Origin of the sequence: Streptomyces sp. MP131-18 (assembly GCF_001984575.1) — a bacterium.
In the GTDB taxonomy this organism is placed as follows: Bacteria; Actinomycetota; Actinomycetes; order Streptomycetales; family Streptomycetaceae; genus Streptomyces; species Streptomyces johnsoniae.
Window position 1 is genome coordinate 5,733,025 of sequence record NZ_LZNS01000001.1, and the last position, 57,258, is coordinate 5,790,282.

Annotated in this window: 50 protein-coding genes (2 of these 50 cut by a window edge); 19 read left to right on the forward strand and 31 right to left on the reverse strand. The window is 72.8% G+C overall.

The window, feature by feature from the left end:
* Window positions 1-683 carry the 3' portion of an ABC transporter permease gene (locus STBA_RS25870; RefSeq protein ID WP_077061516.1) on the forward strand. Its footprint begins 55 nt before the window's first position, so 683 of the gene's 738 nt are visible here — the last part of the coding sequence; the start codon falls outside the window, past its left edge; its stop codon occupies window positions 681-683.
* A gap of 86 nt (window positions 684-769) precedes the next feature.
* Here STBA_RS25870 and STBA_RS25875 read toward each other — a convergent pair whose 3' ends face one another.
* Window positions 770-1,414, reverse strand: coding sequence for a TerB family tellurite resistance protein (locus tag STBA_RS25875; protein WP_366510883.1), 645 nt, complete (start codon window positions 1,412-1,414; stop codon window positions 770-772).
* 114 nt (window positions 1,415-1,528) lie between these two features.
* A complete protein-coding gene (leuA, locus tag STBA_RS25880; protein ID WP_077061517.1) occupies window positions 1,529-3,262 on the reverse strand; it encodes a 2-isopropylmalate synthase in 1,734 nt (577 codons plus the stop codon).
* Between the two features lie 510 nt (window positions 3,263-3,772).
* Between leuA and STBA_RS25885 the strand changes: the two genes are divergently transcribed.
* Entirely contained in the window at window positions 3,773-5,011 is a 1,239-nt protein-coding gene (locus tag STBA_RS25885) for a histidine kinase (protein WP_253194994.1), read from the forward strand.
* Window positions 5,008-5,682, forward strand: a complete 675-nt coding sequence (locus tag STBA_RS25890) for a response regulator transcription factor (protein WP_077061518.1) — start codon at window positions 5,008-5,010, stop codon at window positions 5,680-5,682. The genes STBA_RS25885 and STBA_RS25890 overlap by 4 nt, the downstream gene beginning before the upstream one ends.
* 25 nt (window positions 5,683-5,707) lie before the next feature.
* Here STBA_RS25890 and STBA_RS25895 read toward each other — a convergent pair whose 3' ends face one another.
* Window positions 5,708-6,643: a hypothetical protein gene (locus STBA_RS25895; RefSeq protein WP_077061519.1), complete on the reverse strand. Its 936-nt coding sequence runs from the start codon at window positions 6,641-6,643 to the stop codon at window positions 5,708-5,710.
* 141 nt (window positions 6,644-6,784) lie between these two features.
* Window positions 6,785-7,948: a PP2C family protein-serine/threonine phosphatase gene (locus STBA_RS25900; protein ID WP_253194996.1), complete on the reverse strand. Its 1,164-nt coding sequence runs from the start codon at window positions 7,946-7,948 to the stop codon at window positions 6,785-6,787.
* A 76-nt stretch (window positions 7,949-8,024) separates the two neighbouring features.
* On the opposite strand from STBA_RS25900, the gene recO reads away from it, so the two are divergent.
* The 3 genes from recO to STBA_RS25915 all read left to right on the forward strand — a co-directional run bounded on the left by recO (window position 8,025) and on the right by STBA_RS25915 (window position 11,359).
* Window positions 8,025-8,774: a DNA repair protein RecO gene (gene recO, locus STBA_RS25905; protein WP_077061520.1), complete on the forward strand. Its 750-nt coding sequence runs from the start codon at window positions 8,025-8,027 to the stop codon at window positions 8,772-8,774.
* Between the two features lie 49 nt (window positions 8,775-8,823).
* Entirely contained in the window at window positions 8,824-9,651 is an 828-nt protein-coding gene (locus STBA_RS25910; protein WP_077061521.1) for an isoprenyl transferase, read from the forward strand.
* A gap of 109 nt (window positions 9,652-9,760) precedes the next feature.
* Window positions 9,761-11,359 (forward strand): hypothetical protein, encoded by a 1,599-nt coding sequence (locus STBA_RS25915; RefSeq protein ID WP_077061522.1) that lies wholly within the window; start codon window positions 9,761-9,763, stop codon window positions 11,357-11,359.
* A gap of 5 nt (window positions 11,360-11,364) precedes the next feature.
* Here the strand turns inward: STBA_RS25915 and STBA_RS25920 are convergent, their stop codons facing one another.
* The 5 genes from STBA_RS25920 to STBA_RS25940 all read right to left on the reverse strand — a co-directional run bounded on the left by STBA_RS25920 (window position 11,365) and on the right by STBA_RS25940 (window position 15,671).
* Window positions 11,365-12,417 carry a methyltransferase gene (locus tag STBA_RS25920; RefSeq protein WP_077061523.1) on the reverse strand — a complete coding sequence of 351 codons (1,053 nt, stop codon included), beginning with the start codon at window positions 12,415-12,417 and terminating at the stop codon, window positions 11,365-11,367.
* Window positions 12,418-12,509: 92 nt separating this feature from the next.
* On the reverse strand, window positions 12,510-12,917 hold the full coding sequence (locus STBA_RS25925; protein ID WP_077061524.1) for a Fur family transcriptional regulator: 408 nt from the start codon (window positions 12,915-12,917) through the stop codon (window positions 12,510-12,512).
* A gap of 59 nt (window positions 12,918-12,976) precedes the next feature.
* Window positions 12,977-13,852 (reverse strand): metal ABC transporter permease, encoded by an 876-nt coding sequence (locus STBA_RS25930; protein WP_077061525.1) that lies wholly within the window; start codon window positions 13,850-13,852, stop codon window positions 12,977-12,979.
* Complete coding sequence (locus STBA_RS25935; RefSeq protein WP_077061526.1) at window positions 13,852-14,613, reverse strand: metal ABC transporter ATP-binding protein; 762 nt, start codon at window positions 14,611-14,613, stop codon at window positions 13,852-13,854. Before STBA_RS25935 ends, STBA_RS25930 begins: the two co-directional genes overlap by 1 nt.
* Window positions 14,614-14,636: 23 nt before the next feature.
* Complete coding sequence (locus tag STBA_RS25940) at window positions 14,637-15,671, reverse strand: metal ABC transporter substrate-binding protein (protein ID WP_077061527.1); 1,035 nt, start codon at window positions 15,669-15,671, stop codon at window positions 14,637-14,639.
* Window positions 15,672-15,854: 183 nt separating this feature from the next.
* Here STBA_RS25940 and STBA_RS25945 point away from each other — a divergent pair, with 183 nt between their 5' ends.
* Complete coding sequence (locus STBA_RS25945) at window positions 15,855-17,237, forward strand: glycine--tRNA ligase (protein WP_077061528.1); 1,383 nt, start codon at window positions 15,855-15,857, stop codon at window positions 17,235-17,237.
* A 63-nt stretch (window positions 17,238-17,300) separates the two neighbouring features.
* Here the strand turns inward: STBA_RS25945 and STBA_RS25950 are convergent, their stop codons facing one another.
* A complete protein-coding gene (locus STBA_RS25950; RefSeq protein ID WP_077061529.1) occupies window positions 17,301-17,870 on the reverse strand; it encodes a Uma2 family endonuclease in 570 nt (189 codons plus the stop codon).
* 83 nt (window positions 17,871-17,953) lie between these two features.
* Window positions 17,954-19,234: an MFS transporter gene (locus STBA_RS25955; protein ID WP_077061530.1), complete on the reverse strand. Its 1,281-nt coding sequence runs from the start codon at window positions 19,232-19,234 to the stop codon at window positions 17,954-17,956.
* A 125-nt stretch (window positions 19,235-19,359) separates the two neighbouring features.
* Here STBA_RS25955 and STBA_RS25960 point away from each other — a divergent pair, with 125 nt between their 5' ends.
* Entirely contained in the window at window positions 19,360-20,100 is a 741-nt protein-coding gene (locus STBA_RS25960; RefSeq protein WP_077063601.1) for a TetR/AcrR family transcriptional regulator, read from the forward strand.
* A complete protein-coding gene (dusB, locus tag STBA_RS25965) occupies window positions 20,097-21,242 on the forward strand; it encodes a tRNA dihydrouridine synthase DusB (protein ID WP_077063602.1) in 1,146 nt (381 codons plus the stop codon). Before STBA_RS25960 ends, dusB begins: the two co-directional genes overlap by 4 nt.
* A 33-nt stretch (window positions 21,243-21,275) precedes the next feature.
* On the opposite strand, the gene STBA_RS25970 is transcribed toward dusB, so the two are convergent.
* Together STBA_RS25970 and STBA_RS25975 are read right to left on the reverse strand one after the other, a co-directional pair.
* Window positions 21,276-23,201, reverse strand: a complete 1,926-nt coding sequence (locus STBA_RS25970; RefSeq protein ID WP_077063603.1) for a glycogen debranching N-terminal domain-containing protein — start codon at window positions 23,199-23,201, stop codon at window positions 21,276-21,278.
* Entirely contained in the window at window positions 23,201-24,532 is a 1,332-nt protein-coding gene (locus STBA_RS25975; RefSeq protein ID WP_077061531.1) for a trehalase family glycosidase, read from the reverse strand. The genes STBA_RS25970 and STBA_RS25975 overlap by 1 nt, the downstream gene beginning before the upstream one ends.
* A gap of 168 nt (window positions 24,533-24,700) precedes the next feature.
* Between STBA_RS25975 and STBA_RS25980 the strand changes: the two genes are divergently transcribed.
* Both STBA_RS25980 and ppdK read left to right on the forward strand, forming a co-directional pair.
* Window positions 24,701-25,903: an ROK family transcriptional regulator gene (locus tag STBA_RS25980; protein WP_077061532.1), complete on the forward strand. Its 1,203-nt coding sequence runs from the start codon at window positions 24,701-24,703 to the stop codon at window positions 25,901-25,903.
* A 257-nt stretch (window positions 25,904-26,160) separates the two neighbouring features.
* Entirely contained in the window at window positions 26,161-28,815 is a 2,655-nt protein-coding gene (gene ppdK / locus STBA_RS25985) for a pyruvate, phosphate dikinase (RefSeq protein ID WP_077061533.1), read from the forward strand.
* 426 nt (window positions 28,816-29,241) lie between these two features.
* On the opposite strand, the gene STBA_RS25990 is transcribed toward ppdK, so the two are convergent.
* Window positions 29,242-29,988, reverse strand: a complete 747-nt coding sequence (locus tag STBA_RS25990; protein ID WP_077061534.1) for an SDR family oxidoreductase — start codon at window positions 29,986-29,988, stop codon at window positions 29,242-29,244.
* A gap of 67 nt (window positions 29,989-30,055) precedes the next feature.
* Here STBA_RS25990 and STBA_RS25995 point away from each other — a divergent pair, with 67 nt between their 5' ends.
* Entirely contained in the window at window positions 30,056-30,691 is a 636-nt protein-coding gene (locus STBA_RS25995; RefSeq protein WP_253194998.1) for a TetR/AcrR family transcriptional regulator, read from the forward strand.
* A 154-nt stretch (window positions 30,692-30,845) separates the two neighbouring features.
* Here STBA_RS25995 and STBA_RS26000 read toward each other — a convergent pair whose 3' ends face one another.
* The gene (locus tag STBA_RS26000) at window positions 30,846-31,172 is read right to left on the reverse strand and encodes a DUF6221 family protein (protein WP_077061536.1); all 327 of its coding nucleotides are present in this window, start codon (window positions 31,170-31,172) and stop codon (window positions 30,846-30,848) included.
* A 220-nt stretch (window positions 31,173-31,392) separates the two neighbouring features.
* Here STBA_RS26000 and STBA_RS26005 point away from each other — a divergent pair, with 220 nt between their 5' ends.
* Complete coding sequence (locus tag STBA_RS26005; RefSeq protein ID WP_077061537.1) at window positions 31,393-32,145, forward strand: MBL fold metallo-hydrolase; 753 nt, start codon at window positions 31,393-31,395, stop codon at window positions 32,143-32,145.
* A 51-nt stretch (window positions 32,146-32,196) separates the two neighbouring features.
* Window positions 32,197-32,346, forward strand: coding sequence for a hypothetical protein (locus STBA_RS38020; protein WP_171987792.1), 150 nt, complete (start codon window positions 32,197-32,199; stop codon window positions 32,344-32,346).
* Between the two features lie 79 nt (window positions 32,347-32,425).
* Here STBA_RS38020 and STBA_RS26010 read toward each other — a convergent pair whose 3' ends face one another.
* A complete protein-coding gene (locus STBA_RS26010) occupies window positions 32,426-34,579 on the reverse strand; it encodes a serine/threonine-protein kinase (RefSeq protein WP_077061538.1) in 2,154 nt (717 codons plus the stop codon).
* A gap of 337 nt (window positions 34,580-34,916) precedes the next feature.
* Window positions 34,917-36,044, reverse strand: coding sequence for a serine hydrolase domain-containing protein (locus STBA_RS26015; RefSeq protein WP_107485269.1), 1,128 nt, complete (start codon window positions 36,042-36,044; stop codon window positions 34,917-34,919).
* A gap of 339 nt (window positions 36,045-36,383) precedes the next feature.
* Here STBA_RS26015 and STBA_RS26020 point away from each other — a divergent pair, with 339 nt between their 5' ends.
* The gene (locus STBA_RS26020; RefSeq protein WP_079252176.1) at window positions 36,384-37,667 is read left to right on the forward strand and encodes a serine hydrolase domain-containing protein; all 1,284 of its coding nucleotides are present in this window, start codon (window positions 36,384-36,386) and stop codon (window positions 37,665-37,667) included.
* Window positions 37,668-37,691: 24 nt separating this feature from the next.
* On the opposite strand, the gene STBA_RS26025 is transcribed toward STBA_RS26020, so the two are convergent.
* Genes STBA_RS26025 through STBA_RS26045 form a run of 5 tightly spaced genes read right to left on the reverse strand, consistent with a single transcriptional unit; the run spans window position 37,692 to window position 41,289 of the window.
* Window positions 37,692-39,242, reverse strand: coding sequence for a polyamine aminopropyltransferase (locus STBA_RS26025; RefSeq protein ID WP_077061540.1), 1,551 nt, complete (start codon window positions 39,240-39,242; stop codon window positions 37,692-37,694).
* Window positions 39,239-39,679: a DUF350 domain-containing protein gene (locus STBA_RS26030; RefSeq protein WP_253195000.1), complete on the reverse strand. Its 441-nt coding sequence runs from the start codon at window positions 39,677-39,679 to the stop codon at window positions 39,239-39,241. The genes STBA_RS26025 and STBA_RS26030 overlap by 4 nt, the downstream gene beginning before the upstream one ends.
* Window positions 39,680-39,737: 58 nt before the next feature.
* A complete protein-coding gene (locus STBA_RS26035; protein WP_107485118.1) occupies window positions 39,738-40,166 on the reverse strand; it encodes a DUF4247 domain-containing protein in 429 nt (142 codons plus the stop codon).
* On the reverse strand, window positions 40,163-40,663 hold the full coding sequence (locus STBA_RS26040) for a DUF2617 family protein (protein ID WP_079252177.1): 501 nt from the start codon (window positions 40,661-40,663) through the stop codon (window positions 40,163-40,165). Before STBA_RS26040 ends, STBA_RS26035 begins: the two co-directional genes overlap by 4 nt.
* Window positions 40,660-41,289 carry a DUF4178 domain-containing protein gene (locus STBA_RS26045; protein WP_077061541.1) on the reverse strand — a complete coding sequence of 210 codons (630 nt, stop codon included), beginning with the start codon at window positions 41,287-41,289 and terminating at the stop codon, window positions 40,660-40,662. Before STBA_RS26045 ends, STBA_RS26040 begins: the two co-directional genes overlap by 4 nt.
* 290 nt (window positions 41,290-41,579) lie before the next feature.
* On the opposite strand from STBA_RS26045, the gene STBA_RS26050 reads away from it, so the two are divergent.
* A complete protein-coding gene (locus STBA_RS26050) occupies window positions 41,580-42,530 on the forward strand; it encodes a helix-turn-helix domain-containing protein (RefSeq protein ID WP_077061542.1) in 951 nt (316 codons plus the stop codon).
* 42 nt (window positions 42,531-42,572) lie between these two features.
* Here the strand turns inward: STBA_RS26050 and STBA_RS26055 are convergent, their stop codons facing one another.
* From STBA_RS26055 to STBA_RS26080, 6 genes are all read right to left on the reverse strand, one after another.
* On the reverse strand, window positions 42,573-43,490 hold the full coding sequence (locus STBA_RS26055) for an oxidoreductase (protein WP_077061543.1): 918 nt from the start codon (window positions 43,488-43,490) through the stop codon (window positions 42,573-42,575).
* 56 nt (window positions 43,491-43,546) lie between these two features.
* Window positions 43,547-45,850 carry a glycoside hydrolase family 3 N-terminal domain-containing protein gene (locus tag STBA_RS26060; RefSeq protein WP_077061544.1) on the reverse strand — a complete coding sequence of 768 codons (2,304 nt, stop codon included), beginning with the start codon at window positions 45,848-45,850 and terminating at the stop codon, window positions 43,547-43,549.
* 41 nt (window positions 45,851-45,891) lie between these two features.
* Window positions 45,892-46,707, reverse strand: coding sequence for a carbohydrate ABC transporter permease (locus STBA_RS26065; protein ID WP_253195278.1), 816 nt, complete (start codon window positions 46,705-46,707; stop codon window positions 45,892-45,894).
* A gap of 80 nt (window positions 46,708-46,787) precedes the next feature.
* Window positions 46,788-47,693, reverse strand: a complete 906-nt coding sequence (locus STBA_RS26070; protein WP_077061546.1) for a sugar ABC transporter permease — start codon at window positions 47,691-47,693, stop codon at window positions 46,788-46,790.
* Window positions 47,694-47,700: 7 nt separating this feature from the next.
* A complete protein-coding gene (locus STBA_RS26075) occupies window positions 47,701-48,966 on the reverse strand; it encodes an extracellular solute-binding protein (protein ID WP_253195002.1) in 1,266 nt (421 codons plus the stop codon).
* A 162-nt stretch (window positions 48,967-49,128) separates the two neighbouring features.
* Window positions 49,129-50,148: a LacI family DNA-binding transcriptional regulator gene (locus STBA_RS26080; protein ID WP_077061548.1), complete on the reverse strand. Its 1,020-nt coding sequence runs from the start codon at window positions 50,146-50,148 to the stop codon at window positions 49,129-49,131.
* Window positions 50,149-50,281: 133 nt separating this feature from the next.
* On the opposite strand from STBA_RS26080, the gene STBA_RS26085 reads away from it, so the two are divergent.
* Window positions 50,282-51,682: an endo-1,4-beta-xylanase gene (locus STBA_RS26085; RefSeq protein ID WP_077061549.1), complete on the forward strand. Its 1,401-nt coding sequence runs from the start codon at window positions 50,282-50,284 to the stop codon at window positions 51,680-51,682.
* Between the two features lie 76 nt (window positions 51,683-51,758).
* Here the strand turns inward: STBA_RS26085 and STBA_RS26090 are convergent, their stop codons facing one another.
* A complete protein-coding gene (locus STBA_RS26090; protein WP_077061550.1) occupies window positions 51,759-52,460 on the reverse strand; it encodes a TetR/AcrR family transcriptional regulator in 702 nt (233 codons plus the stop codon).
* Between the two features lie 166 nt (window positions 52,461-52,626).
* On the opposite strand from STBA_RS26090, the gene STBA_RS26095 reads away from it, so the two are divergent.
* Complete coding sequence (locus STBA_RS26095; protein ID WP_077061551.1) at window positions 52,627-53,085, forward strand: nitroreductase family deazaflavin-dependent oxidoreductase; 459 nt, start codon at window positions 52,627-52,629, stop codon at window positions 53,083-53,085.
* Window positions 53,086-53,093: 8 nt separating this feature from the next.
* Here the strand turns inward: STBA_RS26095 and STBA_RS26100 are convergent, their stop codons facing one another.
* The gene (locus STBA_RS26100; protein ID WP_077061552.1) at window positions 53,094-55,778 is read right to left on the reverse strand and encodes a DUF6531 domain-containing protein; all 2,685 of its coding nucleotides are present in this window, start codon (window positions 55,776-55,778) and stop codon (window positions 53,094-53,096) included.
* A 131-nt stretch (window positions 55,779-55,909) separates the two neighbouring features.
* Window positions 55,910-56,716: a GNAT family N-acetyltransferase gene (locus STBA_RS26105; protein WP_253195004.1), complete on the reverse strand. Its 807-nt coding sequence runs from the start codon at window positions 56,714-56,716 to the stop codon at window positions 55,910-55,912.
* Window positions 56,717-57,000: 284 nt separating this feature from the next.
* On the opposite strand from STBA_RS26105, the gene STBA_RS26110 reads away from it, so the two are divergent.
* On the forward strand, window positions 57,001-57,258 hold the start of the coding sequence (locus tag STBA_RS26110; protein ID WP_216355973.1) for an AAC(3) family N-acetyltransferase. 615 nt of this gene lie beyond the right edge of the window; the window shows 258 of its 873 coding nt (coding positions 1-258); the start codon lies at window positions 57,001-57,003; its stop codon lies beyond the right edge, outside the window.

Below are 57,258 nucleotides of genomic sequence, written 5' to 3' on the forward strand. Positions count from 1 at the left end.
ACGACCGGCGGACCGTTGCGCTGCTGCTGTTCGTTCCGCTGTTCCTGCTGACGCTGCTGCACTACGTCTTCGAGTCCGACCCGCGGCTGTTCGACCGGGTCGGGGCCTCTCTGCTGGGGATCTTCCCGCTCATCACGATGTTTCTGACCACCTCGATCGCGACGCTGCGCGAGCGCACCACGGGAACGCTGGAGCGGCTGATGGCGATGCCGCTCGGCAAGGGCGATCTGATCTTCGGCTACGCGCTCGCGTTCGGCGCGTTCGCGGTGCTCCAGGCGGGCCTGGCCACCGCCGTCGGGGTGTGGCTGCTGGACCTGGACCTCGCCGGATCGCCGTGGCTGCTGCTGTTCATGGCGCTGCTCACCGCGCTGCTCGGCATCGCCCTCGGGCTCTTCGTATCGGCGTTCGCGGCCTCGGAGTTCCAGGCCGTGCAGTTCATGCCGGCGCTGATCGTTCCGCAGATCCTGGTGTGCGGCCTGTTCGCGCCCCGCGACACGATGCAGCCCGCGCTGGAGTACGCCTCCAACGTGCTGCCGATGTCGTACTCGGTGAACGCGATGACCGGCGTGCTCAACGGGACCGGCATCCCCGACCACTTCCTGCGCGACGTGGCCGTGGTCGTCGGCATGGCGCTGGGCTTCCTCGCGCTGGCCGCCGTGACCCTGCGCCGCCGCACGCCCTGAACGGCCAGGACCGGCCCGACTCGGCCCTGCCCCGGCCCTGCCCCTGCCCGCCCCGACTCGGCCCGTCGGCGCGGTCGTTACGGTCGTTACGCGGAGAGCGCCGCCGTCGCCAGCAGCCGTTCGGTGTCGGCGGGGCCGAGGCGCAGGGCCTCGCCGATCACCGACAGCATGGCCAGCTCCGAGGTCCGGTACGGCCCGTCGGACAGCGCGATGCGGGCCCCGTGCAGCAGCAGGCTCTCGCGGCCCGGGCTCGCCAGGTGCGGGGTCAGCGCCGACAGCGCCTCGCGCACCTCCCGGTCCAGCTGCGCGGGGCTGTCGGCGGCCAGCGCGGCCTGGAGCGTCAGCAGGCGCTCCTCGGTGCAGTCCGCGAACCCCGCCGCCCGCACCGCCTCGACCGCGGTGCGGCGGGTGGCGGCGTTGGCGGCGGCGTTGTCTCCCGTGGCGAGCAGGGCCAGCGTGATGGAGTGGACGCCGTCGCGCAGCAGCGCGGTGAGCCGCGTGGTGGTCGGCTGGTTCAGCGCGCCGAGCGGGAACCGGCCGCGGCAGGCCACGCATTCCACCACGGGCTCGGCCGCCCCGCGGGGCAGCACCGGCAGCCCGAGCAGCGTCAGCCTGCGCCGCCCGTTCAGCCGCCGGTAGCAGCGGTCCCCGCCGCACGAGACGCAGAAGAAGTCCCCGTCGTCCACCACACGCCAGGCCGTGCGGACGCCCGCCATCCGGGAGTGCACCACGCCGTACCTCCGTTACCCGCTGGCAACATTGCCGTGGGCGTGATGTTAACCACACTCCACCGTCGGCGTCAGTAGTGCGGACGCACAAACAGCGCGCGGCCCCGCCGTCGTGCGCTACCGCGCCGCGCGGTTGACGGCGGATACGACCGCCTTCAGGGAGGCGCGCACGATGTTGGCGTCGATGCCGACGCCCCACAGCACCCGGTCCCCGATCGCGCACTCGATGTACGCCGCGGCCTGCGAACCCGCGCCCTCGCTCATCGTGTGCTCGACGTAGTCAAGCAGCCTGACCTCGTCCCCGACCACGCCCGCCGAGCCCAGGGCGTCGAAGAACGCGGCGAGCGGCCCGTTGCCCGTGCCGGTCAGCACGGTGTCCGCGCCGTCCACCACGGCCTCCACGGTCAGCGCGTCCTCGCCCTCGCTCGTCGTCGAGGTCTGCGCGTCGCGCAGCGCGATGCGGCCCCAGCCCGTGCCCGGCACCGGCAGGTACTCGTCGGAGAAGACCTCCCAGATCTGCCCCGGGGTGACCTCGCCGCCCTCGGCGTCGGTCTTCTCCTGGATGATGCGGGAGAACTCGACCTGCATGCGGCGCGGCAGGTCGAGGCTGTGGTCGTTCTTCAGCACGTAGGCCACACCGCCCTTGCCGGACTGCGAGTTGACCCGGATGACCGCCTCGTAGGAGCGGCCGACGTCCTTGGGGTCGATCGGCAGGTAGGGAACGTCCCACACGCCGCCCGCGCCCTCGGCCGCCATCGCCTCGAACCCCTTCTTGATGGCGTCCTGGTGGGAGCCGGAGAAGGCCGTGTAGACCAGGTCGCCCACGTACGGGTGGCGCGGGTGGACCGTCATCTGGTTGCAGTACTCCCAGGTGCGGCGGATCTCGTCGATCCCGGAGAAGTCGATCATCGGGTCGACGCCCTGCGAGAACAGGTTCATCCCCAGGGTCACCAGGTCCACGTTCCCGGTGCGCTCGCCCTGCCCGAACAGACAGCCCTCCACCCGGTCCGCGCCCGCCATCAGCGCCAGCTCGGCCGCCGCGACGGCGGTGCCGCGGTCGTTGTGCGGGTGGACGGACAGGCAGACGAACTCACGCCGCGACAGGTGGCGCGACATCCACTCGAAGCGGTCGGCGTGCGTGGACGGCGTGGACCGTTCCACGGTGGCCGGCAGGTTGAGGATGATCTCGCGCCCCTCGGCCGGCTGCCACACGTCCATCACCGACTCGCAGACCTCCAGGGCGAAGTCCAGCTCGGTGTCGGTAAAGATCTCCGGGCTGTACTGGTAGCCGAACGCCGTCCGGTCGTCCAGCAGCTTCTCCGCGCACTTCACGACCAGCCGGGTGCCGTCCACCGCGATCTGCCTGACCTCGTCCCGCCCGCCGCGGAAGACGACGCGGCGGAACGTGGGGGCCGTGGCGTTGTACAGGTGGACGGTGGCCCGGTGGGCGCCGACCAGCGACTCGACGGTGCGCTCGATCAGCTCCTCGCGGGCCTGCGTCAGCACGGAGATGGTGACGTCCTCCGGGATCGCGTCCTCCTCGATGATGGAGCGCACGAAGTCGAAGTCGGTCTGGCCCGAGGACGGGAACCCGACCTCGATCTCCTTGTAGCCCATCCGTACCAGCAGGTCGAACATCGCGCGTTTGCGCGCGGGCGACATCGGGTCGATCAGGGCCTGGTTACCGTCGCGCAGATCCGTGGACAGCCAGCGGGGGGCGGCCGTGATGCGCGCTTGCGGCCAGGTCCTGTCGGGGATGTCGACCGCCTCGTAGGGGCGGTACTTGTGGATCGGCATTCCGGAGGACCGCTGGGTCACGGAGGCGGCGGTCAGCGGCGTCGGCTTGCTCATGATGCGTGTCTCCTGGGCGTCGGCCGGGGCCCGGACTGTGCCCCGGTGGGAAAGAGGGCCGACGGCAACGCCGAACTCCGCGGGGAGGGGGCCGGCCGTAGGTGACTACAGACCCTCGCCGCGGCAGCTAAGGAGGAGCATCCCGAAACGCATCGCTCGGCAAGCCTAACCCGCCCCGCGCCACCCGCCCCGGCCGTATCAGCATCCGAGACGTCCACCGGGCGCCCCGCGCGCTACTCCCCGGGGAGTAACGCGCCCGGCCTGCCCCCGGCCGCAGTACCAGCGACCTCGCCCCGCAGGACGACGCGCCGGCCCGCGGCGGCGGGGGAGCCTGGAAGCCTGCACAGCAAGCCTGCACAGCGGAACGTACGAGGAGGCGGCCCATGGGCACCGGGCATGTGACAGCCGAGCCGATGAACGGACGCGGCCTCGTCCGCGCGGTCGGCGCGCTGCCCGGCACGTTCACGGCCCGCCCCGCGGGCGCCGCCGCGGATGGCCGATGATGAACGCGTGTCCGTGATCAGGGATCTGCTGCAACCGGCGCGGCCCGAGGGCGAGGAGGACCCGGAGCACCGGGTGTTCCGGCGGGACGGGGCGATCGCCGCGTGCGTCGGCCTGCTGTGCGCCACCCTCGCCGTGACCGTCGAGCACGACGGCGGCCCGCTGGACGCGCTCGGCTGGCTCCTGCTGGCCGGTGCGGTGGTGCCGCTGGCATGGCGGCGGCTCCGGCCGCTGCCCGTGCTGGTGCTGTGCCTCGCCTTCGCCGCGCTGTACCACGCCCTGGACTACACCCACGCGGCGCCGTTCGCCGCCTCGGCGCTGGCGATCTTCACCGCCGCCGCCACGGGGCCGCGGCGGCGCACCCTGGGCATGGCCGTGCTCGTGGTGGCCGTCATCCTGGGCGTGTGGGGATCGACGGGGCCCGAGGTCGGCCTCGAAATGCTCCAGGTCTCCGGCTGGATCCTGGCGGTGATCGCCTTCGGCGAGGCGGTGCGCCTGCACCACCAGTACCTGGCCGCCATGCGGGAACGCGCGGAGCGCGCCGAGCGCACGCGCGAGCAGGAGGCCGCGCGCCGGGTCGCGGAGGAGCGCGTGCGCATCGCGCGCGACCTCCACGACCTGCTCGCGCACACCATCACGCTCATCGGGGTGCGCGCCTCGGTCGCCTCGCACCTGCTGACCGCCGGGCCCGAGCGGCTGGACCGGGCCGCGGTGGCCGAGACGCTCGACAGCATCTCCGGCACGTGCCGGGACGCGAAGGCCGACCTGCGCACCACCCTCCAGGTGCTGCGCGGCGACGGCGAACGGCAGTCGGAGGGGCCGCTGCCGGGGCTCGCCGGGCTGCCGGACCTGGCCCGGGCCGCGGAGGCCGCGGGCGCCCGGGTCGAACTGGCCCTCGACGCGGCGGAGCCGGTGCCGCAGGCGTCCGGGGCGGCGGCGTACCGCATCGTGCAGGAGGCGCTGACGAACGCCGTCCGGCACGCGGGCGCCGAGGTGCTGATACGGGTGTCCGTCCGGCGCGACGGGCCCGACCTGCGCATCCGCGTCCAGGACGACGGGCCCGCGGCGAACGGCGGGGCCGTGCCGTCCCCGACCGGAAAGACCGCGGCCGACCCGCCCGGTTACGGCATCGCCGGGATGCGGGAGCGGGCCCGCAGCATCGGCGGCACGTTGCTCGCCGGCGCCCGGGAGGACGGCCCCGGCTTCGTCGTCACCGCCCGGCTGCCCGCCCAGGAGGCCCCCAGATGATCAGAGTGCTCCTCGCGGACGACCAGACGCTCGTCAGGTCGGCGTTCGCCATGCTCATCGACTCGGCGCAGGACATGGCGGTCGTCGGTCAGGCCGGCACCGGCCGCGAGGCCGTGGAACTGGCCGGCACCGCGCGTGCCGACCTGGTCGTCATGGACATCCGGATGCCCGACCTCGACGGCATCGAGGCGACCCGCCGCATCGCCGCGGAGGAGGATCTGGCGGGCGTCAAGGTGCTGATCCTCACCACCTACGACACCGACGAGCACGTGGTGGCGGCGCTGCGCGCCGGGGCCTCCGGCTTCCTGGTCAAGGACACCAGGCCGGCCGACCTGCTCGACGCCGTCCGCATCGTCGCGGCCGGCGAGGCGCTGCTCTCGCCGGGCCCCACCGCCCGGCTGATCGCCCGCGCGCTGCGCGCCCCCGACGCCCCGGGCAGCACGGCATCGCCCGCCGCGCTCGCCCGGCTGTCCGACCGGGAACGGCAGGTGCTGGCCCTGGTGGCGCGCGGTCTGAACAACGCGGAGATCGCCGACGCGCTCGGCCTGTCACCGCTCACCGCGAAGACGCACGTCAGCCGCATCATGGGCAAGCTCGGCGTGCGCGACCGGGCCCAACTGGTCATTGTGGCCTACGAGTCGGGCCTGATCACCCCGCGCGCCCCGCAGTGAGGCCACCGCGCCCCGCGGGGCGGGCTCACAGGTCGGACATGGCCAGCATCAGGTCCATGTGGTGGGTCAGCAGCCGCCCCGGCCGGTGCTCGGTCGCATCGTCCGGGATGTGCACCCGCACGCCGGGCCGGTCCCCGTCGACGCGCTCGACCTCGCTGTCCGCGTATGCCTCATCGTCCTCGTCGAGCACGGTGCGCAGACTGTCGGCGACCCGGTCCGCCGCGTCCTGGTCGGCGCTGATGCTGCACAGCACGCTGGAGGTGTCCTCGGGGGACTCCGCGAGCAGCCCCACGGCCCAGACGAGCACCGCGCTGTCCGGATCACGCTGTATGACGTCCACGCGGTAGACCTCGTTGCCCAGGCAGCGGCTCAGCTCCTGATAGCCGGGGGCCTCCGCGAGCGGGGTACCGCTCGCGGAGCCGGCCGGGTCGAAGCCCTCGCGGCCCCAGGTGATCTCCTCGTCGGTGACCTGGAGCACGGGCTGCCCCTCCGGCCCGGTCCACACGGGTGCCTCGCCCGACGGCTCCTCGCGGAAGCCGTCCGCGGCCAGGTCCTCGGCGACGGCCGCGGCGTCGAAGTCGCCCGCCCAGAAGCCCCACTGGTCCTGGAAGCCCACGGTGACCGCGGTGTGCGCGGCGGCCGGGTCCAGGCCGTAGCGGTGCTCAGGCACGGTCAAATCATTGAACAGCGGCGTGCCGAAGTCCTGGACGAACGTGAACCGCTGCTCGTCCGCGGCCAGCAGCTCCTCGGCACGTTCGATGTCCACCCAGGCCAGGCCCTCGGGTGGCGCGTCCGCGTAGGGCACCTTCTCCAGCGCGCTCAGCAGGGCACCGTCCGGGGAGCCCGCGCCCCAGGGCGGCTCGTCGGAGCCGGAGCACGCCGTTGCCGCGGCGAGTAGGAGCGCGGCCCCGAGGGCCACGGGGCGGAACCGCCACCGGGTACTGTCGCTGTCGGCCGTCATGGCCCGGAGCCTAGCCGCGAGCCGGGGGCTGGTATGGGGCCGTACCGAACCGTTGCCGTTCCGGGGTCGCCCGGTGACGCGGAGTCCCCGGCTCCGGTCGTGCCCCGGTCGTGCCCCGGCCGTGCTTCGGCCGTGCTCCGGTCAGCGGGCCGGGTCCGCCGGGCAGGGGGGCATACGGCGGACGGCCAGGATGGCCGTGTCATCCGCGAGCCGCCCGCGGGTGTGGGCGAGCACCGCCACCTCCACCCGGGTCACCACGGACTGGGGCGCGAGGTCGTCGCCGGCCCGCAGGAGGTGCTCCGCCAGCGGCAGGAACGCGCCGTTGCCGTCCCGGGCCTCCGTCACCCCGTCCGTCACCAGCAGCAGTGTTTCACCCGTGCCGAACGGTACGCGCAGCACGGGCGGCAGCCCGCCGGCCAGCCCGGCCAGCCCGAGTGGCGCGCCGGTGCCCTCGGGCAGGCTCCGCACGTCGGAGGGGGTGAGGGCCAAGGGCCCGCCGTGACCGAAGTTGACCAGCTCGACGCAGTCGGTGCCCGTGGCGGGAAAGCCGACGAGCACGGCCGTTGCGAAACGTTCGTCCCGCTGGCCGAGTTCGGCCATGTAGCCGTTGTGCCGCCGCATCCGGCTCTCCAGGCGTTCGGCCACCACGGCCAAGTCCCTTTCGTAGTAGGCCGCCTCCCGGAACGCGCTCAGCAGCGCCGCCGCCGCGTCCACCGCGCCGGTGCCCTTGCCCTGAACGTCGCCGAGCAGCACGCGCGCTCCGTGCGGCGAGGGCTGCACGTCGAAGAAGTCGCCGCCCACCCTGGTCTCGATGTCCGCGGTGAGGTAAAGGCTCGCGGTGTCCAGACCGCCCGCGCCCGGCGGGATCGGGCGCAGCACGGCGAGCCGGATGGCGTCCGCCGCGTTCACCACCCGCCGGATGTGCCCCCGCGCCCGCCCGCTCAGCCAGGAGGCGAGCACCGCGAGGGCGGCGCCGGCCACCACGAGCAGGAAGTCGGCGGGTCCCTTCTGATAGCTGTAATCCCAGGCGTTGTCCAGCACGACGTAGGTGAGCACGGACAGCACGCCGAAGATCAGGGTCGCCGCGACTCCGCACAGCGCCGCCGCGATGCCCGGCACCAGCACGATCCAGGTGATGATGCGGAAGTCGCCCGAGCTGTTCCAGTCGCCGATCGCGATGGCGGCCAGCAGCGCGGCGGGCAGCACCCAGGAGACGTTCAGGCGGCCGATGCGCAGGGCAGGCTCGCCGGGGATCAGAACCCTGCGGAGCCACGTGGTGCGGCGGGGCGTCAGGGTGGGGTCCACCTTCCCACCATCCGCGAGGCGGGCCCGCCCCGCCCGGCGGGGGTGGGCCGAACGGGGCATGGGCCAGAATGGCCGCATGAGTCTGTTCCGCGACGACGGCATCGTGCTGCGCACCCAGAAGCTGGGTGAGGCGGACCGGATCATCACCCTGCTCACGCGCGGTCACGGCCGGGTGCGCGCCGTGGCGCGCGGGGTGCGGCGCACGAAGTCGAGGTTCGGGGCGCGCCTGGAGCCGTTCTCGCACGTGGACGTGCAGTTCTTCGCGCGGGGGAGTGCGCTGGTGGCGCGCGGGCTTCCGCTGTGCACCCAGACCGAGACGATCCGGCCCTACGGACGGCACATCGTCGACGACTACGGCCGGTACACCGCGGGCACCGCGATGCTGGAGACGGCGGAGCGGTTCACCGACCACGAGGGCGAGCCGAACGTTCAGCAGTACCTGCTGCTGGTGGGCGGCCTGCGGACGCTCGCCGCCGGGGAGCACGCGCCGGGGCTCGTGCTCGACGCGTTCCTGCTGCGTTCGCTGGCCGTCGGCGGCTACGCGCCCAGCTTCGCGGACTGCGCCAAGTGCGGCATGACCGGGCCGAATCGCTTTTTCTCCGTGGCGGCGGGCGGTTCGGTGTGCGGCGACTGCCGCGTGCCGGGCAGCGTCGTGCCCTCGCCCGAGGCGCTGCGGCTGCTGGGCGCGCTGCTCACCGGCGACTGGGCGACCGCGGACGGCGCGCAGGCCAGGCACGTGCGCGAGGGCAGCGGTCTGGTGTCGGCCTACCTGCACTGGCATCTGGAAAGAGGGCTGCGGTCCCTGAGGTTCGTCGAGAAGGGCTGACCGGGATACCCTCGGTGACAGGACCGCAACGACTAAACGGAGTTCCCCTATGGCTCGCCGCGGAATGCTGGCGCCTGCGCGGCGCAGCGAATACCGGGTTCCCGACCCCCACCCGTCGGGTGCGCGTCCGCCCAAGCTGCCCGGTGAGCTGGTGCCCGGGCACGTCGCGATCGTCATGGACGGCAACGGCCGGTGGGCCAAGCAGCGCGGGCTGCCGCGCACCGAGGGGCACAAGATCGGCGAGCAGGTCGTGCTCGATGTCGTCAAGGGCTGCATCGAGATCGGCGTGAAGAATCTGTCGTTGTACGCCTTCTCCACGGAGAACTGGAAGCGTTCGCCGGACGAGGTCCGGTTCCTCATGGGCTTCAACCGGGACGTCATCGACCGGCGCACGGAGGAGCTGCACGCGCTCGGCGTGCGCGTCCGGTGGGCGGGGCGCGAGCCGCGGCTGTGGAAGTCGGTGATCCGCAAGCTCCAGACCGCGGAGGAGCGCACCCGGGACAACGAGGCGATGACGCTCTACATGTGCGTCAACTACGGCGGGCGCGCGGAGATCGCGGACGCCGCGGCGCGCCTCGCCGAGGACGTGCGCGCCGGCCGGATATCGCCGGAGAAGGTGAACGAGCGCACGCTGGCCCGGTACATGTACTTTCCCGACATGCCGGATGTCGACCTCTTCCTCCGTCCCTCGGGCGAGCAGCGCACGTCCAACTACCTGCTCTGGCAGAGCGCCTACGCGGAGATGGTCTACCAGGACGTCCTGTGGCCGGATTTCGACCGGCGCAACCTGTGGGACGCCTGCGTCGAGTACGCCTCGCGTGACCGCAGGTTCGGCGGCGCGATCCCCAACGAGCTGCGGTCCAAGCCCGGCTCCTGACCGTTCCCGCGTGGGTGCGTGCGATGCGCGCGCACCCACGTGTTCTTCCCCGCCTGTTGCACACATGTCACTCTCCTGTCGGTGATATCAAATCCCCGACGAGAGGCCCATGTTGACCCGACATCCGCTGCGCACGGCGGCCCTGGCGTACACCGCCACCATGGCACTGCTGTCCGGCGCGTTCCTCCCCGCGGCCGGCGCCGCACCCCCGGCCGCACCCGCCCCAGCACTCCCCGCCGCACCCGCCCCCGACCCCGGGCCGCCGCCCGCCTCGGGCCCGCAGGAGCCGCTGGCCGAACGGGGCACGCGCACCGAACGGCAGCGCGCCCTCGACGCGCTGGCCTACCCGGGCGCGGGCGCGCCCGCCCCCGCCGGTGAATTCGGCCTCGCCGCGGGCAGCGCTCTCGGCGGGCGCATCGCCGACCTCGACGCGGCCCTGCCGAAACAGGGCGTGCAGAACCTGCTCTCCCAGGCCAACAGGACGTTGCGCACCGGCGCCGCCTGCCCGGACCCGTTCGGCGTGGGCGACCCCGTCTCCGGCACCGACCCCACCCCGAAACCGCCGCTGGAACCGGCCGAGCTGTACTGCTTCGAGAACGACGACACGGTCACCACCGAGTGGATACCCCAGGCCGTCACCGGCGTCTCCGACGCCCAGCAGGACGAGGTCTGGGGCGAGTCGAGCCGCCCGCTGATCACCGGCTGGTACGACAGCCAGAACCCGGGCCGCGGCAACGGCTGCACCCCCTCGGAGTCCGACGCCTGCAACGAGAAGGGCGTCCGCATCTCGTTCATCGACCCCGAGACCCGCACCTACCGGCACGTCCTGCTGGTGTGGGCGTACTACAACAGCTACGGGAACATCTCCTTCGACGCCGTCCACGCCAGCGAGAGCCCGCTCCAGAACGGCATCCACGCGGGCGGCATGGTCTGGTACGGCAACTACCTGTACGTCGCCGACACGTTCAACGGCATCCGCGTGTTCGACATGCGCTTCATCATGGACCTCAACCCCGACCAGGACGCCTCCCGCGACGACCCCACCCCGGACGGGCTGACCAGCAACGTTCGCGACAAGCGGCAGGTCGGGCGGCAGAACGGCGTCTGGTACGGCTACGGCTACCGGTACGTGATGCCGCAGGTCGCGTCCTGGCAGTTCAGCTCGACCCAGTACAACACCGGCTCCTCCTCGTCCTGCGCCGACGTCGGCGCCCCCCGCGCCTCCTACCTCTCCCTCGACCGCAGCGGCACCGACCAGCTGCTCCTCGGCGAGTACTGCCGGCCCTCCACCGCCCTGCCCTCCACCGGCCGCGTCGGCGCCTACCCGGTGGCGGCCCTGGCCGCCACCACCGGCAGCGTCCGGGCCGCCTCGGGCACCACGTACTTCCTGCCCGTACACCAGGTGCAGGGTGCCGTTCGCTACCACGGCGACTGGTTCATCAACCAGAGCCACCGCTACAGCAACGGCAGCCTGTGGCGCGCCCGCGTCACCGCGGGCAGCCTGACCCTGACCGGCGGCGAACTCCGCACGGCGGTCGGCCCCGAGGACTTCTCCTACGAACACGGCGAGACAACGGGCCGCCCCGCACGCCTGTGGTCCGTTTCGGAACACCGCCACACCATCGACGACCCCTCGTGCACGGGCAACACCCCCTGCGGCAGAGTCCTGTACGCCCACCTCGCCTCCGACATCCTCGCCGAGCCGTAGGCGGGTCAGCCGGCGGGAGCGGCCTCGATCAGCGCGAAGGAGTGCGGCGGCGGCAGCGGGGTGATCACCGGCGCGGAAAGACCCGCCGCAAGGCAGAGGTCCGCGAACTCCCCGCGGGTGCGCTCCCGCCCGCCGACGTTCACCAGCATGTTCAGATCGCTCAGATACGGCAGCCCGCCGAACGCCTCCTCGGCCCGTTCCGGCAGCAGCGGCTCGACGACAAGGACCCGGCCGTGCGCGGGCAGAACCTCGGCGCAGCGCCGCAGGAGACCGGCGCACTGTTCGTCGTTCCAGTCGTGGATCACGCTCTTGAGCAGGTACAGATCGCCACCGGACGGCACCGAGACGAAGAAGTCGCCGGTCACCGTCTCGGCCCGGTCCGCGACGCCCGCGTCCGCGAAGACGCCCGCAGCCTGTGCCAGCCCCTCGGCCGTGTCGTACACGACGCCGCGCAGCACGGGGAACGCCGTCAGCACGGCGGCCAGCAGCGTGCCGTCGCCGCCGCCGACGTCCACGACCCGCGAGAACCGGCCGAAGTCGTAGGCGCCGGGAAGCGCCTGGGCCGCCGCCCGCGTGCCCTGGCTCATCGCGGCGTTGAACTCGGCCGACAGCTCGGGCCGGCGCCCGAGGTGGGCGAAGAAGTCGGCGCCGAACACGGCGTCGAAGGAGGTCTCGCCGGTGCGGACGCTGTCCGCGAGCCGTTCCCAGGCGCGGGTCATGACCGGATCGGAGAACATCCGGACGAACGAGGCGTAGGAGTCGGGCCGCCGCCCGTCGAGCAGCGCGCCCGCCGGGGTCGCGGTGAACGTGTCGGGACCGCTCTGGGCCAGCAGCCCGAGACCGGCCAGCGCGCGCAGCAGCCGGAGCGTCGCCACGGGCTGCGTACCGCACTCCCGCGCCACATCGCGGGCCGTACGCTCACCCTCGCCGATCCCCTCCATGACACCAAGCTCCACCGCCGCGCGCAGCGTCTGTGCCGCCATGGTGCCGAAAACGAGCTGAGTCACCCGCCCCCGCTCACTCGGAACCCGCGGCCCGGCCGTCTCGTCGTCTGCCATGCACAGCTCCCTCGCCGATCCCGGAACAAGTGAGGTAAGCCTAACCTTACTCGCCGAGGCGCGGGCGGAAATCCGCGGAATCCGCGTGCGGTTCAGGTGGTGCAGTCGCCGCAGGTGCCGAAGATCTCCACCGTGTGGTCGACGTCCCGGAAGCCGTGTTCGCGTGCGATCGTGTCGGCCCACTTCTCCACCGCGGGGCCCGCCACCTCCACCGCCTTGCCGCAGGAGCGGCACACCAGGTGGTGGTGATGGTCGTCGGTGCTGCACCTGCGGTAGACCGCCTCGCCGTCGCTGGTGCGCAGCACGTCGACCTCGCCGGCGTCGGCCAGGGACTGGAGAGTCCGGTAGACGGTCGTCAGGCCCACGGAGTCGCCGCGGTGCTTGAGCATGTCGTGCAGCTCCTGCGCGCTGCGGAACTCGTCGACCTCGGCCAGTGCCGCCGCCACCGCCGCGCGCTGGCGCGTCGACCGGCCTCGCACCGGCGGTTCTGCCGTCCCCACGTCTGGCCTCCCTGCATCCGGCATCCGTGCCCCGGCCAGGGTAGCCGCTTTCCCGGCCGTCACGAACGGACAGCCGGATCGGCCTTCGCCACGGCGGGGGCAACGGGCGCGGCCCGGCGGGCGCGGCGCCTGGCCAGAGGCAGGGCGAGGGCGGAGATCAGCAGGAACAGGCCGAGCGCAATGAGCACGATCGTGGCGCCCGGCGGGACGTCGACGTAGTACGAGGTGACCGTTCCGGACACCGAGACCAGCACGCCGATGGCCACGGACAGGGCCAGTGTCATCGCGAATCCGCGGGTCGCCTGCTGCGCGGCCACCACCGGGATCACCATGAGCGCGCTGACCAGCAGCAGCCCGACGACGCGCATGGCCACCGTGACGGTGGCCGCCGCGGTGACGGCGAGCAGCAGGTTCAGCGTGCGGACCGGCAGGCCGGTGACCCGCGCGAACTCCTCGTCCTGGCAGACGGCGAACAGCTGACGGCGCAGGCCGAGGCAGATCAGCAGCACGAAACCGGACAGGAACGTGATCGCGGTGATGTCGGACGGGGAGACGGTGGTGACCGAGCCCCACAGGTAGGAGGTGAGGTTCGCCGTCGAGCCGCCCGGGGCCAGGTTGATGATCATGACACCGCCCGCCATGCCGCCGTAGAACAGCATGGCCAGCGCGATATCCCCGCGCGCCCGCCCCCAGGAGCGCAGCAGCTCCATCGCGACCGCGCCGAGCGAGGACACGGCCACCGCCATCCAGACCGGGCTGGTGTCGAGCAGGAAGCCGAGCGCCACGCCGGTCAGGGCGACGTGGCCGATGCCGTCGCCCATGAGGGCCTGCCGGCGCTGCACCAGGTAGATGCCGACGGCCGGTGCGGCAACGCCGATCAGCAGCGCGGCCAGCAGGGCCCGCTGCATGAAGGGGTAGTCGAGGAGTTCGAGCATCAGAGGATTCCGGTCCGGAGGGTGGGCGTGGCGGAAAGCTCGTCGGCGGCGGTCGGCGGGTGGCAGGCGGTCTGCGTGCCGGGCAGGCGGCCGGGCCGTTCGACGGTGCGCTCCACCCGGCCGTCCGCCAGGACCACGGCCCGGTCGATGAGCGGCTGGAGCGGCCCGAGCTCGTGCAGCACGAGCAGCACGGAGACGCCGCGGCCCAGCGCTTCGCGCAGCGTGTCCGCGAGCACCTGCTGGCTGTCCAGGTCCACGCCCGCCAGCGGCTCGTCCATGATCAGCACGTCCGGCTCGCCGGTCAGCGCGCGGGCGATCAGCACCCGCTGGTGCTGGCCGCCGGACAGGTCGTTGACGGACTCCGCCGCCCGGTCCGCGAGGCCGACCAGGCCGAGCGCCCGGTCCACGGCGGCCCGGTCGGCCCGGCCGAGCGGGCGCAGCCGGCGCCGGGCGAGCCGCCCGGCGGACACGACCTCGCGCACGGTGGCGGGCACGCCGGCGGCGGCGGTGGAACGCTGCGGCACGTAGCCGACGCGCGCCCAGTCGCGGAACCGGCGGACCGGCGAGCCGAACAGAGTCAGCTCGCCCCCGGTGACCGGCACCTGGCCGACGACGGCCCGCACGGCCGTCGACTTGCCCGACCCGTTGGCGCCGAGCAGTGCGACCGCCTCGCCGGGGCGCACGGCCAGGTCGATGCCGCGCAGCACGGGCCGCCCGCCCAGCTCGGCGGTCACCTTGGCCAGCGATATGACGGTCTCCATGGGGTCACCGCTTCCGTGGTCGGTCAGGATGCGCCCAGTGCCTCGCGCAGGGCCTGAAGGTTGGCGCGCATCACCTCGAAGTAGTCAGCGCCGGGGGAGTCCTCCGTGATTCCCTCGAGGGGGTCGAGGACGGCCGTCTCCAGACCGAGGTCGCCCGCGAGCGTACGCGCGGTCTCGTCGCTGACGAGGGTCTCGAAGAAGATGGTGCTGACGTCGTCCGCCTCGGCGATCTCCTGGAGCTCGCGCATGCGGGCGCCGCTCGGCTCGGACTCGGGGTCGAGGCCGCTGATGGACTCCTCGTGCAGACCGTAGCGCTCGGCGAGGTAGCCGAACGCGGAGTGCGTGGTGATGAACGTGTCGGTCTCCGTGGTGGCGAGCCCCTCGGCGAACTCCCCGTCCAGGGTGGCCAGCTCGTCCGTCAGCTCCGCCGTGTTCCGCTCGTAGTCGGCGGCGTGGTCCGGGTCCTGCTCGGCCAGCGCCGCGCCGAGCCCCTCGGCGACCTCGGCGTACTTCACCGGGTCGAGCCAGACGTGCGGGTCCTGGCCGCCGTGGTCGTGCCCGTGGTCGTGGCCCTCGTGGCCCTCGTCCTCGTGACCGTGGCCCTCGTCCGCGTGCTCATCCGCGTGCTCGTCCCCGTGGTCATCCTCGTGCGCTTCCTCCTCGCGCAGGGTGGTGAGCGAGGAGGCTTCGACGACGTCCTGCGCCCCGGACTGCTCGATCGCCTCGTCCACAGCGGGCTGAAGCCCGGCCAGGTAGACGACGAGGTCGGCGTCGGTCAGCTCTGCGGTCTGCCGCGGGCTGATGTCCAGGTCGTGCGGCTCGGCGCCGGGCTCGGTGAGGGTCTGGACGTCGACGTGCTCCCCTCCGATGCGTTCGGCGAGAAACTCCAGGGGATAGAACGAGGTGACCACGTCCAGCCGGCCGCCGTCCCCGCCGCCCCCACCGTTGTCGCCGTCGTCGGAACCGCATCCGGTGAGCACGCCGAGCGCCGTGATGCCGGCGACCAGGGCGGTGGCGGATATTCGGGAGCGGGAGCGTGAACGGCTTCTTGCGGTCATGACAGCCATTTTCAAGTTATGTGGAAACGATTGTCAAATGTGTCAACATGAGTGTGATCAGCGCCTCCTGTCGGGGGATACCGGGAGGCGGTCGGCCTTCCGCTCAACCGATTTGCTGCGGGCCCCTCGTACGCCGGTAACCTGAGGCAATCCCATGTCGTCCTTCGTCCTGAAGAGAGCACCGTGGCCGCCGACAAGATCGACACCATCGTCAGCCTCAGCAAGCGCCGTGGCTTCGTCTACCCCAGCAGTGAGATCTACGGGGGGCAGCGCGCCGCCTGGGACTACGGACCGCTGGGAGTGGAGCTGAAGGAAAACGTCAAGCGCCAGTGGTGGCGCGCCATGGTCACCTCGCGCGACGACGTGGTCGGACTCGACTCGTCGGTCATCCTCGCCACCGAGGTCTGGGAGGCTTCCGGTCACGTCGCCACGTTCACCGATCCCCTGACCGAATGCACCTCCTGCCACAAGCGCTTCCGCGCGGACCACTTGGAGGAGGCGTACGAGGCGAAGCACGGCCACCCGCCGGCGAGCGGCCTCGCCGACATCAATTGCCCGAATTGCGGGAACAAGGGCTCGTTCACCGAGCCCAAGCAGTTTTCCGGGCTGCTGGCCACCCACCTCGGGCCGACCCAGGACACCGGCTCCGTCGCGTACCTGCGCCCGGAGACCGCCCAGGGCATCTTCACCAACTTCGCCGCCGTGCAGCAGACGTCGCGCCGCAAGCCGCCGTTCGGCATCGCACAGATGGGCAAGTCCTTCCGGAACGAGATCACGCCGGGCAACTTCATCTTCCGCACGCGCGAGTTCGAGCAGATGGAGATGGAGTTCTTCGTCAAGCCGGGCGAGGACGAGCAGTGGCACGGGTACTGGATGGAGCAGCGCTGGAACTGGTACCGCGACCTCGGCCTGTCCGAGGACAACATCCGCTGGTACGAGCACCCGAAGGAGAAGCTGTCGCACTACTCGAAGCGCACCGTCGACATCGAGTACCGCTTCAGCTTCGGCGGGTCGGAGTGGGGCGAGCTGGAGGGCGTCGCCAACCGCACCGACTACGACCTCAACTCACATTCCAAGGCGTCGGGCCAGGACCTGAGCTACTTCGACCAGGAGGCGGGCGAGCGCTGGACGCCGTTCGTCATCGAGCCGGCGGCCGGCGTGGGCCGCACCATGCTGGCCTTCATGCTGGACGCCTACCGTGAGGACGAGGCGCCCAACGCCAAGGGCAAGATGGAGAAGCGCGTCGTGCTCGGCCTCGACCCGCGGCTGTCCCCGGTCAAGGTCGGCGTGCTGCCGCTCTCGCGCAACCCGCAGCTGTCGCCGAAGGCCAGGGACCTGGCAACGGCGCTGCGGCGCAACTGGAACATCGAGTTCGACGACGCGGGCGCCATCGGCCGCCGCTACCGCAGGCAGGACGAGATCGGTACGCCGTTCTGCGTGACGATCGACTTCGACACGCTCGACGATAATGCGGTGACTGTTCGTGAGCGCGACTCCATGAAGCAGGAGCGGGTCTCCCTGGACCAGATCGAGTCCTACCTGGCCGTCCGCCTCGTCGGCTGCTGACCCCCCCCCGTTGACCCCCGGCCCCGGCCCCGCCGTTCACCGGCGGAGCCGGGTCGGCCGGGCTCAGCTCTCCCAGTCCGAGGTGTCGATATCGCAGCCGAACGGCGCCGGAACGTGCGCCGTCTCGCCGAACTTCGTCTCCACGGCGGTCCGGTAGCCGTCCTCCGCGGAGGGCCGCGAGTACACCACGACCCGTGAGACGAGCATGTCCACCAGGACATACACCGGGACTCCGGCCCGGCCGTAGCTCTCCACCTTCTCGGAACGGTCCCGCTCGGCCACCAGGGACAGCGCCTCGCCCGGCAGGCGTGTGCTGTCGATGCGCGTGGCCGCCGCCTCCGCCACGTGTACGTCCGGCCCGAAGCCGCGAAGCCGCTCAGGGAAGACGTACAGGCAGGGCGCCTGGCTGATCCGGTGCCCCTCCGGCGCGTGCGGCTTCAGCTGCTCCGCCAGGGAATCCATGACGTCGAGGCAGAACCCTTTGGACCACGGCGACACGACGATGACTCCCCCGACGATTTCCGCCTGGTAGCCCGCGGGCACGTCCATCCGGTCCAGCGCTTGGCAGAGCTCCTCGAACTCCGCAGCGCCGGAAAGGTCTGTCCTCTTCGGCCGCTCCGTCATCACCGTCATGATGCGCCCCCTTCGGCAGTCGTGCCAGTATGCGTTCAGCGTACGAGCCGACACCGACAGTGAGGCTCGCGGCCGGGCCGCGGTCACGGCCGCGGCGCCTCCTCGGCCGCGGGGCCGGTGAGGGAGGCGCGGCGGAGGGCGGGGAAGGCGGCGGCGACCACGAGGGTGGCGGCGACGCAGACCAGCCCGCCGGTGATCACCGCGGCGCGGGCGCCGGTGAACTCGGCGAGGAGGCCCATCGAGGCGTTGCCGAGCGCCGGGGAGACCGTTGCCTGGACCATCCACAGGCTGCTCACCCGCCCGCGCAGGCTCCGGGGCGTGCCGTGCTGGAGAAGCGCCGAGCGCAGGGTCTCGGATATCAGGTCGCCGAGCCCGGCGAGCGCGAGCAGGAGCAGTGCGAGCGGCAGGAACGAGGCCGCGCCGAAGCCCGTCAGCGACAGGCCCCACAGCAGAACGGCCGCGACGAGCGCGTGCCCGCCGGCGCGGCGGGTCCAGCCGCTGGTGGCCGCGCCGACGAGGGCGCCGAACGCGGGGGCGGCGTACAGCAGGCCGACGATGCCCGCGCCGCCGCCGAACTGCTCATCCGCCAGCACCGGATACAGCGCCTGCGGCATCGTGAACACCATCGCCGCGGCGTCGATCAGCAGCAGGCCGACGATCAGACGGTGGCCGCGCACGAAGCGCAGCCCGGCCGCCACCGCGCCGAACGCCTGCCTGAGGTCCCGGCCGGTGTCTGTGCCGGTGCCGGTGCCGGTCCGGGCGGGCGGCAGCGGCCGGACGAAGAGAAGGGCGACGGAGAAGGCCAGCAGGCCGACGGCGTCGATGGCGTAGCAGAAGGCGAGTCCTGGCCCGGCGATCAGGACGCCGCCGAGTGCGGGGCCGAGCAGGGCCGCGAGCTGGGTGGCCGCCGCGGTCAGGGCCCCGGCCGCGGCGAGCCGGCCGGTGCCCACCAGGTCGGGGACGGCCGCGAGCATGGCCGGGCCGCCGAGACCGGCGAGGAGTCCGGTCAGGCCGGTGGCGACGTAGATGACCCACAGCTGCGGCTCGGGCAGCAGCGCGTTGACCGCCAGAGCGCCCGCGGCCAGGATCAGCGGCGGCCGGGTGGCCAGCAGCAGCCGACGGCGGTCCATGCGGTCGGCCAGGACGCCGCCCGCCAGGACGCCGACGACCAGGGGCAGGGCGCGGGCGAGTCCGGTGAGTCCGATGTGGAGCGGTGATCCGCTGAGGTCGTAGACCTGCACGGCCACGGCGACGCCGGTCATCAGGGTGCCGATCAGCGCTCCGGCGAAACCGGCGAACAGCAGCCGGAAATCGCGGCTGCCGCGGAGGGGGGTGAAGTCCATGGCAAGAGACGCCAACGGCATGAAGGGCTCCGGGGGACACGCTCGCGGTGAGCAGGTGAGGTAAGCCTTACCTGCTCAGCTTGTCCGGCGCAGGAATTAAAGTCAACATGTGTGAAGTTCAGTGGCTTGCTAGCCTCGTGACCCTGATGAGCAGCGACCTTCCCCCGTCCCGCCGTCGGCCGACCCACCGCAAGGGCCGCGCCACCCTGACCCGGGAGTCGGTCGGTCGCGCCGCCCTCGACTTCCTCGGCCACCACCGGCCCGCCGAACTGACGATGCGCTCGCTCGCCGCCGCCCTCGGCGTCTCGCCCCGCGCGCTCTACAACTACGTCGAGGACCGGCGCGACCTGATCACCGTGGCGGCCGAGATCTTCGAGGCCGACTGGCGCCTCCCACCGCTCGACCCCGCGCCCGGACGCTGGCCGGAGAGCCTGCGTGCCATGTGCCGCGATCTACGCGCGCATTACCGCCGCCACCCCGGCATGACGACCCTGGCCCTCGCCGAGAACGTCACCGCGGCCCGCCACCCCGTCATGCTGCGGAACGTGGACGCCCTCATCGGCTTCTTCGCCGGCCTCGGGCTGCCCCTGCCGGACGCCTACCGGGCCTGTATGGAGTCCATCCGGCTCGTCGTCGGCTTCGTCGAGTTCCAGGACTCCCCGTACGATCGGCCGCCCGCCCACCTCGGCCCGGCCGGCACGGCCCCCCTGCCGCCGTGGCTCACCCCGGACGGCGCGGACGAACTGCCGCACCTGAGCCGTCTCGCCGCGGAGATGCCCGACGGGACCGGCTCGCCCGACGAGTTTTTCGAGTTCTCCCTCGATGTCCTCGTCGGCGGGATCGCGGCCCGCCTGCCCGACGCGGAAGGAGGACAATGGTCCCCATGACCGTGCCCGTACCACCGCTCCAGATCGGCCCGCACACCGTGGACCCGCCCGTGGTGCTCGCCCCCATGGCGGGCATCACCAACGCGCCGTTCCGTACCCTGTGCCGGGAGTTCAGCGGGGGCCGGGGGCTGTTCGTCAGCGAGATGATCACCAGCAGGGCCCTGGTCGAGCGGAAAGACAAGACGATGCGGCTCGTCCACTTCGACGCCGCGGAGAAGCCCCGTTCCATCCAGCTCTACGGCGTCGACCCGCACACCGTCGGCCGGGCCGTCCGCATGATCGCCGACGAGGGCCTGGCCGATCACGTCGACCTCAACTTCGGCTGCCCCGTGCCCAAGGTCACCCGGCGCGGCGGCGGCTCCGCCCTGCCGTACAAGCGCCCGCTGCTGCGCGCCATCCTCCGCGCCGCCGTCGGCAATGCGGGCGGGCTGCCGGTCACGATGAAAATGCGCAAGGGTATCGACGACGACCACCTGACCTACCTGGACGCCGGCCGCATCGCCGTCGACGAGGGCGTGGCCGCCATCGCGCTGCACGGCCGCACCGCGGCCCAGCACTACGGCGGTGCGGCCGACTGGCGTGCCATCGCCCGGCTGAAGGAGGCCGTGCCCGAGATCCCGGTGCTGGGCAACGGTGACATCTGGTCGGCGGACGACGCGGTGCGGATGCTGCGTGAGACCGGCTGCGACGGCGTCGTCGTGGGCCGCGGCTGCCTGGGGCGGCCGTGGCTGTTCGGCGACCTGGTGGCCGCGTTCGACGGCCGCGGGCCTGCCGGGTACGCGCGCCCCTCGCTGCGGGAGGTCGCCGACGTGATGCTGCGGCATGCGGCGCTGCTCGGCGAGTGGCTCGACGACGAGCCGCGCGGCGTCATCGACTTCCGCAAACACGTCGCCTGGTACACCAAGGGCTTCTCGGTCGGCTCGCCGGCCCGCCGCCGGCTGGCCGTGGCCGCGTCCCTGGCGGAGCTGGCCGCGCTGCTCGGCGAGCTGGACCTGGACCAGCCCTGGCCGGACGGCGCCGACGGCCCGCGCGGGCGCACCTCGGGCCGCAGCCGCGTCGTGCTGCCCGACGGCTGGCTGGCCGACCCGCAGGACGCGACCGTGCCCGGCCGCGAGGCCGAGCACGACACCTCCGGCGGCTGACTCTCCCCCGCGACCCCTGCGACCCCCGCGACCTCAGCCCTGCGTCGTCGCCGTCGTCGTCACCGCCGTAAGCAGCGCGAACGGGGAGGCCGCCGACCACGCCTGCGGCCAGCACGCGTCCGGGTAGGACACCGGCTCCGGGTGCTCGGCGCGCGCGTAGCCCGCGATCACCTCCGGCATCCGGAAGCCGGACCGCGCCGCCATGTCGAGCAGCCCGCGCGTCAGCCGGGCCGCCTCCTCGTGCAGTCCGTAACGGGCCAGACCGAGCGCGGCGATGGCGCTGTCGTGCGGCCAGACGCTGCCCCGGTGGTACGACAGCGGGTGGTACGCCTCCTGCCCGGCCGCCAGGGTCCGCAGGCCCCAGCCGGAGAAGAACGCGTCGGACAGCAGCCGGCGGCCCACCGTTTCGCCGTGGCGCTGGTCGAGGAGGCCCGTCCACAGCAGGTGGCCCGCGTCCGAGCCGAGCGCGTCCGCCCGGCGGCCGGCCGCGTCGAGGGCCAGCGCGGGGAAGTCCTGCTCCGGCAGCCAGAAGTCGGCGAGGAAGCGCCGCCGGAGCTGCGCCGCCGCGTCGTCCAGGCGGCCCGCGTACGCCGTGTCGCCCCACGCCGTGCGCGCCAGGCGGGCCGTGCGCCGCAGCGCGTCGTACGCGTAGCCCTGGGCCGCGGCGGACCGGATCACGCCGCGGACCGGGGTGCCGTCGGCGTGGCAGATGGCGCCGGCGGAATCCTTCCAGCTCTGGTTGGCCAAGCCGCCCTCGTCCGCCTGATACATCAGGTAGCCGTGGTCGGAAAGACCGCCGTACTGGAACATCCACTCCACCGCGGCGCGCGCGTGCCGCTCCAGGCGGTGGGCCAGCTTGTCGTCGCCGGTCGCCTCGGCGTGCGCGCCGAGCAGCATCAGGAACAGCGGCGTGCTGTCGACCGAGCCGAAGTACCTGCCGTATGGCACCTGCCCGAAGTAGGCCAGCTCGCCGTGGCGCAGCTCGTGCACGATCTTGCCGGGCTGCGCCAGCCGGTCCGGGTCCTCGCCGGTGGCCTGGGCGGCGGCGAGCGCGAGCAGGGTGGCGGCGGCGGTCTCGGGCCGGCTGGGCAGGGTGAACAGCGAGGTGATCGCCGCGTGCCGGCCGAAGAGGGTGAGGAACCACGGCGCGCCCGCAGCGGGCACCCGCAGCGCCTCGCCGTCAGGTCCTGTGGCGGCCACCCGCAGCCCGGACAGGTCGGCGAGGCCCTGGGCGCAGGCCGGGGCGAGCCCCGGCCAGCCCTCGGGAACGGCCGGGGTGTGCGCCGCGGCGGGCGGGAAGACGTCCGCGGCCTCGGCGGCCGGCTCCGGCACGCCGTGCGGATGCGCCTCGACCCGCAGCGCCAGCTCGGCCGAGCCGTGCGGCGGCAACTGGAGCCGCCAGCACAGCCGTCTGGCGCCACTGCCGGTCTCCTCCACCGCGTCCGGCTCCGGCCGCGCCGAGACCACCGTGCGCGCATGCCACTCGCTGCGCCGGTAGCCGAACTCGATGCCGTCGGGGCGGGCGGCCCGCGTGCGCACGGCGTGCGGCTTCTCGTACCAGCGGTGGTCGGCGCGCAGCTCGAACTGGTCGGCGAAGTCGGCGTCGACGGTCAGCGCGATCAGCGCGGCGCAGGGCGTGCCGCGGTTGCTGCTGAGCCGGAGGCGCTCCACGAGCGCGCCCTCCGCGATCCGCTGCTCGCGGAAGACGGTCAGCGCGGGGGCCTCGGCGCGGCTGGCGGGCGGCGTCAGCACGGCCGTGGCGGCGGCGCCGCTCGCGGTGGCGGGCACCAGCACGGTCGGCGTGGAGCCGTCGACCGTGAGCTGCCAGCGGCTGAGGTGGCGCGCGTCGCGGGCGAACAGGCCGTGCGGGTGGGTCCCGCGTTCGCCCGTGATGTCGCCGGACGGGCCGACGGCGGCGAAGGTGCCGTCGTGGACGAGCAGACAGTGGCTGGTGGTGATCACCGAGCTACCTCCGCGAGCAGGTCGATGGTGAGGGCCGCGGTCCAGCTGAAGTCCCGGGTGCCGCGCGCGTCGCCCGAGAACGGGTCGACGTACTCGGCGAACCCCGAGGCCACCGCGGCCTGGAGGACGGTGGTGCGGATGGTGTCGGCCCGTTCGTGCGCGCCGTGCCGCCGCAGGCCGCGTTCGAGGAGCCAGTTGACGTTGAACCAGGCCGGGCCGCGCCAGTACCGCGCCGGGTCGAAGGCGTGGCCGGTCAGGTCGTAGCTCGGCGCGAGGCGCGTGGTGCCGCCCAGGCCGAAGCGTTTGCCGCGCAGCGTGCGGACGAGGGCGGCGGCGACGTCCCCCGGCAGGCCGGGGACGATCAGCGGCAGCAGGCCGGCCGCACTGTACTCGTGGATCTGGGTGCCGCCGATCACGTCCTGGCACAGGAACATGCCCTCGTCCGCGTTCCACAGCCGCTTCAGCAGCGCGGTGGTCAGCTCCTCGGCGCGGACCTGGTGATCGGACGGGTCGGCGCCGAGGACGGCGGCGATGTCCCCGAGGGCGTGCTCCGAGGCGATCAGCAGCGCGTTGACGCCCGGGTCCTCGACGGCGAACGGGTGCCCGTCGTCGTCCGCGTACTGCTGGCCGCGGTACCGCTCGGCCAGCCGGACGTAACGGCCGTAGTCCAGGTCGGTGGGCCGGTCGGCGGGGCAGCCGTGGTCCAGGTCGGCCCGGTGGAAGGAGCCGGTGGCGGCCGGCTCGATCCGGGCGAGCGGCGGGTCCCAGCACGGACTGTTGTCCATGCCGGACTCCCAGGGGTGCACGATTGACGCCAGGCCGCGCCCGCCCAGGTCCCTGCGCTCGGTGAGGTAGCGCTGCCAGGCCACGAGCCGCGGGTAGACCCGGGGCAGGAAGCCCCGCCGCACGGACGCGGCGGGGTCGGCCCGGTGCACCAGCCAGGCCGCCAGCGCGTGGATGGGCGGCTGGATGATCCCCGAGGTCTCGACGCCGGCCGGCGCCCCGGCCTTGTCGCCGGCCGTGGACGAACGCCAGAAGTCGGGGCTGGGGAAGTAGGCGCTGAGCGGCACCGACGGATTGAACACGATGTGCGGGATACGGCCGTCGGCCCACTGCGCGGCGAGCAGCGTCTCCAGCTCGCGCTGGGCGCGGGCGGGCGACAGGTGGCGCAGGCCGATGGCGATGAACCCGGAGTCCCAGCTCCACTGGTGCGGGTAGAGCGTCCGCGAGGGGACCGTCGAGGAGCCGGTCCAGTTGCCGGAGAGTACGCGGCGCGCGCCGTTGTATGCGATTGAGGGGAGGGTGGCTGGCTGGTCAGCGCGTTCCACGAGGGCTCCGAAGACGTTGGCCGCGCCCGCCGGCGTGCGGGCGCACCGTTTGTTTTGTCGAAGGTACCGTAGAGTTACGTCTACTTAACACGCAAAAGTACCGCTGTAATATCTACTTCACAAGCTGAAGGGGGAAGAAAAACCGAAACGGCGGCCCGGAAGGCGGTCATGAACCAGGCGAGCGCGGGTCATCTGTTGCGGTTGATACGCAACGGGCAGGCCACCACGCGCGGTGAGCTTCAGCGGATCACCGGACTCTCCAGGTCAACGGTGGGCCACCGGCTGGATCAGCTCTTCCGCGCCGGGTGGATCAGGGAGGCGGCCGGCGATCCCGTGGACGCCCCGACCGGTGGACGGCCTTCCCTGCGGCTGGAGTTCGACGCCTCGCACGCCGTCGTCCTCTGCGCGGATCTGGAGACGCGGCACGCCCGCGCCGCCGTGCTCGACCTCGGCGGCACGATGCTCGCGGAGCATTCCGGGGCGCTGCTGATCAACCAGGGGCCGGACGAGGTGCTGGACCGGCTGGCGCAGTGGTTCGCGCTGCTGCTGGAGAAGACGGGGCTCGGGGCGGGGGCCGTCTGCGGTATCGGGCTCTCGGTGCCAGGACCGGTGGACCGGGCCTCGGGGCGGGTCCTCCAGCCGCCGCTGATGCCGGGCTGGGACCGGTATCCGGTGCCGGAGCGGATGCGGCAGGCGTTCGCGGCCCACGCGGGCGGCGGCGCGCGGCGCGTCCCGGTCCTCGTGGAGAACGATGCCAATCTGATGGCCTACGCCGAGCAGCGCCGCGGCTTCCCCGACTGCGCGGCGTTCCTGCTGATCAAGGTGTCGACCGGCATAGGGGCCGGGGTGGTGGTCGACGGCGACATGTACCGGGGGATCGACGGCGCGGCCGGTGACATAGGGCACATCAGGCTCAGCGACCATCCGCACGCGCTGTGCCGCTGCGGCTCCTACGGCTGCCTGGCCGCCGTGGCGAGCGGGCGGGCGCTGGCCGAGCAGCTGACGGCGGCGGGGGTGCCCACCGCGTCCGGCTCCGGCGTGCGGGACCAGCTGGCGATCGGCCAGCCGGACGCGGTGCGGCTGGCGCGGGACGCGGGCCGGCTGGTGGGCGGGGTGCTGGCGACGGTGGTCACGCTGCTCAATCCCGGGGTGCTGATGATCGCGGGCGATCTGACCGGGCCGCCGTTCCTGACCGGCGTCCGGGAGCTGCTGTACCAGCGGGCCATGCCGCGGACCACGGCCTATCTCCAGGTCGTCACCTCCCGGCTCGGCGACCGCGCCGGTCTCGCGGGGGCCGCGGCGATGGTCGTCGAGTCGCTCTACGCGCCGGATCACGCGGACACCCGGCTCGCTGCCGCGACGGCGCACTGAGCGGCCTGACGCGCCCGGCGCCCACGGCACACGGGAGGCGCACTCCACAGTCATGGGACCTGACTTGGGCGTAATGCTGCTTATGTGCGCGTGATGCCCGCCACGAATGATGGCGTGGATGCTCAGATGAGCGATTGGCGGGGTAACCTCCCGCTGTCAGGGCAGCCGTTCACGAGGAGTCGAGTCCCGTGCCGGATACGCAAGCTCCATCCCTCATCACGCCCCCGCCCCGCACCCCCGTACCCCCGGCCGCGCCGGTGACGTACGTGTACGACTTCACCGAGGGCCACCGCGGCCTCGCAAGTCTGCTGGGCGGCAAGGGCGCCAACCTCGCCGAGATGACCAGGCTCGGCCTGCCCGTCCCGCCGGGCTTCACGATCACCACCGAGGCGTGCCGCGCATACCTGCGCACCGGCACGCCGCCGCCCGCCCTGCACGACGAGGTGAGTGCGCACCTCGCCGCGCTGGAGCGCCGCACCGGCCGCCGCCTCGGCGACGGCACCAACCCGCTGCTGGTGTCCGTCCGTTCGGGGGCGGAGCGTTCCATGCCGGGCATGATGGATACCGTCCTCAACATCGGGCTCACCGACACCTCGGTGCACGCGCTGGCCGCGCAGTCCGGGGACGAACGTTTCGCCTGGGACTCCTACCGCCGACTGATCCAGATGTTCGGCGAAACGGTTCTCGGCATCGACGCCGCCGCGTTCGAGGAACGTCTCGCGCACGCCGCGCGGCCGACCGGGGCGGACGACGAAACCGAGCTGACCGCGGGCCAACTGGAGCGGCTGACCGGCGCGTTCAAGGACATCGTGCGCGAGCGCACCGGCCGCCCGTTCCCCCAGGACCCGCGCGAACAGCTCGATCTGGCCATCCGGGCCGTCTTCGACTCGTGGAACGGCGAACGGGCCAGGCTGTACCGCCGCCGCGAGCGCATCCCGCACCACCTGGGCACGGCCGTCACCATCTGCACCATGGTCTTCGGCAACCTGGGCCCCGACTCCGGCACCGGCGTCGCGTTCACCCGCGACCCGGCCACGGGGCGGCAGGGCGTGTACGGCGACTATCTGCCCAACGCCCAGGGCGAGGACGTGGTCGCGGGCCGCAGGAACACCGTGCCGCTCACCGAACTGGCCCGGCGGGGCCCGCGGGCGCACGCCGAACTGCTGCGCATCATGGAGATCCTGGAGAACCACTACCGGGACCTGTGCGACATCGAGTTCACGGTCGAGCGCGGCACCCTGTGGATGCTCCAGACCCGCGTCGGCAAGCGCACCGCCGCCGCCGCGTTCCGCATCGCGGTGCAGCTCCTCGACCAGGGCCTCATCGACGAGGCGGAGGCACTGCGGCGCGTCACAGGCGAGCAGCTGGCGCAGCTGATGTTCCCGCGCTTCGACGCGGGCGCGGCCCCCGCGCCGCTGGCCACCGGCATCGCCGCCTCGCCCGGCGCGGCCGTCGGCGCCGCGGTGTTCGACCCGGCCACCGCAGTCGCGCGCGCCGCGGCCGGCGAACGGGTCGTGCTCGTGCGGCGCGAGACCACCCCCGACGACCTGGACGGCATGATCGCCGCGGAGGGCATCCTCACCGCGCGCGGCGGCAAGACCTCGCACGCCGCCGTCGTGGCCCGCGGCATGGGCAAGACCTGCGTATGCGGCGCCGAGGAACTGGCCGTCGACGTCGCCGCCCGCCAACTGACCACCGCCGAAGGGACGGTGATCCGCGAGGGCGACATCCTCTCCCTCGACGGGACGACCGGCCGCGTCCACCGCGGCGAGGTGCCCGTCGTCCCGTCCGCCGTCGTCGAGTACTTCGAGGGCACGGCGCGGGCGGACGCCGACGAGCTGGTGGCGGCCGTGCACCGCATCATGGGCCTGGCCGACGCGGCGCGCCGCCTCGACGTCCGCGCCAACGCGGACACTGCCGAGGACGCGGCCCGCGCCCGCCGCTTCGGCGCCCGCGGCATCGGACTGTGCCGCACCGAGCACATGTTCCTCGGCGAACGGCGCGAGCTGGTCGAACGGCTGATCCTCGCCGGCACCGATCGCGAGCGGCACGCCGCGCTCGCCGCACTGCTGCCGCTGCAACGCGCGGGCTTCACCGACCTGTTCGCCGCGATGGACGGCCTGCCGGTCACCGTGCGGCTGCTCGACCCGCCCCTGCACGAGTTCCTGCCCGACCTCACCGAACTGTCGGTGCGCGTGGCGCTCGACCACCGTGACGAGGACGTCCGCCTGCTGACCGCGGTGCGGCGGCTGCACGAGCAGAATCCGATGCTCGGCCTGCGCGGCGTGCGGCTCGGCCTCGTCGTGCCCGGCCTGTTCGCGATGCAGGTGCGGGCCGTGGCCGAGGCGGCGGCGCAGCGGCGCGCGGCCGGCGGCGACCCGCGGCCGGAAATCATGATCCCGCTGGTGGGCACCGTGCGGGAGCTGGAGATCGTCCGCGAGGACGCCGAAGCCGTCGTCGCCGAGGTCGAAAAGGCCCACGGGGTGCGGCTCGGGATTCCGCTCGGCACCATGATCGAGCTGCCGCGGGCCGCCCTGACGGCCGGTCAGATCGCCGAGCACGCCGACTTCTTCTCGTTCGGCACGAATGATCTCACCCAGACCGTCTGGGGGTTCTCGCGCGACGATGTCGAATCGAGCTTCTTCGCCGCCTACTTGGAGAAGGGCATCTTCGGCGTCTCCCCGTTCGAGACCATCGACGCCGACGGCGTCGGCGCCCTCGTCCGCACCGCCGCGGCGGCGGGGCGCGCGGCCCGCGAGGACCTGAAACTCGGCGTCTGCGGCGAGCACGGCGGCGACCCCGAATCCGTGCGCTTCTTCCACACGGTGGGACTCGACTACGTGTCCTGCTCACCGTTCCGCATCCCCGTCGCCCGGCTCGAAGCGGGCCGGGCGGCGACGGCGGCCCTTTAGCCGCCGCGGGGCATCTCCCCCGGGCCTTTCCCTCAAGGCCCGGATGCCCCCGGGATGCACCGGGGGCGGCGCCTGTGCGGAGGCGCCGCCCCCCGACTCTCCGCCGGGACGGTGGATGACGCCGCGGAGGCACGGGCCGGCCCCCGCCCCGGTGCCCGGCGTCGGCCGCGGGGGACGCGGGGACCGACGCGACGCGCAGCCCGGAGGACCGTGGTGCTCGTCATGGTGAACGTCTCGCCGGAGGCGAAGTGCAGGCGTTTGCCGCTCCGGCGCGCAATCCGGACCCGCTCAGTTCCAGATGCAGGGCGACGCCGGCCACGGACGGCTGCGTGACAGTAGTGGGCCGGGAATCCGCCATGGAGAGGGGGACCGTACTCCTGCCGTCACCGCCGTCCGTGGCTGCCCGCTGTCAGCTGCGCGGTCGGGTTATGCGCTGTATCCGCCGTCGATCCTCAGCACTGCGCCGGTGACGTAGGAGGCCTGCGGGCTGGCGAGGAAGACGACGCCTGCGGCGATCTCCTCCGGCCTGCCGTACCGCCCCATCGCCGCGGTCGGAAGGAACATGGATGCGGCCGGGCTGTCGGCGGGGTTTCCTTCGGTGTCGATGAACCCGGGCTGGACGACGTTGACCGTGATGCCCCGGTGCGCCAGATCGCGGGCCGCGCCCCGGCTGAATCCCTCGAGGGCCGACTTCGTGCCCGTGTAGTACGCCATCCCCTGGAAACCCGCCCGAGCAGCCACACCCGAGCTGATGCTGACGATCCGCCCGCCATCGGGCAGCAACGGCACCGCCGTCTGGATCCCGGCCACCACGCTGGTGTAGTTGACGGCGAGCTGCCGTTCGATGGCGGCATGGTCGACGAGCTCGCTGCCGACGAGGCCGCCACCGCTCACGGCCGCGTTGTTGACCAGAATGTCCAGCTTTCCGAACTGCTCGACCACGCGTCGGATCAGGTCCGCCGCCTGCGTCGCGTCCGCCTGGTCGGCCTGGAAGGCCGCCGCACGCACCCCCTTCGCCTCCAGGTCGGCGACGACGGCCTTGGCCTGATCCGCCGAGGACGAGTAGCTGATCGCGACGTCGGCTCCTTCGTCGGCCAGCGCCAGCGCCGACGCCGCCCCGATCCCCCGCGACCCGCCGGTCACGATCGCCACCTTGTTGTCCAGCTTTCCCATGTGCTTCCCACTTCCCTGGGTGCAACGTGCCACGGAGTTCTTGACCGTGCGGTCCACCATAAGCGTGGTGGACCGAGCGGTCAAGAATCCGTACCCTGTTCGCATGGCACGTCCACGATCGTTCGACGAGAAGCAGGTGCTGAACGCCGTCCGGGATCAGTTCTGGGACGCCGGTTACGCCGCGACCTCACTGGAAGACCTGATGCGGGTCAGCGGGCTGGGCAAAGGCAGCCTGTATGCGGCGTTCGGCGACAAGCGTCAGCTCTTCCTCCGGGCGCTGCACAGCTACACCGACGACAGCCATGGCCGTCTTCGGCAAGTCCTCGCCGAGGCTCCACGGGCCCTGGACGCACTGCGCATGCTCCTCAAGGCGCCGATCGACGACCCGACCGGCGCCGTCACGCGGCGTGGCTGCCTGATGGCCAACAGCGCCTACGAACTCGGCAACGCCGATCCGGAAGTCCTCGCCCACGCCCACCGCACCTACGAGACGTCCACCGCGCTGATCGGTGACTGCGTCGTCCGCGCCCAACGCGAGGGCGACCTACCGGCCGGAGCGGACCCGATCGCACTGGCGCGGGCCCTCCTGGCCGCACAACAAGGGCTCGTGTTCATGAGCCGGACCGGGCTGGATGCGGCCGCACTCACTGCCACAGCACGATCACTCGCGGCTCAGCTCCTGCCGGACCGCTCCGGCGACTGAACCCGCAGGCACAACCGGACCGTTCGCACTCAAGCCCTGACAACCTGGGCGAACCTGCTGGGCAGAGCCGTGCGAGCACGGCATCATCGACGCGTTCACCGCCCACAAGGGCCCCGACACCGGCCGCTATCGGCCCCTGTTCCGCCGTGGGCGTTCACGGCGTCCACTCCTCCCGGAAGTCGGGGTGGTCGGACCAGATGGCCGCAATGCCGAACAGCGCATACATCCCGACGCCTTGCATGGCCCGGCCGTTGTGTTCCCCGAGCACGATGGGGGCCATGACGTTGGTGAGGGCGCTGAGCGCCTCCGCCTGCCGCAGGACGTGTGCCGGGTCCTGGCGCCCCGCGTGGGCGCGCGACGCGGGGGACAGGCCGTCCCGCGCCTGCCGTTCGTCCTCCTTGCCCCACACTGCGGACGCGGCCCGCGCCGTCTGCTCGTCTTCCTCGATCCTTGCGCGCACGAACGTGATCAGATCGTCCATGCCGTTCATGATGGCCCAGCTGTCCGGAACGGCCGGGACGGCGCAGGCCAGCGGGCTGCGCCTGTCCGGAACACCCGGAACCCCTGGCGGCGCGCGGCCCGTTCCCGCCAAGATCGGTCCGTAGCACGGAGCCGCAGGGCAAGGCGATGAGCCCGCTCCCATGGCACGCCCACCACGGGGGCGGGCGTTCCATGGGAGTGCTCCCGTAGAGTCCGGCCCCATGCACCTGACGGTCCTCGGCGGCTGCGGCGCGTGGCCCACCGCGGAACAGGCGTGCAGCGGCTACCTCGTCGAGCACGCCGGCTTCCGCCTGCTGCTCGACCCCGGATACGCCACGCTGCCGCGCCTGCTCCGGCACACCACGGTTGACGCGATCGACGCCGTGCTGGTCAGCCACGGGCACCCCGACCACTGCGCCGACCTCAACCCGCTGCTGCGCGCCCGCGGGCTGAGCGACGCCCCGCCCCCGGCCCTGCCGGTGTACGCCCCGCACGGGGCGGTCGACGCCGTGCTCGCCCTCGACCGGCCGGGCATGCTCGCCGGGGCGTACCGCCGCCACGAGTTCCGGCCCGGCGACCGGTTCGCACTCGGCCCCTTCATGGCCGACACGTGGCTGCTGCCGCACTTCGTGCCCAATGCGGGCATCCGGCTCACCACGCCGGAGGGCGTGCTCGCCTACACCGGCGACACCGGGCCGAGCCCGGACATCGTGCACCTCGCGCGGGACGCCGACCTGCTGTTGTCGGAGGCCACCTACGTGCACCGGGTGCCGACCGCCGACGCACCGTACCTGCTGACCGCACGGCTGGCGGGCCACTATGCCGAACGCGCGGGCGCCGCCCGGCTTTTGCTCACCCACCTGTGGCCCGGAACGGACCCGGCCGCCGCGACCGGGGCGGCGGCGGAGGCATTCGGGCATCCCATCGGCGTTGCCGCCCCGGACCTGGTGATCCACTTCCGCGGGGCCGGATAGGTGTGGCCGACGGGGGTAGACAGGAGACAGCCACGGGGGAGGAGGCACGTCATGTACCCGCCCGGCATCAGCGACATGCAGCCGCTGAAGCACTTCAAGAAGCACCCGGTCGGCCGCCGCGGTTCCCTGCTGATCGTGCTCGGCGGCCTGGCCCTCGGGGCCGGCTTCATGCTCTTCGGCATCTTCGTCCTCGCCCCGTAGCCGGCCGCCCCGTCGGCACTCCCCGCCCTCGGACGGGGGAGCCTGCCGCCCGGCATCGTCCCGCAGGGCCGTTCCCCGGTCAGTCGGGCGCCGCCCCCGTGGCCGCGTCGAGGGCCACCACACCGTTCTCGTCTGCGATGTACACGAAGTCGTACGCCGTGACCGGGCCGTTGTCCCGGTTGCCGCTGCTCAGGCTGGCGAGGGTCGGGGCGGACCAGCGCTCGGAGCCATCATCGGCGTCGAGGGCGTGGACGGTGCCTACGGTGCTCAGGGTGTCGCCGACGTAGACCAGGTCCCCCGCCACCGTGAACTGCGTGGGCGACAAAATGCCCCCGTGATTCCACTTCTCGGCACCCGTCGACGGGTCGAACGCGTGGACGCGTCCGCCCAAGCTGCAGACATAGAGCGTGTCGCCCGCGAGGTAGAGGTTCTGCCCCTTCAGGGTCTCCTCAAGTGGGAACGGCGACTTCCTGGCGCCCGTGTCGGCGTGGAGCGCGTAAAGGCTCCCGTCGACGCCGGCGGCGTACACCAGACCACCGGACACGACGGGCGTCTGGGTGAAACCCTGTTCCGCGCCGAAGGCCCACTTCTTGGCGCCGCTGGCCGCGTCCAGCGCGTAGAGCGTGTTGTCGTTCCCGTCGCAGCCGATGTACACGGTGCCGTCGGACACCGTCGGATTGCAGTAGATCTCGTCCCCGAGCGGATGGTTCCACGCCTCCCGCCCTCCGTCCGCGTGCACGGCGTACACGTGCTTGTCCGGACTCGCGAAGTAGACGATTCCGCCGGCCACGGCCGGCCTGCTGATGACCCGGTCCCCGGTGGGGAACGTCCACTTCTTCTTGCCGTCCCCGTCCAGCGCCCACAACTCGTCGCCGCCGCTCACGTACACCGTCCCGTCGGCGACCACGGGCTGGTCCGGGTAGAAGGAGAACTCGGGCCCGTCCCAGCGCTTTTCTCCGGTGCGCGCGTCCAGGGCGGTGACCGTGAAGCCGACGGCGGCGTACAGGACACCGTCGGCCACCGTGCACACGGTCGGCAGCTCGTTGGCGACCTCGTGACGCCACGGGCGCACCTTGGGCTGCGGAGGGGCGTCCGTTCCCGATCCGGTGCCACCGGCGCGTTCCTCGTCACCGCCGGTGGCCAGGGCGAGCGCGAGTCCGCCACCGCCGGCCGCCACCGCCACCCCGCCCAGGCCGAGCAGCAGGGCACGGCGACGCCCTGGAGCGGGCGGGGGGCCGTTGGGTGCCGGGGGCGCGGGAGGGCCCCCGAGTACGAACGGAGTGGCCTCCTGCGTCGGCAACTGGTGGATGGCGGGCGGCTGTCCCGGAGAGCTCGGCACGTACGGGGGCGGGTCGTCCGGGGCCGGCGATGTGACGGGAGCGGTAGGAGTCGCGGCGGGCGCCGCCGGGGGCCGGGCGGGGGCGGGCTTCGCCAGGTCCAGGGCCCGCAGTTCGTCGTGGACGGAGGCCGCGGACCGCGGGCGGTCGGCCGGTTGTTTCGCGAGCAGCCGCAGCACCAGGTCGTCGAGGGCGGCGGGAAGCCCGGCGCGCAGCGAACTCGGCGACTCAGGCACCTTGTTCAGATGGGCGGTCATCAAGGACACCGGGTCGCCCGCGTTGAACGGCACGTCCCCGGTGAGCAGTTCGTGGAGAATGCAGCCGATGGCGTAGAGATCACTGCGGGCATCGCCGGAGTGCTCCGCGAACCGCTCCGGGGCCATGTAGGCGAGGGTGCCCATGACCTGGCTGGACTTGTCGGTGGCGGCCATGAAGCGGGCGATGCCGAAGTCGAGGATCTTCACCTCGCCGCCGGTGGTGAGCATGAGGTTGGCGGGCTTCAGGTCCCGGTGCACCACGCCCGCGTCGTGCGCGGCGGCCAGCGCGGCGGCGGTCTGGGCGGCCCATTCGACACTCATGGCGGGCGACGGCGGGCCGTCCTCGCGCAGCACGACGGCGAGGTTGCGCCCGGCCACGTACTCCATGATGAGGTAGAGCGTGCCGTCATGCTGGTCGCGGCCCAGGTCGTGGACGGTGACGACGCCGCGGTGGTTCAGGCCGCCCGCGGTGCGTGCCTCGCGGAAGAACAGGTCGGCGGCGGGGCCGTGTTGGTGGTCCGGCAGCAGTTTGACCGCGACGCGGCGCCCGATGACCCGGTCCCGGCCCTCCCAGACCTCCCCCATGCCGCCCCGGCCCACGAACGCCACCAGCTCGTACCTGTCCGCGATGACTCGCACCGATGCCTCCCTCCCTGCCGCACCCGGCCCCACGCCCGGAGTACGCACCGCCGGCCCTCGTCGGCCCCGCGGCCGGCAGCCGCCCCCGCGGGTTTCGCAGCGGAAACTACCGGTGGACGGAGCCGGGCCGCGCACCGTGACGGAACCGGTGGCGCCGTCGCGTTCCTCTGCGAACAAAGTTGTACCCGAAGGGCCTTGGACGTTCGCCGACCGGGTCGCTGATAGCGGCCCACCGGTGGGTGTGCGCGGGCGGGCGCTCGGCAGTGAGGTCCTTCCAGCCGATCGCGAGCAGTCGGCCGTTACCCGGGGGGAGAGAGCGGTGGTCCGGCGGGCGGTTCTACTCGCACAGGGCGTGGTCGATCATCGTGCGGGTGGCCTCGTCCTGGTCCTCCTGGCGGGCGTCGAAGCTCAGGGTGAACACCGCCGCCGAGGCCGCGGCGTCGCCGTTCTCGGTGACGGCGGTTTCCGAGACGGTGCCGAAGGAGGTGCCGCCGTGGAACCACAGGCCCTCGCCGTTGCCGCACCGCGGTGCCCACGCGATGCCCAGGCCGTAGCCGGTGCCGGGGCCGTAGAACTCCGAGGCGGGCACGGTCCGCTTCATCTCCGCGAGCTGGGCGGGCGGCAGCAGCGTGCCGTCCATCAGCGCGCGCAGGAACGTGTTCATGTCGCCGGTGGTGCTGATGATGGCGCCGTCCGCGCCGCCGCCCCCGGAGAGCGTGGTGTCGGTCAGTTCGTTCTCGCCGGGGAACCGCAGGTAGGCGGCGGCCGTCGGCTGCGGCACGTATGCCGAGGTGCCGGGAGTGAGGGTGTGGGCCAGACCCAGCGGCTCGATGATCCGTTCGTGCACCTCGCGTTCCCAGGAGTGGCCGGTGGCGGCCTCGATGATCAGGCCGGCCAGTACGTAGTTGGTGTTGGAGTAGCCCCACCGGGTCTCGCTCGCCGGGTCCGCCGCGTCGGGCAGCCACGCCGGCGGGCGGCTGGTGGCGAGGCCGACCGCCTGCTCGGCGGTCGTCGTCGTGAATCGTGACTCGTGGTAGGACTCCGGGGTCAGCGCCTCGGGGTCGCCGAAGAGGACGTCGGTGTAGTTGGCGAGACCGCTGGTCTGCCGCAGCAGGTTGTGCAGCGTGATGCGGCTGCCGTCGTTCCCGTGGCCGCCGACCAGGCCGGGCAGCCACTGTTCGACGGTGTCGTCGAGTCCGAGCGTGCCCTCGGCGACGAGCTGGAGGGCGACGACCGCGGTGAACGTCTTGGTGTCGCTGCCGATCCGGTAGTAGGCGTCGCGCGGCACGGGCCGGTCGCCGTCGAGTTCGGCGGCTCCGGCGCGTGCCCACGAGCCGTCGCCCGCCGCGTTCTCCCACTCCGCGAGCACGCCGGTGGCCCCGGTGGCGTGCACGGCCTCCGCGTCCCGGTCGAGGCCGGAGTCCGGCTCCGGCGGGGTGCCGACCGCGGCGCTCCCGGTGGCCATCGCGGTGGCGGTGGTCAGCGCCAGCGCCGCCGTCGCGAGTGCCGCGCGGACCAGTGTCGTTCGGCGGTACCTCATCGTCCGTCACTCCCTGTACCGGTGTCCGTTGCTCCGTTGTCCCTGCCGAGGACGCTACGGAAGCGGGACCTGCGGTGGCCATCCGGCCGCCCGGCGTGCGGATGGTGGGGCCAGCCCCCCTGCCGTGACGCCGTCGGTGGGGCGGGGTGGACGTGGTGTGAAGAGGGCGGGTGCGGGGCGGGGCGCCGTGACGTGCGCCCTAGGGTGAGGAACGCAAGTGAATCATCCAGTGATTTTGCAAGTCATCGGGAGTTGAGGATCGTCGTGCGTTCCCCCACACGCAAGCAGGCGGCGCTCGTCGCCGGCACGCTGCTCGCCTCGTTCGCCATTGCCGCTCAAGCCGTCGGCGTACCGGGCGGCGGCGGTGACGAGGCGCCGCAGGACCCCGGCCCTGACATGGCGGGGGTGCGGGCGGCGCTGACCGAGGCGACCGAGCTGGGCGCCCCCGGGGCGATGGCCCGCTTCGACGGGCCGGACGGGGCGCTGTCCGAGGTCGTCGGCGAGCGGGAGGCCGGCTCCGGGCTGCCGATGGACACCGACGCCCAGTTCCGCATCGGCAGCGTCACCAAGTCCTTCTCCGCCGTCGTGCTGCTCCAGCTGATCGGGGAGGGCGCGGCCGGGCTCGACGACCCGGTGAACGACCACCTGCCGGGGCTGCTGCCCGACGACCGCATCACGCTGCGGCACGTGCTGAACCACCGCAGCGGGCTGTGGGACTACAGCAACGAGATGTTCGCGCAGACGGTGCCCGGCTTCGAGGCGGTGCGCAACGAGGTCTACCCGCTTCAGGACCTGGTCGGCCTGTCGACGGCCGAGCCGCTGACCGTCGAGCCCGGTTCGGCCTACGCCTACTCGAACGCGAACTTCGTCGTCGTCGGCCTGCTCGTCGAGCAGCTCACCGGCCAGTCGCTCGCCGAGGCGTACCAGGAGCGGATCATCGGCCCGCTGGACCTGGCGCACACCGCCTACGTGCACCCGGAGAACGCGATGCCGGGGGAGCACATCGACGGGCACCTCACTCCGGACGAGGCCGGTCAGCCGCTGGTGGACTCCACGGAGCAGACGGCGTCGTGGGCCCAGTCGGCCGGGGCGATGATCTCCACGCCCGGCGACCTGAACCGGTTCACGAGCGGGCTGCTCGGCGGGGAGCTGCTGGCTCCCGAGCAGCTGGACGTGATGCTCGAGGTGACGCCGACCGACGACACCGGCACCCGGCACTACGGGTTGGGCCTGCGGCGCTACGACCTGTCCTGCGAGGTCTCGGTCTTCGGGCACACCGGCACGGTGCAGGGCTACTACACCTACGCGTTCACGACCGAGGACGGCGAGGAGAGCCTGGCGGCCACGGCGAACACCTCGAACAACGGGGTCGTGAACACCGCGCTGGGCGAGACCCTGGAGGCCGCGTTCTGCGGCGCCGAGGCCCCGGCGGCGCCCGAGGTCGCCGAGCGGAATGCGGAGCCGAATGCGGAGCGGAATGCGGAGGAGAACGCGCGCTTCGTGCCGCTGGCCGAGCCGGACCTGCCGGCGGAGCAGCAGCGGAACTGACGACCGGTCGCGTTCAGTCGGATTTCAGTCGAACTGCCACTCGCGTTGGGCGTATTCGAGCACGACCGGGTCCATCAGCGTGCTCGCCCGTACGTCCCGCTCCCTGCGGTCGACGGGGAAGACGGTGGCGGCCCGCAGTACCGCGTCGTCCAGGAAACGCAGCCGGGGAGCGTCGGGCGCCAGCCGCAGGGGCGGCGGCGTCCGGCCGCGGTCGGCCAGCACGAAGCCCCAGTTGCCGAAGCTGGGCACGTCCACCTGGTAGGGGGTGGTCGCGAAGCCCGCCGCGCGCAGCGTCGCGTCGACCGACCAGTACGTGCGCGGGGCGAAGAACGGCGAGCCGGCCTGCACGACCAGTCGGCCCTCGGGGGCGAGCACGCGCGAGAGCATCGTGTAGAACTCGACCGAGTACAGCTTCGCGGTCGCGATGTCCTCGGGGTCGGGGAAGTCGACCAGCACCGTGTCGTACGGCCCGGGCGCGTTCCGCAGCCAGCTGAACGCGTCCGCGTTGACCACCTCGACCCGCGGGTCGGCCAGCGCGTCCCGGTTGAGGTCGCGAAGCGGGCCGTACCCGGCGCCGAGGTCGGTCATCGCCTCGTCCAGCTCGACGAGCGTCACCTCGGCGACGTCCTCGTACCGCAGCACCTCGCGCAGCGCCAGGCCGTCGCCGCCGCCGAGGATCAGCACCGAGGAACGCGCCGGGGCGGCGGCGAACGCCGGGTGCACCAGGGCCTCGTGGTAGCGGTACTCGTCGAGCGAGGAGAACTGGAGATCGCCGTTCAGGAACAGCCGCATGTCGGCGGTCTCCATGAAGCCGATCGACTCGGTGATGACGATTTCCTGGTACGGGGTGCGCTCCGCGTGCACGATCGGGTCGCGGTACAGGCGCTGCCTGGCCGTCATCTCGATATCGCCCGCGTACACGTACGCGCCGGTCAGCACGGTCAGCACCACCGCCATCCCGGCCAGCAGCGCGCCCTGCACGAACCTGCGGGTCTGCCGCCGGAAGATCCACAGCACGGCGGCGACGCCGGCGACCGCGTTGACCGCGCCCACCACCAGCACGCCCTTCAGCTGCCCGAAGGTCGGCAGCAGGAGCAGCGGGAAGCAAAGACCGCCGACCAGCGCCCCCAGGTAGTCCACCGCGAACATGTCGGCGACGGCGCCGCCCGGCTCCTGCCGCCGGATGCGCTGGAGCAGCGTCATCAGCAGCGGGATCTCCGCGCCGATCAGCAGGCCCACGACGAACGCGACCACCATCATCGCCGGGGTGTAGATCCCCACCCAGGCGAACATCACGTACAGCAGCAGCACGGACAGGCCGCCGATCAGGGCCAGCATCCCCTCCACGACGGCGAACGCGCCCACCGCGCGCCGCTGGAGCGGCTTGGCGGCCAGCGAGCCGACGCCCATGGCGAAGACCATGATCGACAGGACGAGCGAGGTCTGGAAGACCGTGTTCCCGATGAGGTAGCCGCCGAGCGCGACGAGCGCCAGCTCGTACACCAGACCGCACGCGGCGCACAGGAACACGGTCAGCAGCAGGAAGAACCGCGCCAGCCGGGGCCGCGCCGTCACGAGAGTGCCGCGCCGACCATCAGGGCCGTGCCGACGTAGACCGCGCCCTGCACCCAGGCGGCCGGGTGTGCGCGGCCGTCCTGGTCCTCCAGCACCATGGCCCCCATCGGGCCGGGCGTGATGGCGCCGACCACCGCGAAGACCAGCGTCATCACCACGACCCCGGCCAGCCCGTAAAGACCGGTGCTGAGCAGCCCGTAGCCGAGGCCCTCCTCGGACTCGCTGGCGCGGATCGCCTCGGCGATCACGAGGCCGACGCCGAGCATTTCACCACCGAGGACGACGGCCGCACCCTTGTTGCGTTCCTGCCACACGACCTTCGCGAGGTGCCCCGGCGTCACCAGGTCGAGGGCGTAGAACGCCACCGCCATCACCGCGAATCCGACGACGCCGTAGAGCACGGCCTCCCCGGCGGATTCGAGTATGTCTCCCACCATGTCCTTCTTCGCCTTCCGGTTCCGATTCCTTCGGTTTCCGCGCGCTACTTGCTCCGCGCTACTTGCCCGAGCCGGGGCCGCCGCCCCTGAAGTCGCCGCCGCTCCTGCCCTGCGACGCGGGCCACCGGTGGCCGACGTGGCTGCTGTAGCGCGAACGGCCGGAGTCGTAGTCGTCGATGTCTATTTCGCTGCCGCCCGACGTATGCGGCAGCACCGCCACGATGTCGTCGTCGTAGCGGAGGAAGACCATGCCCTCGCTGTCGATGCGGTCCTCGGGGCGGCGTTCCCCCTCGATTTCCGAGGCGACCGCGGTCGGCCGGTCGGCCGCGTCGCGGTAACGGTCGTCGGCGCCGGCCCGCTCGTAGGTGTCGGCGATCCACGCGCGCGGCGCGTCGTCGTCCTCACCGCTGCCGCCGCCGCAGCCAGCGGCCAGCAGCATCAGCGCGCCGGCGGCCGCGGTCGCGGAAAGGGTCCTGGTGCGGTTCACGGCGCCTCCAGCCGGGTGCGGGTTTCCACGATCTGGCCGGCCTGCGGGTACGCGTGCCAGGTCCGCCAGGTGATGACGTCCGCCGCGCGTTCCGCGGCGAGTGCGGTCACGGCGTCGGGCGAGCCGGGGAACACGCCGCACAGCGCGCCGTCCCGCCCCGCCGTCCGCTCGCGCAGCGCCCGCGCGCGTGCGGCGAACTCGCCGGGGGCGCAGTGCCGTACGCGCGAGACGAAGCGGTAGCGCCAGCCGTCGACGGTCTCCGCCACCTCGCTCGGTGGCCCGTCGCCCGGCCGCCCGGGCAGGCAGGCCAGGGTTTCCGTGACCGGCCCGGCGTGCACCTGGTGCGAGGCGCCGAGCAGCCGCAGCTCCACGCCGACGCCGCCGAGGTCGACCCGGGTGACGGCCAGCGCGTCGCGCGCGGGCAGCCCGAGCGCGAACCGGAGTTGGTCGGCGCGCGTGTCCAGGTAGGGGGCGGCCAGCTCGATGCCGGGGCTCACGCGTCGCCGCCCGGGTAGATGACCAGCGTGCCGCCCGGCACGCGTTCGCCGAGGGACACTTCCCAGGTGCCGCGCCCACCGTCGCCGAGGAACCGTTCGAAGGCCAGGCCGCGTCCGCCGGGCGCGTCGAAGTCGGCGTACTCCATGCGGCCGGTCGCCCCGAGCCCGGTGGTGCCCTCCGACCGGTAGTCGGCGGTGCCGTGCTCACTGCGGTGGTAGGTGACGCCCTCGACCGTCAATGTCTTCTTGCTGGGCAGGAGTTCGTCGCCGCGGTACTCGGTCCACAGCACGACTTCGAGGTCGGGGTCCTCCTCGACGGAGAGCCAGCGGCGCCCCTCCTCGGTGCCGTCCATGGCGTCGAGGTAGTGTTCCGACCAGGTGAAGCCGCCCTGCCGCAGCCTCAACGAGCCGCGGACGAAGAGCCGTTCGCCCAGGTACTCGACCATGTCGCCGGCCTTCAGCCGCCGCGGGTCGCCCGCGGTGTCCTGACCGGGGTCGAACGGATCGCGCGGCGCGCGGCGTGCCGCCGCCTTCCGCGCCGCTTCCCGCGCGCGTCTGACGCGCAGCAGCACGGCGACCGCGGCCGCCAGCGCCACCACTCCGGCCAAGGCCAATATGAGGCCCATCGGCCCACCCCCGTTGCTCATGCCTCGCCTTGAGTCGGCAGAGTATGACACGGGTACGGTCCGGCATCCGCTCGGGGGGCCGACCGCGTGCGGACGAGGAAACGTTGCGCCACGCGGACGGCTTGGTAACCAGTGGTCGCTCCCCCCGGAGAACCACTGATCCCCCCGTTCCCGAGCGGTGCCGGAATGCGCCCCACCCTCCATGACAACAGCCGGGTCCGGCCAACGATTTCGACGTAGGCTGAAACTCCGTGGTCAGCGGAACGGGGCGCTGCAAGGGAGGTTGCACGGTGCTGCGGATTCATCTGACCGGCGAGGACCTGGCGCGCATCCGCATCGCCGAGGGGCCCGATCCGATGTGGGAGACGATGCTCAGCTCCCACCGTTTCCGGGACCGGCGCGCCCAACACGTCTACGGACCCTGGCGGCTGACGGCGCGCCGCCGCATCCACGCGCTGCCCGGCACCCTGCGGACCCTGGTCCCGCCCACGGGCTACTTTCCCGACTTCCTCAACCCGCTTGCGGCGCAGGAGGGATGGGGCAGCGCCGTCGAGGCGCTGCGCGCCACGCCGCGCCGCCGCCTCGCCGCCGACATCGCGCTGCTCGCGGCGGGGCAGCCGTCGCTGCCGCGCTGGGTGCGGCTGCTCGCCGACGGCGAACGGGAGGCGGTCGAGCAGCTCGTCGCCGACCTGGAACGCTACCGGCGCGCGGCCCTCGACGCGGCCGTGTGGCAGCGGGTGCGGGCCGACGTGGACGCCGACCGGGCGGTGCGGGTGCGGCATCTGCTGGCCGGCGGGGCGCACGGCCTGCTGGCGGGGCTGCGCCCGGTCCTGCGGTGGAACCCGCCGGTGCTGGAGTCGGACTACCCGGTGCGGCGCGAGCTGCGCCCCGGCGGCAGAGGGCTGCTGCTGGTGCCGTCGTACTTCTGCGGGCGGCAACCGGTCACCTATGCCGACAAGGAACTGACGCCCGTCGTGGTCTACCCGGTGGAGCACGCCGCGCCGCCGCGGCCGAGCCCCTCCGCGCTGGGGCGGCTGCTCGGCGGCACGAGGGCGCGGGTGCTCGGCTGCATCGAGTACGGCACGACCACGGGTGAACTCGCCCGCCGCGCCGGGGTGTCGCCCGCCTCGGCCAGTCAGCACGCGCGCGTGCTGCGGGACGCGGGTCTCGTGCGGTCGGTGCGGCGCGGCAGCGAGGTGCTGCACACGCTCACGCCGCTGGGCGCCGACCTGCTGACCTGATGCCGGAACGGAAACGGAAACGGGAACGGGGCGCGGGCGGGGTCACGCCTGCCAGCGGACCCCGGTCAGCTCCTCGGAGGCGTGCCACAGGCGGGCGGCGGCTGCGTCGTTCCGCGTCCAGGGCGCGCGCCACGATCCGCCGGGGCCGCCGCGCGGGGTGCGGGCGCCGAGCACGCTGGGTCCTGTGAACGAATCGGGGGCCACGCCGGGCGCGGTCGCCGCGTACAGCGAGGGCGTCGCGCCGGCCTCGGGCGGCGCGGCGAACAGCCGGGTGCCGACGCGCGCGACCCGCTCCTGGAAGCGGCTGCCGGCCAGTCGCGCGCCGCGGGTGTGCAGCCCGGACTCGGCGTAGCCGGGGTGGACGGCGGCGGCGACGACGTGCCGCCCGCGCAGCCGCCTGGCCAGCTCGTGGGTGAACAGCAGGTTTGCCGTTTTGGATCGGCCGTACGCCACCCAGCGGCCGTATTTGCGCTGGGAGTTGAGGTCGTGCATGTCGAGGTTGGCCAGCAGGTGCAGCAGGCTGGAGACGGTGACCACGCGGGCGTCGGGGCTGGCGAGCAGGCGGTCGAGCAGCAGCCCGGTGAGCGCGAAGTGGCCCAGGTGGTTGACGCCGAACTGCATCTCGAAGCCGTCGGCGGTCCTGGCGTAGGGGACGGCCATCAGACCGGCGTTGTTGATGAGCAGGTCGAGCCGCCGCGCGCCCCACTCGACGGCGAACGCCCGCACCGACGCCAGGTCGGCGAGGTCGAGCAGCCGTAGCTCGGCGCGGGCCTCGGGCACCTCGTCGAACAGCCGCTCCAGCGCCGTCTGCCCCCGGTCCTGGCTGCGGCAGGCCAGGACCACGCGGGCGCCGCGGCGGGCCAGCTCACGGGCGGTCACGTAGCCGAGACCGCTGTTGGCGCCCGTCACCACCGCGGTGCGGCCCTTGAGGTCGGGGATATCGCGTACGGTCCAGCCCATGCCCCCAGGGTAGGCCCGCACCGCGGCGGGTGGTGAGACGAATACGTAACGTTACCTCACGCCGGATGCACCGGATGCGCCGGATGCACCGTGACGGGGCAGCGCAGGCGCCGGTCGAGGCCGACGCGGCGTTCGGGTCCGGTGAGGGTCACCGGCACCGTGTGCCGGACGTCGTCGCTGGACGCGGCGAGCCGCAGTTCGAGCGCGCCCGGCTCGACGATCCGTTCTCCGGGGGCGAGCGTGTAGGCGGTCAGGTCGGCGTGGAAGCCGAGGCGGACCTCGGCGGAACGGCCGGGCTCCAGCGTGACGCGCGCGTAGCCGATGAGCCGGTTCACCGGGCGGGCGACGCGGGCGACCGGGTCGTGCAGGTAGAGCTGCACCACCTCCGTTCCGGCCAGGGCGCCGGTGTTGGTCACGGTCAGCCGCACGGTGGTCCCGCCGTCGGTGCCCAGCTCGGTGGCGTCGGCCGAGGCGTCCTCCCAGGCGAAGGACGTGTAGGAGAGGCCGTGCCCGAACGGGTACAGCGGGGTGGGGTCGATGTTGCTGGCGTCGCCCCGTCGGCCGAGCGGCGGCGCCAGGTAGGGGGCGGGCTGCGCGCCGGGGCCGCCGGGCACCCCGACGGGCAGCCGGCCGGAGGGATTGATGCGGCCGGAGAGCACACCCGCGAGAGCGCCGCTGCCCTCCTCGCCGGGGAAGAACGTCTGGACGCAGGCGGCAAGACGGTCCGCGAAGCGGCCGAGCGCGTAGGGCCGACCGGTCAGCAGCACCAGCACCACGGGAACGCCGATGTCCAGCAGCTGGTCGAGCAGCTCGCCCTGGCCGTCGGGGAGTTCGAGGTCGGCGGCGTCGCAGCCCTCGCCCGAGGTGCCGCGGCCGAACAGGCCGGAGCGGTCGCCCGCCACCATGACGACGACGTCGGCCCCGGCCGCGTCCCGCGGGGTCTTCGCGAGCGTGACGTCCGCGCCGGGGAACTCGGCGCGCAGCGCGGCGAACGGGCTGGCCAGGTCGACGCCGACCGGCAGCTCCGGATGCCGCACGCCCACGTGCCGGGGGAACGTGTAGCAGCCGAGCAGCGGCGCGACGTCGTCGGCGAGCGGCCCGGCGACGGCGATGCGGGCGCCCGGCGCGAGCGGCAGGGCGTCGTCGCGGTTGGCGAGCAGGACCACGGATTCCTCGGCGATGCGCCGGGCGGCGTCCCGCAGGGCGGGCGGGTCGAGGTCGACGGGCGCGTCCGCGGCGAGGGCGGGCGGCTCGGGGGACCAGTCGGCGTCGAGGAGACCGAGTTCCGCCTTCTGGGTGAGCACGCGCAGCACGGAGCGGTCGACCAGCTCCTCGGCGACCTCGCCGGACTGCACGGCCTTGAGCAGCGGCGTTCCGTACGCGCGCTGTGCGGGCAGCTCGACATCGATACCGGCGGCGAGCGCGAGAGCAGCGGCTTCGGCGGGGGAGCCGGCGACGCGGTGGGTGAGTTCGAGGAAGGAGACGGCGAAGTAGTCGGAGACGACGGTGCCGGTGAAGCCCCACTCCTCGCGCAGCAGCTCGGTCAGCAGCCAGGCGTCGCCGCTCGCGGGCACGCCGTCGAGGTCGTGGTAGGCGCTCATGACGGAACGGGCGCCGCCCTCGCGCAGCGCCATCTCGAACGGGAAGAGGACGACGTCGGCGAGTTCGCGCGGGCCGATGGAGACCGGCGCGTGGTTGCGGGCGCCGCGGGAGGCGGCGTGGCCGGCGAAGTGCTTGAGGGTGGCGACGACGCCCGCGGTTTCGAGGCCGCGCACGTAGCCGGTGCCGATGGTCGCCACGAGGTAGGGGTCCTCGCCGATGGTCTCCTCGGTGCGCCCCCAGCGAGGGTCGCGCAGCACGTCGAGGACGGGCGCGAGGCCCTGGTGGATGCCGACGGAGCGCATCGACTCGCCGATGAGCCGGGCGGCGTGCTCGACCAGGTCGGGGTCGAAGCTGGCGCCCCAGGCGAGGGGGGAGGGGAAGATGGCGGCCTGCCAGGCGGCGAAGCCGGTGAGGCATTCCTCGTGGACCAGCGCGGGCACCGAGAACCGGTTCGCGTCCGCGATCCTGCGCTGGTCCTCCGCCAGGGCCCTGGTCTTCTCGGTGGGGTCCACCGGGGCGGTGCCGAAGGGCCGGGTCAGCTGGCCGAGTCCGTCGGCGAGGAGCGACTGGAGGTCGGGCGTGGTCGCGTTGATCTCGGACTGCATGGGGGCGACGTCGGCGTCGTCGCCCTCGCCCGCGTCCGAGCCGGGCCAGATCCCGACCAGCTGGGCGAGCTTTTCCTCAAGGGTCATCCGGGACAGCAGTTCCGCGGCACGGGTCTCGGCCGGAAGTGTCGTGTCCTGCCAGGGGCTGTGCATAAGGCTCCTTGTCTGGGCGGCCGTGGTTCCAGGGACGGGCCCTAGCGGCCGCCGACACCCATCAGACCGTTGATCAGCTGACGGCGGGCGAAGAGGTAGGCGGTGAAGATCGGCACGATGGACAGCACCACGGCGGCGAGCAGCGCCGGGATGTCGACGCGGAACTCGCCGACGTAGTCGTACAGGCCGAGGGTGAGCACCCGCGTCTCCGGTGACTGGGTGAGGATCAAGGGGAAGAGGAAGCCGTTCCACGCGCCGAGGGCGGAGAAGACGCCGACGGTGGAGATGCCGGCCCGGGAGATGGGCACCACGAGCTGGAGCAGGATGCGGGTCTGGCTCGCGCCGTCGAGAGCCATCGACTCGTACAACTCCTCCTCGATGTCGCGCATGGTGCCGACGAGGATCAGCACGCTCACCGGGAGGGCGAATGCCGCGGTCGGCAGGATGATCGCCAGCAGCGTGTCGTAGAGCTGGAGTTCGGTGATGATCAGGTAGACGGGGATGATCACCGCCTGGGAGGGGATCGCGAGACCCAGCAGGAAGATCTGGAAGATCCGCCGGGAGGCGCGCGACCGGGTGCGCACGATGCTGTAGCTGACGGTCACCGCGAGCACGATGGCGATGGCCGCGCAGGCGGCGGTCACGATCGCCGTGTTGAGCAGGTAGCGCGGGAAGTCGCCTTCGAGGACCGTCCGGTAGGCGTCCAGCGTGGGTTCCGTCGGGATCGACAGGGGGCCGTTGTCCAGGTACGACTGCCGTGTCTGGAGGGTCGAGGCGACCAGGATGTACAGCGGCACCATGACGATGACCAGCCACACCAGGACGCCGACGCCTGCCGGGTAGTTGGCGCGGCGCAGGCGGAGCGCGCGGGCGGCCCGGGGCCGTTCACCGGGGGGCCGCTCCCGGACGCCGGCCGGGCGCTTGTCGATGGTCTGGGTCACAGTCCCTCCCGGGTGCTGCGCATCTTCGTGAACCCGGTCAGCCGCACCAGCAGCAGGGAGGCCGCGGTGGCGACGACGACGAGGGCGGTCGCGACCGCGCTGGCGTACCCGAGGTCGAACGCCTTGAACCCGGTGTCGTACATGAGATACGGAACGATCGCGGTGGCGTCGCCAGGGCCGCCGCGGGTGAGGATGAGCACGGTGTCGAAGTAGGTGAGCGCTCCGACCACCATCAGCACGGTGGAGGTGACGATGGTGTTGCGCAGCTGCGGCAGCGTGATGTGGAAGAACTGCCGCACGGTGCCGGCGCCGTCGATGGCGGCGGCGTCGTAGAACGAGCGCGGGATCTGCCGGGCGCCGCCCTGGTAGATCAGCATGTGGAACGGGACGAACTGCCAGCCGGTGACGAACAGCACGGCCGCGAAGGCGCCGCGTTCCGAGCCGAGCAGGTCGGCGCTCTCCAGGTTGAGGAAGTTCGCGATGTCCGGGGCGAGTCCGAAGTTCGGGTCGAAGATCGTGCGCCACAGCAGGGCGAGCGCGACGGAGGACGCGAGCAGCGGCACGAAGAAGATCGCGGACAGCACGGCGCGGTTGCGCTGGCGGCCGGCCGCCCAGACGCCGAGGAGCAGGACGATGGGCGTCTGCGTCAGCCAGGTCAGGGCGGTCAGGAGCAGGCTCAGCCAGACGGCGTTGCGCATGCCGTCGTCGTTCCAGAGCCGCGACCAGTTGTCCATGCCGGACCAGACGGGGTCGCTCAGGCCGTTCCAGTCGGTGAACGACAGGTAGCCGACGATCGCCATGGGGGCACCGGCGAAGAACAGGAAGAAGAGGGCGCCCGGAATCGCCCAGGCGATGCCTGGGCGACCGGTGCGCGGTGCGCTGGGGTTCTTTTCGAGCTTCACGGGGTCCCTACAGGGCCTGTGCGGCTTCGATGAAGTCCTGCGGGCTGAGCTGACCGCTGAACAGCTGCTCGATGTTGTCGATGAGCGGCGCGGCCTGCGTGGCGGGCAGCGCCTGGTCCCAGGACAGGGTGAAGGAGGAGGCCTCGGAGATCATGTCCCACTGGAACTGCGCGTATTCGGGAACGGGGCTGGAGGCGATCAGGCTCTCGGCGTTGGTGGTGGCCGGGATGTCGCCGTTGTCGATCAGCGCCTGCGCGTACTCCTCGGTGGCGTGCACCTTGAGGAACTCGATGGCGGCGTCGAGGCGTTCACCCTCGACCTGCGAGTTGACGGACCAGTAGTTGGTCGGGTTGCCCACGACGGCGGAGGGGTCGCCGGCGCCGCCCTCGATGACGGGGAACGTGGCCCAGGCCAGCTCGTTCTCGGCGAACTCCGGCTGGTTGGTCAGCTGGTTGGAGAACTCCCAGTTGCCCATCAGGTGCATGGCGGCCTCGCCCTGGGCGAAGAAGGTGGAGGCGCCGTCGGTGGTGTAGCTGACGGAGCGGAAGTCGTTGCCGAAGGCCCCGGCGTCGACCAGCTCGACGGCGGTCTCGATCGCTTCGAGGGCGGCCGGCTCGCCCCAGGCGGCGGAGTCGCCGTTGCGGATGCGTTCGAAGATCTCGTGCCCGCCCTGGCGGTCGAGCAGGTACTCGATCCACATCAGCTCGGTCCAGGCGTCGGCCCCGGCCAGCGCGGCGGGCGTGATGTCCTGATCCCGGAAGGTCTCGACGAGCGAGAAGAGGTCGTCGAGGGTTTCCGGGGGCTGGACGCCCGCCTCGTCGAAGATCCGCTGGTTGTAGAAAAGGGTAACGGTCTGCACGCCGCGCATGGGTATGCCGTAGTAGCGGCCGTCCACCGTTCCGGCGTCGAGGATGGTGGGCAGGAAGGCGCCCTGGAACTCCTCGTCCTCGGCGAGGGTGTCGGTGAGGTCGACGAGCATGTCCTCGGCGACGAAGTCGCTGATGCTGCCGCCGCCCCAGTTGAAGAAGATGTCCGGGGCGTTGGAGCTGCCCATGGCCGTTCGCATGCGGTCCTGGTAATTCTCGCCGGGGACCTGGGTGAGGTTGATGTCGATGTCGGAGGTCTCGTTGAACTGCTCGATGAACTCCTCCTGAATCGTGGACGATCCGTCCTGGTAGGTCCAGACCTCGAGGGTGTCGCCGCCGCCGCCCCCGGGGCCTTCGCTGCCGCAGGCCGCGAGGATGGGCGCGGTCAGCGCGAAGGCTGCCGCCACCGCGAGGGTTCTGGTCCGCCGGGGTCGCCACGGGTTGGGGCTTCGCATCGCTCACCTTCCGGAAACTCGCCGAAAATTATCGGGCAGGTGCCGAAGGAAGTTACGGCCCCGTGGGGGCCGCGTCAACGGGGCGGACGGCAACAAGTCGGTTAAGGAGCCCGATCAAGCCGCGGCCGGCGGCGGCGCCGTCGACGCGCGGACCACCAACTCGGTGGCCAACTCCACGCGGGGCGAGTCGATTTCCTCCCCGCGCGCCTGGCGGAGCACGGTGCGCGCGGCCACCTTGCCCATCTCCGCGAGCGGCTGGCGCACCGTGGTGAGCGGCGGAGCCGACCACCGCATTTCCGGAAGATCGTCGAAGCCGACGATGCTCACGTCCTGCGGGACCCGCAGTCCGCGCTGCCGCAGCGCCTCGACCGCGCCCATCGCCATCTGGTCGCTGGCGGCGAAGACCGCCGTCGGCGGCTCGGCCAGATCCATCAGCCGCCGGCAGCCGGTGAACCCGGCCTCGTGGTAGAAGTCGCCCGGCACGGTCAGCTCCTCGTCCGGCGCCACCCCCGCCGACTCCAGCGCCGCCCGGTAGCCGTCGAGCCGCGCCCGGCTGCACAGCAGCCGCGGCGGGCCGGCGATGAAACCGATGCGGCGGTGGCCGAGCTGGAGCAGGTGCTCGGTGGCGGCCAGGCCGCCCGCCCAGTTGGTCGCGCCCACCGTCGGCGCGGCGAGCGCCGGCGCGCCGGCCGGGTCGACCACGACGATCGGCACGCCGAGCCGGTGCAACTCCTTGTGCAGGACCGGTTCGAGCGCCGAGGTCACCAGGATCACCCCGTCCGAGGCGCGTGCCCGCAGATTGGTCATCCACTGCCGGGCGGCGCCGGCGCGGTCGTGAATGGCCGAAACCACGGTGCCGATGCCGGAGGCGTGCGCGACCTCCTCCACGCCGCGGATGATCTCCACGGCCCACGGGCTGTCCAGATCGTTGAAGACGAGGTCCAGCAGCGCCGCCCGGTCGCCGGGCGCGTGGGTCCGGCGCCGGTAGCCGTACTGCCGCAGCAGCTCCTCGACCTTCGCGCGGGTCTCGGGAGCCACGTCGGAGCGCCCGTTGACCACCCGGGAGACGGTGGGCACGGAGACGCCGGCCTCCCTGGCGATGGCCGTGATCGTGACTTTACGTTCCCCAGTCATGGGCACCTCTTCTGTCGTGTTCCGGATGCCGGAAGTTTTTCGACATTATTCCGGAACTCTTGACGCGTCCCAGGGTGCCCCTTAGAAACGGACCCGTCAGCCTGCGGGGGCGTGACAACGAGAGGGGTACTCCATGCTATCCCTGGTGCGCAGAGCCGCGGTCGTCTTCGCTGCCGGTGCTTTGCTCTCCGGTGCCGCGATGCACGGCAGCGCACAAGCCCAGGACCCATCCATCCAAGCCGAAACGCTGCGTGAAGCGGCTGAAGCCCAGGGGAAGTTCATCGGATCGGCCATCGCCGACCACCGGCTGAGCGACGCCACGTACAACGGCATCGCCAGCACCGAGTTCAACAGCGTCACGGCAGAGAACGTCATGAAGTGGGAGTCGATCCAGCCCTCCCGCGGCTCGTTCAACTTCGCCGCGGGCGACCGGCTGGTGGACTTCGCACAGGCGAACGACCAGCAGGTCTGGGGCCACACCCTCGTCTGGCACAGCCAGCTCCCGGACTGGGTGGAAAACGGCGGCTTCGACGCGGCCGAGCTGACCGAGATCACGGACGAGCACATCACCACCGTGATGGACCACTACGAGGGCGACATCGCCTACTGGGACGTGGTCAACGAGGCATTCAACGAGGACGGGACCTTCCGCCAGTCGGTCTTCCAGCAGACCATCGGCGAGGAGTACATCGCCAACGCGTTCCGCACGGCGGACGCCGCCGACCCGAACGCCAAGCTCTGCATCAACGACTACAACATCGAGGGTGCCAACGCCAAGAGCAACGGCATGTACGACCTCGTGCAGGGCCTGCTCGCCGACGGCGTGCCGATCGACTGCGTGGGCTTCCAGTCCCACCTGATCCTCGACTCGATCCCCGGCGACATCCAGTCCAACCTCCAGCGCTTCGCCGACCTCGGCCTTGAGGTGATCGTCACCGAACTCGACATCCGGATCACCATGCCCGCCGACAGCGCCGAACTGGACCGCCAGGCCGACCAGTTCGAAGGCGTGGTCAGCGCCTGCCTCGCCGTGGACGGCTGCGCGGGCGTGACCGTGTGGGGCTTCGGCGACGCCGACTCCTGGGTACCCGACGTCTTCGAGGGCCAGGGCGCGGCGTGCCTCTACGACGAGAGCTACCAGCCGAAACCGGCCTACGACGGGGTGCTCGCCGGCCTCGGCGGCACGCCGGGCGGCGGCCCGGGCCCCGGCCCCGACCCGGTCGAGGGCTGCCTGGCCACCTACCAGGTCACCAGCCGGTGGAACGCCGGCTCCGTGGTCCAGGTCGGCGTCACCGTGGAGGAGGCGGTCAGCGGCTGGTCGGTCTCCTTCAGCCTGCCGGCCGGCGAATCCGTCACCAGCCACTGGAACACCCAGCTCACGCAGGCCGGAACCACCGTGACGGCACGCAACGCGCCGTACAACGGCAGCATCCCGGCGGGCGGCACGCTGAGCTTCGGCTTCCAGACCAACAGCGGCGCCGTCTACAGCGCCCCCGTGGTCAGCCTCAACGGGGCCGTCTGCGACGCGGCCTGACCGCCCGGCTCCCGCCTCCCCGTACAACCCGCCCGTCCGGCGGCGGCCCCCGCGCCGCCGCCGGACGGCGGCATGCTCAGGGCAGCCCTATCCCTGCGGCCATCCGGCGCACGGTGTACGCGAAGAACTCCGCGCGCGACTCCTCGATCACGTGCGTGTACTGGCCGAACACCTCGAACGCGACCAGGCCCGTCAGCTGCGCCCAGGCCGCGGTGACGGCCGCCATCGACGGGGCCGGCAGGCCCGGCGCGTGCTCGGCGGCCAGTGCCGCCGCCTCGGCGAGCACCGCGGGCGGCGGCGGGCCGCCGGGAACGGGCCCGAGGGCGCCCGAGCGGTGCGCGTCGAGCGTCACCGCGATGAGGGCGAACGGCACCCGTGTCCCGGGGCCGCCCGTCTCCTGGGGCGCCGCGTAGCCGGGCACCGGCGTCCCGTGGATCAGCGCGAACTCGTGCGGATGGTCCAGCGCCCACTCCCGCACGGACAGGCACACGGCCAGCCACCGCTCCGCGGGCGACTCCGGCGGGTCACCGGAGACCAGCGGGCCCTCGGCCGCCTCGCCCAGCGCGTTGTACGCGTCGATGATGAGTGCGGTCAGCAGGTCGTCGCGGCTGGGGAAGTAGCGGTAGAGGGCCGAGGAGGCCATGCCGAGATTGCGCGAGACGGCGCGGAGCGACAGCTGGGCCGCGCCCTCCGCCGCGATTCTGTCGCGGGCCTCCGACTTGATCGCCGCGGTCACCTCGCGCCTGGCCCGCTCCCTGGCTCCTTGGATCGCAGTCATGCCGTCAGTGTGCCACCGGCGGGAGCGCCGTTCAACGAAGAGAGCACTGCTCTTGTTTTTGAGCGGCGGGTGGGGCATGCTGGAGCACGTCACGGAGCTGGTGCTCACAAAGGAGAGCGCTGCTCACTCATTCCGGCGCGCCGCGCCGCACCCCCGAGGAGTCCCGATGAGTGCCACTCTCCACGTCAAGAAGCCCGGCTGGATCACCCGCCGCCTGTTCAACCCCGCCATCGCCTTCCTCACCCGCCGCGGGCTCAGCATCTGGGGCTCCCGGGTCCTCGCGGTCCGCGGGCGCAAGAGCGGCGAGTGGCGCACCACCCCGGTCAATCTGCTGACGGTGGACGGCCGTCAGTACCTCGTCGCCCCCCGCGGCCACGTCCAGTGGACGCACAACATGCGGGCGGCCGGCGGCGGCCGTCTCCTGCTGGGAAAGAGCGCGCAGGACTTCACCGCCGAGGAGGTGCCGGACGAGCAGAAGCCGGAGCTGCTGCGCGCCTACCTCAAGCGGTGGAAGGCGGAGGTCGGTGCCTTCTTCAACGGGGTGGGGCCCGACTCCTCCGAGGAGGACCTGCGGCGAATAGCCCCCGACCACCCGGTGTTCCGCGTCACCGTCACCGGCGTCTGATCCCCGCCTCAGCCCCGCCGCCCGGCGTGCGGGTCCGCCGCGCCCGCGCCGGTCCCCGCCACGGCGTGCAGCAGGTCGAGCCAGCCCCGCGGCCCCGGCCACGGGCCGCCGCCGGGCAGCCCCTCCGGGGCGCTGTCGCGCAGCGGGTGCGCGACATAGGCGTAGGGCGCCGGGCCCACGCGGCGCGGATCGGGGGAGAGGTAGCACGCGGCGGCCGGGTCGTAGTAGCGGCGCAGGTGGTAGTACAGGCCGGTCTCCGGGTCGAGGAGCTGCCCGGGGAAGCCGAGCCGGCACTCCGCCGTGTCCTCCGTGCCCGCAGCGCCCGCCGGGTCCGGCGCTCCCCAGAAAGAGGCGCGCCGCCGCCAGACGACCGTGCCGTCCGCGCCCAGGAGTTCGGTCGGTGTCCCGAGCGGGTCCGTGACGGCGGCGTGCCAGACCGCCGCGCCCTCCGGCGCGTGGGTGGTCTGTGCCAGCGGCCGGTGGCCCGCCGGGGCCCAGTGCCAGACGGTGGCCGTGCCGTCCGGGCGGCGCTCCTCGGCCGGTTTCGTGCCCTCCCAGGCGTACGTCGTCTCGGTCACCACCGCGCCGTAGTCGTCGAGCAGTTGCTTGGCGACCCGGCGCCCGAGAGGGTCGTACACGTAGTGCCAGTGCCGGCCCTCCGCGGTGACCACATCCGTCAGCCGGTCCAGGGCGTCCCAGCTGAGGCCGAGCCGCCCCGCCTTCACGACGCGCCCCTGGCCGTCGTAGCGGTGGTTGCCGGTCGCGCCGGCCAGTCCGCCCTCCGCGTCCTGGCCAAACTTCTGGGTGCCGCCGGGGCCGTGGACGGCGAGCACCCGCCCGGCTGTGTCCAGCGTGATGTCGAGCACGCCGACCGCCGGGTCCGCGACGCGCACCGGCGCGCCGTCCTCCCGGTAGTGGAACGTGCGGCGCAGCCCGGCCGGCAGGACCAGCGCGGCCGGGCGGCCCGCCGCGTCCCACTCCTGCCGCAGGACGGGGCCGGCGTCGCCGAGGCGCCGCGCGATCTCGCGCCCGGCCGCGTCGTATGCGAACGCCAGGCTGCCCGGCCCGGCGTGCAGGGCAGCCGGGCGGCCCGCCGCGTCGTACTCCCAGCGGGTCACGGCGCCCGACGGCGTGTGCCGTTCGGTCCGCCGGCCCTGCGCATCGTGGGCATACCGCATGGTGCGGCCGTTGCACGTCTCGGCAATCACCGCGCCCGAGGAGGCGTCGCGTTCCCAGGTCAGCTCCGTCTCCTCGTTGGCCGCCGCGATCAGCCGGCCGGCCGCGTCGTAGCGGAAGCGCGCGATGCCGCTGTCGGTGCGCTGTTCGATCAGCCGGCCGCACCCGTCGAGGGTGTGGGAGACGCGCTGACCGGCGCCGTTCGTCCAGCCGACGTGCTGCCCGGCTGCGTCGTAGCGGTGGCGCAGGGCGCGGCCGGCGGTGTCCGCCTCGCCGATCAGCCGGCCCGCGGCGTCGTACGTGTAGGTCCAGCTGTTCCCCTCGGCATCGGCGAGGCCCGTCAGGCGGCCTTCCGCATCGTGCTCGCGCCGCAGCCCGTCCTCGCCCGGCTTCCCGCCCGGTACCTCCACCGGCGGCTCCAGCGGTGGCTCGGCCGGCTCCTCCGGGCGGGCGGCCACCGTGCCGTCGGGCAGTGTGACGGCGGTGACGGCGCCGTGCGCGTCGCGCTCCCAGCGCGTGACCCGCCCCAGCGGGTCGGTCAGCGCCACCAGACCGCCGTGCGGCCCCCACTCCCTGCGGGTGGTGTGGCCGAGCGGGTCGGTCTCGGCGACCGGCCGCCCCGCCTCGTCGAACGTGTAGACCGTCGTATGCCCGAGCGAGTCCGTCAGGCGGGTCGTGCGCTCCGCGTCGTCGTAGGCCAGCACGGCGGCCGCCCGGCCGTCCTCCGCGCCCGCCCGGACGACGCGGCCGGACGCGTCGTACGCGTACCGGTACCAGCCCTCCGTGCCGCGCGCCCGGCCGGTGAGGCGCCGCCGCGCGTCGTATTCCAGCCGCTCCACCGGGCCCTCGGCGCTCTCCGCGGCGAGAAGGTTCCCCGCCGCGTCATAGCCGAAGCGGCGCAGCAGCGGCCCCGCGGGGTCGCTCAGCAGCCGCAGTTCGGCGACGCGCCCGTCCCGCGAGGTGACGCCGACGCGGTGCCCGTCGCTGTGCGCCACCTCGGCTGGTGCGCCGCCGTCGTAGGCCAGGCGCACGGCGTTACCCCGGCCGTCCGTCACCTCCACCAGCGGCAGTTCCGCGCCGGCCGCGCCCGGCACGGGCCGGTAGTGCAGCGAGTGCCCGGTCTCGGGCCGCCGCACCGTCATCGTCCCGCCGGGCCGCCCGTCCCAGGTCAGCGGCCAGCGCGGCCCGGCCGTCGGCAGCACGGCCGCGGCCGGCCCGGGGACCGGGTAGTCGAGGACCCGGCCGTCCTCGGCGATCAGCCGGACGCCGTCGGGACGCAGGACCAGGCACTGGTCGAGGGTGGAGCCCCAGCCCTTGCCGAACCGCCTACCCGCCTTCGTCCCGGCGCGGTAGTGCCGGACGAGCAGCAGCGGCAGCGCGCCGGGTATGTACACGTCGGTGGCGGCCAGCGCCACGCCTCCCGTGGCCGGATCGAGCCCGCGCCGCCTGGCCGCGGCGCCGGGGGCGGGTGGCGGAGGCGGAAGCTGACCCAGGTGCTCCGCGGCCAGGCCGGGCATGCGCCCCCCATGTCTGGTTGTCGTCCGGTACGTCGCCACCGACGGTAGTTGCGGTCCTGGTGTGGTTCAACCGTGGAATTGTCACAGGTCAGGGACGGTGGGCGGGACGTTCCCGCACGCCGCGGCAGGGGTCAGGACGGGGCGTGGCCCAGGCCGAGGCGTGCGGTGACGGCGTTGTCGTGGCGGGTCACGCTCGCGCACAGCGCGGACAGGATGCGCTGCGAGGCGATGTTGTCGGGGGTCGTCTCGGCCACCATCCGCACCGCGCCCCCGGCCCGCGCGATCCCGGCGAGCTGCCGCAGCACCGCGCCGCCCACCCCCGCCCCGCGCACGGAGCGCCCGAGCCACACGCCGGCCTCGACCGACCCAGGCTCCTCCGCCACCGGCGCGAGCCGGGCGGCACCCACCACGCCGCTCGCACCGCCCGCACCACCCGCGCCGTCCGGCCCGGTGAGCACGATCGCGTAGGTGGACTCGACGGGCCTGGCCGACAGCGAACGGGAGCGGTGGAAGCGCACGAACGCCTCGCGGCGCTCCCGTGTCCAGCCGGGCGGGCCCGCGACCGGCGGCATCACATCCAGCGGGTCGGCGTCGGCGACGGCCGCCGCGAGCAGGCGTCGCAGCAGGGCCTCGTCCAGCGGCCGCAGCCGCACATCGCCGCGCACCCGGCCGGTCACGCGCAGCACGCCGTCCACCGCAACCGGCTCGAAGCCGGCGGCGGCGAGCAGCCGCTGCGCGCCCGCCGGGCAGCACGTGCCCGGCCAGGCGACGTCGACACCGCCGCGCGCGACGCGCACGGCGGCACCGCCGAGACCGGCCCCGGCCAGCTCGTCGCGCACCTGGGCCGCGAGGCGGTGCAGCCGTTCCGTGGCGGGATCGCGGACCGGCCGCGGCCCGTGGGCCGGCTCCTCCTCGGGAGCGAGATCGACAGGGCTCACGCGCCAAGGCTAGCGCCCCGTCAGCCAAGGTTCGCCCCGTCGCGACTCCCCCAGCCCCCTCTGGGGGCTGGGAGGTGCCCCCATGCGCACGGCACCTCGCTGCGTTGCCGAATCTTGCGAGTACGTCCCCCAGACTTCGTCCGGGAGGTGCCCCCACGTACGAGCTGCGATCCGGCGCCGGTGGGGGCACCTCCCAGGCCCCCAAGGGCCTGGGGGAGCACCGCACCGGATCGCCGCTCCTTGACGGGCAAACCTTGACTGACGCGGCACTAGCGTTGCCGCGCATGACCCTCTCCGTTCCGCAGCTGGCGGCGGTGGCCGACGAGCTGTTGCCGCCCGGCCGTCCGGTGATGGTGCACGCGTCGCTGCGGTCGTTCGGCGAGCCGGTCGAGGGTGGCCCGGACGGCGTGCTCGACGCGCTGCTCGGGCGCGGGCGCACGGTCCTCGTGCCGGCCTTCACGGAGTCGTTCTTCCTGGCGGCGGCCCCGGCCCACCTGCGGCCAGGGCGCAACGGCACCGACTACGCGACGCCGCCCGACGAG

Bases quoted from the DNA above. Each gene is read 5' to 3' on its own strand.
- leuA (WP_077061517.1), bottom strand. From the start codon at position 3,262: ATGAGCAAGCCGACGCCGCTGACCGCCGCCTCCGTGACCCAGCGGTCC.
- STBA_RS25890 (WP_077061518.1), top strand. From the start codon at position 5,008: ATGATCAGAGTGCTCCTCGCGGACGACCAGACGCTCGTCAGGTCGGCG.
- STBA_RS25895 (WP_077061519.1), bottom strand. From the start codon at position 6,643: ATGACGGCCGACAGCGACAGTACCCGGTGGCGGTTCCGCCCCGTGGCC.
- recO (WP_077061520.1), top strand. From the start codon at position 8,025: ATGAGTCTGTTCCGCGACGACGGCATCGTGCTGCGCACCCAGAAGCTG.
- STBA_RS25910 (WP_077061521.1), top strand. From the start codon at position 8,824: ATGGCTCGCCGCGGAATGCTGGCGCCTGCGCGGCGCAGCGAATACCGG.
- STBA_RS25915 (WP_077061522.1), top strand. From the start codon at position 9,761: ATGTTGACCCGACATCCGCTGCGCACGGCGGCCCTGGCGTACACCGCC.
- STBA_RS25920 (WP_077061523.1), bottom strand. From the start codon at position 12,417: ATGGCAGACGACGAGACGGCCGGGCCGCGGGTTCCGAGTGAGCGGGGG.
- STBA_RS25930 (WP_077061525.1), bottom strand. From the start codon at position 13,852: ATGCTCGAACTCCTCGACTACCCCTTCATGCAGCGGGCCCTGCTGGCC.
- STBA_RS25935 (WP_077061526.1), bottom strand. From the start codon at position 14,613: ATGGAGACCGTCATATCGCTGGCCAAGGTGACCGCCGAGCTGGGCGGG.
- STBA_RS25940 (WP_077061527.1), bottom strand. From the start codon at position 15,671: ATGACCGCAAGAAGCCGTTCACGCTCCCGCTCCCGAATATCCGCCACC.
- STBA_RS25950 (WP_077061529.1), bottom strand. From the start codon at position 17,870: ATGACGGTGATGACGGAGCGGCCGAAGAGGACAGACCTTTCCGGCGCT.
- STBA_RS25955 (WP_077061530.1), bottom strand. From the start codon at position 19,234: ATGCCGTTGGCGTCTCTTGCCATGGACTTCACCCCCCTCCGCGGCAGC.
- STBA_RS25960 (WP_077063601.1), top strand. From the start codon at position 19,360: ATGAGCAGCGACCTTCCCCCGTCCCGCCGTCGGCCGACCCACCGCAAG.
- dusB (WP_077063602.1), top strand. From the start codon at position 20,097: ATGACCGTGCCCGTACCACCGCTCCAGATCGGCCCGCACACCGTGGAC.
- STBA_RS25980 (WP_077061532.1), top strand. From the start codon at position 24,701: ATGAACCAGGCGAGCGCGGGTCATCTGTTGCGGTTGATACGCAACGGG.
- STBA_RS25990 (WP_077061534.1), bottom strand. From the start codon at position 29,988: ATGGGAAAGCTGGACAACAAGGTGGCGATCGTGACCGGCGGGTCGCGG.
- STBA_RS26000 (WP_077061536.1), bottom strand. From the start codon at position 31,172: ATGGACGATCTGATCACGTTCGTGCGCGCAAGGATCGAGGAAGACGAG.
- STBA_RS26005 (WP_077061537.1), top strand. From the start codon at position 31,393: ATGCACCTGACGGTCCTCGGCGGCTGCGGCGCGTGGCCCACCGCGGAA.
- STBA_RS38020 (WP_171987792.1), top strand. From the start codon at position 32,197: ATGTACCCGCCCGGCATCAGCGACATGCAGCCGCTGAAGCACTTCAAG.
- STBA_RS26015 (WP_107485269.1), bottom strand. From the start codon at position 36,044: ATGGCCACCGGGAGCGCCGCGGTCGGCACCCCGCCGGAGCCGGACTCC.
- STBA_RS26030 (WP_253195000.1), bottom strand. From the start codon at position 39,679: ATGGTGGGAGACATACTCGAATCCGCCGGGGAGGCCGTGCTCTACGGC.
- STBA_RS26045 (WP_077061541.1), bottom strand. From the start codon at position 41,289: ATGGGCCTCATATTGGCCTTGGCCGGAGTGGTGGCGCTGGCGGCCGCG.
- STBA_RS26055 (WP_077061543.1), bottom strand. From the start codon at position 43,490: ATGGGCTGGACCGTACGCGATATCCCCGACCTCAAGGGCCGCACCGCG.
- STBA_RS26060 (WP_077061544.1), bottom strand. From the start codon at position 45,850: ATGCACAGCCCCTGGCAGGACACGACACTTCCGGCCGAGACCCGTGCC.
- STBA_RS26080 (WP_077061548.1), bottom strand. From the start codon at position 50,148: ATGACTGGGGAACGTAAAGTCACGATCACGGCCATCGCCAGGGAGGCC.
- STBA_RS26085 (WP_077061549.1), top strand. From the start codon at position 50,282: ATGCTATCCCTGGTGCGCAGAGCCGCGGTCGTCTTCGCTGCCGGTGCT.
- STBA_RS26090 (WP_077061550.1), bottom strand. From the start codon at position 52,460: ATGACTGCGATCCAAGGAGCCAGGGAGCGGGCCAGGCGCGAGGTGACC.
- STBA_RS26095 (WP_077061551.1), top strand. From the start codon at position 52,627: ATGAGTGCCACTCTCCACGTCAAGAAGCCCGGCTGGATCACCCGCCGC.
- STBA_RS26100 (WP_077061552.1), bottom strand. From the start codon at position 55,778: ATGCCCGGCCTGGCCGCGGAGCACCTGGGTCAGCTTCCGCCTCCGCCA.